The organism is Arthrobacter sp. NPDC097144 (assembly GCF_044762205.1).
Classification (GTDB): Bacteria; Actinomycetota; Actinomycetes; order Actinomycetales; family Micrococcaceae; genus Arthrobacter_B.
In genome coordinates, this window is sequence record NZ_JBIWDW010000003.1 from 443,649 (window position 1) to 498,678 (window position 55,030).

Genomic DNA, 55,030 nt, shown 5'->3' on the forward strand with positions numbered 1-55,030 from the left:
TTGGAGCAGTCCCAGAACATTCCTTCCGCGGATCTGCCCGGGTTCGAGCAGGATCTGCTGGTCGCGGCCGGACTGCAGGGTGGGGGTTTGACCCTGGCGCAGTTCCGGGTCAAAGCCCGCCGGCTGCGCGAAACCCGCTATCCGGAGACCATTCCCGTCCGGCACAAGAGCGCGTTCGACACCCGCCGCGTGTGTTTGCAGCCGGACACGGACGGGATGTCGTGGCTGTCGGCGTTCCTTCCGGCGCAGCGGGCGCAGGCGATTTATACGCAGCTCAGTGTTGCGGCCCGGGGCGAGCAGGGGGCCGGAGACCCCCGCCCCGTGGATCAGCTGCGGGCCGACATCCTGGCTGACCTGCTGACCAGCGGCAGCAGGTCCGGAGACCCGGGCAGCAACACCGGCGGTGAAGGTGATGGTGACGGTGTGTGGGTCCCGGGCGGGAAGGAGAACGGAAACTCAGATTCTGACCCGGATTCTCGGGCGGGCGAGACCTCGGATTCGGGCGCAGGGAAGAACACCAGTGACCAGGGCCGTCCCGTGAGGCATGGTTCCGGTGCCCGGACCGAGATCCTGGTCCTGATCACCGCTGAAACCCTGCTCGGCGCCGATGAAGATCCTGCCGAACTGCACGGGTACGGGCCGATCAGTGCCGAAACAGCCCGCAGGCTCGCCCGCCAGGCGGCCCGGTGGACTCCGGTGGAACGTGACCGGCACACCGAAGAAGTCCTGAGGGTTGGCCGCCGGCGCAAAGTCCCGCCCGGACTCCAGCGCTGGCTGCGCGCCCGGGACGGTACCTGCCGGTTCCCGGGCTGCCGCACCAACGCCCTGATCTCCGAGATCGACCACACCACCCCCTGGTCCCGCGGCGGGACAACGGATCATGACAACCTCGAACATTTGTGCCGGAGGCATCACATGTTCAAGACCCGGGGGTTCTGGAAAGCCCGGCAGCACTCACCCGGGATTATTGAATGGGTTTCACCGGGAGGCCGGGTCTACCGCACCGAACCGCATCTCCACCTTGGCCCGGGTTCAGGCACGGATGCAGTCTCTAAACCCAACCGCACACCAGGGGTAGACACCGGGATACCGGGGAGGCTGGAATCACTGCCATCATCTTCGCCGTCGTCGCCATCACCTTCGCCATCGCTTTGGGGATCACCCGACGATCCCAATCCTTACGACTACGGCGACGACCCACCGCCCTTCTGAGATCGGCCCTTCTGACAGCACTCAGCAGAGAGAACGTTCTGCCGCATCTGTCACTCCACAGTCTTGGTGCTGCATACCCATTGCGTGCCGCAATGGAGAAGGTACCGTGTCACACAATGAATCCGGCCACCGCCTCAACCTGATTGGATGATTCCGTGACCACTCAGCTCACATCCCAGCAAGTCGCTGCCGACAGGAGGGCTGAAGCGGCTCTTATCGGAGCCGTGGCGCTCGGCTGCCTGGCTTCGATTGTTCGGCTCCTGACTGAAGGTGCTCTGACATCTGTTGCGGTGAGCTTTCTGTGGATGCTCTTTCCGCCCGCACTGATCCTTGCCGCTGCCGTGATTGCTGCTCCCGCAGAACGGAATGCCGGTGTTGCCCAGCAGAAAGGCGCCTTGCTTATCCTGGCCGGCTTGGCTGCATTGTCTGTCCCGTTTACCGTAAGCCTGCCCTTCAGCCCCATCTATGGAATCGCACTGATTCTGTTGGCGGTGAGGACTCGCTACTCGACGACGGCCGTCATTGGCGGGGTGGCTCTCATCGGGTCCTTGGTCGTGAGCATACTGACCGTTCCGCAGGCCGTTTTGGCTCTCGCGGTGCTGGCAGTGGCATGCGTGGCCAACGCGGTTAGGGTGCGGTCGGCTGCCCGATCGTCCTGACTATTCATCGTTGAGCATGACGACGACACTGCGAATAGGTTTCTCGAATGCGTGCTCGGTGGCCGTTTCTCGCGGGCAATCACGCGTTTAAATACTGGGTAAACGGCTCAGGCAACCTGGTCGTCTTCGGCCGGCAGCGCCGCAGTCCGACGATGCGACACAGCGAACCAAAGCACCGCTCCCAGAACCGGAAACAGGACAACACCCACCATCCACGCACGCCGTGACGAAACGGGGACCCATGACGAGCTGGCCAAACTGAAAAGTGCAGCAGCGGCCAGAGTGACGTAGAGAATCAGGGACAGCACCATGAAAGGAGCCCACATGAGGTATTCGACAGGCATAAATAAACCATGCTCTTTCATCATGAACAGAATGACAACTGATAATTAACGCTATGGATGCGTTGTTTCCGGCGGTGCAAATCCAGAATAGGTTTGCGGCTCAATCGGCACCTCATCCCCTGTGATGACTTTCGGGAGGAACATTCTGTACGCGGAGGTGAAGTGAGCCCTCCAGGTCTTGCAGTCTCATGGCTCTGGCCCTGCAGGCGGCTGCCTTCTGTACCTCCAAGCCGCCTTCTTCAGACCTCAGCCGGCTACCTCTGCGGTGGAGTTGGCTCCGGACCCTGTGCCTGCTGCCACGGCAGCCGGCCGGTGACTTCCAACTGCAGCGTGTAGCTGAGGAAGGTCCTAATCAGAACGATGAGCGCCAAGACCCCCAGCGACTCGAACGTAGGGGTGACGGCCACAGTCCGGATGATGTCGGCTGCTACCAGCAGTTCCAAGCCGAGCAGGATGGACCGGCCCAACTGCTGCCGGTATGCCTCGTAAACCGGGCTGCCTGTGCGTTGCAGAAGCTTTCGCACCACTGACACGGTGGCAAGAATGGCCCCAACAATGATTACTGCGACCCCGGCAAGGTCCACTACTTCTCCAGCAGCTTCAATAATGCCCTTGAACTCCACCCAATGCTCCCCTCCAGGCTGCGGTCGCTGGTCAGTCGGGGCAAACAACCCGTACCTCCATAAGCAGGCCAGCCCCCGGTCCATGTCAAGGGAACCAACCTTGAACCGGTGTCGAACGCGCAGGGGATCGGAGCCGAAGTTAAGCTGCTGCGGCAGCAAGGCGGGGTGAGGCTTGGTGCGGATAGTAGAAAGACCAGTCGTCATAGGGATCCTGCCAGGCCGACTCATCTCGGGACACCCGGTGCACAAACTCCGCTGGGACCCACTTGTTGTGTGCCCGGCCACCGTCGTCCAGCCAGTGCAGGAGCACTGCGGTGCGTGTCCACGCGGCAGCCTTGGCGTCGAGGACGCCCGAAGGCAAGGCCGGCGACGACGGCGTCCGGCACCGGACGTACGGCTCTCGGCGGTACGGGGCATGTGTGACTCTGCCAGTCACTCCGCCAGGTAAGAGCGGAGTATGAAAATCAGCCCAGGAGAGAGTATCTTCCCGCTCTGCGCTTATTCCTGCGTCTGCGTCCATTCCTTGACCGGTTCCCAAGCTCATCCCTGGTGGCGAGGCAAAGGGACATGGGCCAGCGGAGGCCGGAGCACTGGGAGTCGCAGCGGAAGTCATGGGACCACCTTGCCGTGCAGCACTGACATTTTGAGGCCGTCATGCCTGGCGTACTTATGCCCGCAGAGCGGTTCGGGCCGAGAGGTGGAGCCGGTCCGCTAGGAGGCCAGATCCCGCCACTTGGCAGCGGCCTTGGTGGTCAGGGCGGCACTGTGGCTGGCAATTCGGCGCGGAACCATGCGGATGACAGGTGCCAGATCCGTGAAACCCGGGCGGGCGGAATCGCCTGCCGACCCGTTTATGCGCTCCGGCCGGTTGGAGATCATAAAAAATATGGAAACTCCGGCGACCACCAGGGAAATAAGGGTTAGTACGCCTAGTCCGTAAAGGGCAAGCAATGCATAAAAAGGAGTGTTGAAGAGGGCAGCAATAAAGTTGGCGCTCCCCAGCAACATCCACAACCAGAAGACGGCAACAAGCACCAGCATGGTGCGCCCCCGCCGAAAAAGCATGGCGGATTTTTTCCGCACCGATGGCACTGTCTGAGACTCCACGCCCATTTCTACTCCCCAGCTAGCAGACCCGGGTAAAAGGGTCCTCAGCCGATGGTAGTCCTTTAAAGAGATTGCATTGTTATCTAAAAGGATAAAATTACGGTTCCAATACGCGTCGGGGCGGAGGTCAGGCGCCTTGCCAGCGGCTGCTTTTCAGGCATTCTGCACGCTCCTGCGATCCCGGGCAGTAACCCTCCGGGCTCAACTCTCTGAGGTCAGCCTGCACAGCCCATACACAGCAGACGGACAGGTTTCGGCTAATCAAGGGCAGCAAGATGGATACCGGCCGAGCTGAACCACGCATACTGCTTGAGCCATCCAAACTGCCTGAACCAACCAACTGCCTGAACCAACCAACTGCCTGTGCGGCCCAAACTGCCTGCAGGACGCTCGGCCAACTGTTTATGCTGGGACCAGCCCCCCGAGCGGGCGGACCGATAGGAAGAAAAAACATGTCCGAGGCCACTGGCTCCTTTGTGGGCGATCTGCCCAAACTGTCCCACCCCGACGGCACCCCCATCCGTGCCCTCGTGGTTGACGATGAACCCAACCTCGCAGAATTGGTCCGCATGGGCCTGCGCATGGCCGGGTGGCAGGTGGCGGTGGCAGCGGATGGACGCAGCGCGGTTGATACTGCACGGGAATTCCGCCCGGACGTCCTGGTACTGGACATCATGATTCCCGGATTTGACGGAGTGGAGGTGTTGGCGAAAATCCGCAGCTTCGCCCCGGACGTGCCGGCACTGTTCCTTACCGCGAAGGACTCTGTGGAGGACCGCATCACCGGGCTGGCCGCAGGCGGAGATGACTATGTCACCAAGCCCTTCAGCATGGAGGAAGTACTGCTGCGGCTGCACCGGCTTGTGCAAAGGTCAGGGGTCGCTGCAGCCGAAACCGCGGAGCTGGTGGTTGGAGATCTGGTCCTGAACCTGGACACGCACGAAGTCACCCGAAGCGGAGAGCAAATCCAGCTCACAGCTACCGAATTCCACCTGCTGACGTTCCTGATGGAAAACGCACGCCGGGTGGTGAGCAAGACACAGATCCTGAACCGTGTCTGGGATTACGATTTCGGCGGGCAGGCCAACATCGTGGAACTGTACATCTCTTATCTGCGCAAGAAGATCGACGCCGGCCGCCCGCCCATGATCCACACCGTGCGCGGTGCCGGATATGTGCTCAAACCGGCAACATGAGCAACCCGGCAACTCCTGAAAACCCGGCAACCCCGGAAAATGCCGCAAGCACAGCCGGCAGGCCGTTCGGTATCCGGGCCCGTTTGCGTGGCTGGCGTCTCCGTACCAAACTGCTGCTGGCTACGCTGGGGCTGCTGACCCTGACCTGTGTCACGATCGGTGTCCTCAACCACGTCGTCATGAACGTGTTCCTGGTCCAGCAGCTGGATGGAACCCTGTTGGAGGCATCGGACCGCGCCCTGAACTTTCCGCTGCCCCCCGCAGGAGCACCGCCGTCGGACTCTCCCGGCAGCGGCGACCGGACAGACCCGCTGGACGCGCCGGGCCAGGGTGGCCCGGGCCTGCTGGACGTGCGCTTTTATGGAAACACCGCCTTCAGCAACGGCGTGACGCTGGACGACGGAACACGGCAGGCGCTGTCCGCAGGCGACGTCGGGATCCTCGCCTCGGTGCCGGCCGATCGGGTTCCGGTTTCCGCCGACCTGTCCTTTGGGGATTACCGCCTGGTGGGCCAGGTGCAGGAGCAAACCGGCGCCGTCGTGGTCTCCGGAATGCCGCTGGCCGCCACCAATAACACCCTGCTGTGGCTGGGAATCAGCACGGCCGTGGTGTCCTTCGTGGGTCTGCTTCTGACTGCAGCCCTGGGATATCTGATCATTCGGCGGAGCCTCCGCCCGCTGGAGGAAGTGGCTGCGGTGGCCACCAATGTATCCCGGATGCCGCTGGATGTCGGAGACGTGGCGCTGGCAGAGCGTGTGCCGGAGAGCCTCGTCCACTCCGGTACCGAGGTGGGCAGCGTGGGGCTCGCGTTCAACAAAATGCTGGACAACGTTGCCCACGCCCTGCAGGTGCGCCAGCGCAGCGAAACCAAGATCCGGCAGTTTGTTGCCGATGCTAGCCACGAACTGAGAACCCCGCTGACCTCCATCCGCGGATACACGGAAATGGTTCGGCTCACCGAACAGCTCAGCCCCGAAGGAATCCAGTCCCTGGGGCGGGTGGAAGCCGAATCCCGGCGGATGACCGGGCTGGTGGAAGACCTGCTGCTCCTGGCCCGGCTGGATGAAGGCCGGGAGGAAGCACGCAGCGAAGTGGATCTCACGCGTCTTGTGATCGAAACCGTGAGCGATGCCCGTATAGCTGCACAGGACCATCACTGGCGGATTCAGCTACCGGACGAGCCCGTCACTGTGTGGGGCGATCCCGGACAGCTGCGCCAAGTGCTCATCAACCTGGTGACGAACGCACATGTGCATACGGAACCTGGCGCAACGGTGGATGTTTCCCTCGCCCGGGAGCGCCGAACGGAAGGCGGCATCGATGCGGTACTGAAGGTAGCCGACGACGGCGCGGGCATCCCGGCAGACTTCCAGGAACGTATCTTTTCCCGTTTCGCCCGCCGTGACGCCGCACGTTCGAACCGGACCGGCTCCTCAGGTCTGGGACTGGCGATTGCGGACGCCATTGTTTCGGCCCACCACGGAACCATCTCCGTGGAAAGCATCCCGGGGAACACCGTCTTCACCGTCCGGCTGCCTGTGCAGCCGGACGGCTCGGTACGGCAAGGAGGAGACGGAACGGAACCTCACGAAGCGGAACCTCACGGAACGGAACCTCATGGAGCGGAACCTCACGAAGCGCCGCCGGAAAACTAGGCGGCTTCCGGCGCCGGCGGCGGCTCGGCCAGCCGCGGGCTGTTGGGATTCAGCAGTGAATGCCGGCGGCCGTAAAACCAGTAAATGACAATGCCGATAATGAGCCAGATGACGAAGCGCAGCCACGTCTCCCAGTGCAGCTGCAGCATCAGGAAGCCCGAGGACAGGACGCCAAACGCAGGAATCCAGGGCATCAGCGGCAGGCGGAATTCCCGGGGAGCGTCAGGCTGCCGGCGGCGCAGCACGATCACGGCCACGGAAACCACCACAAAGGCAGCAAGAATGCCGATGTTCGTCAGGTCCGCCACGGCACGGATGGGAAATACTCCGGCGAGCAGCGCCGACGCACCGCCGGCAATCCAGGTCACGCGCTGCGGAGTGCCGTGCCGGTCGGTGCCGGAAAACCAGCCCGGGAGCAGGCCGTCGCGGCTCATGGAGAACCACACGCGCGTGACGCCCAGCAGGAACGTGAGCATGACAGTGAGGATGGACAGCACTGCGAACGCGGAAATGATGGTGGCAATGATCGGCAGTCCCACGGATTGGAAGGCCGAGGCAAAGCCTGCGGTGGGACTGATGTCGCGGTAGTTCTGCATGCCGGTCAGGACCAGCGTGGCCAGGATGTAGAGCACCATGGCCACGGCCAGTGAAAGCAGGATGGCCTTGGGCATGTGCTTCTTGCCGTCAGTTGCTTCCTCTGCTGCGGTGCTCATGGCGTCGTAACCGAATACGGCGAAGAACACCGTAGCCGCACCGGTAAAGACGGCGCCGAAACCGTTGGGAAGGAACGGCGTGTAATTGGAGGTGTTCACGAAGAAGAATCCCAGGCCCACAATGAAAAGAATCAGCACCACTTTCAGGCCCACCGCCACCAATTCGAACCGGCCGAACGTCTTGGTTCCGCGGCTGAGGATCCAGGTGATAAAGAGGCACACCACCAGTGCAGGGAGGTTGATGACCCCGCCCTCAACGGTGTCTCCGGTGCCTTGCATCCACGCAGGGACGTCAATGCCGATGCCGGACATGAATTCCGTAAAGTAGCCGGAAATGCCGATGGCGACAACGGCAACAATGGCCGTGTATTCCAGCAGCAGGTCCCAGCCGATAAACCAGCCGATAATTTCCCCCAGCGCCACATAGCCGTAGGTGTACGCCGACCCGGCGCGCGGCACCATCCCGGCAAACTCGGCGTAGGACAGTGCGGCAGCGGCACTCGCGAGCCCGGCTATCAGGAATGAAATGAGGACACCGGGCCCGACACCGGGAGCATCGGGCCCGCCGTTGGCCACCAATCCCGCGAGCGTAAAGATACCAATGCCAATGATGCCGCCGACGCCGATGGCAGTGAGTTGCCACAGGCCCAGGCTCTTGAAGAGCTTGCTGCCGGTTTTTTCGTCTTCCACCTCATCGATCGGCTTGCGCCGGAAGAGGGAAGCGGAGGATGAACTTTCTGCTGTGGTCATGGAAGGGCTCCGATCATCGTTGCCGGTACCGCCGGGGCCGGAAAAGACGAACCTTCCGGCAATCAGAGCAGTATCGTCCTGCCGGGTTCCCTTGAAAAGGCCTGCCGCGTAAAAACCTGCCGGCGGAGTGAGGCGCTTGTCGAAGCCTGAGTGTCTGCCGGGCGCGCTAGTCGACGCCGCGCTGCGGTGTTTCGGACGGCCCGCCGTCGGGAACTCCGGCATTCTGGTCCCGGGCCTTCGGGGCGGAGTCCACGAATTTCAATCCCACCACGCAACCGATGATCCCGGCAAGGAAAAGGATTTTCAGTATCCCCGGGGCCTCGTTGCCGAAGATCATGGCGTAGGCAACGGTCAGGACCGCGCCCAACCCGGTCCACACGGCATAAGCGGTGGACACGGGGATGAATTTCATGGCGTAGGACAGGCCCACCATGGAGGCGATGCCTGCTGCCAGGAAAACAAGGGTGGGCAGCAAGACGGTGAAACCGGCCGAAGCGTCCAGGGCTGTTGCCCACACAGCTTCCAATACTGCACTCAGGAGCAGCACGATCCACGGCACGTTAGCCCACCAACTTCAGGCCGATAACGCATCCCACAACACCCAGCAGCAGCAGGACCTTCATCGCCGTGGCTTTCTCGCCGCCGAAGGCCATTGCGTAGGCCGCCGTGAGAACTGCACCGATTCCCACCCACACGGCATACGCCGTGCCCACCGGAAGGCTCTGCATGGCCCAGGCAAGACCTGCCATGCTGAGGATGACACCGGCAGCAAATATTACGGTGGGCAGCGGGCGGCGGAAGTTTTGCGACTTTCCCAGCGCTGTGGCCCACACCGCCTCAAGCATGCCGGAGAGAACAAGAATGACCCATGCCATGACAGATTCCTTTGGCCAGTCTTGTCGCTGTCCGGGTACTGAACCGTCGTCCGGAGACCGGGATCCGGTCTTGGCATCCCACGGTAGCAAATCGGGAGCCGAAGGGCACCTGCGGCTCCCGATCGGGGACGGGCGCCGCTTCCGCAGCGCGTCAGGTCCGATTCCTCAAAGCCCGGTTCCGCAGTGTGTCTGGTTCAGTTGTTTACGGTCTGTGCTGAGGAGAAGTCTGCGCTGAGGGGAGCTCGGTGCTGCGGCGCAGGACGACGGTTCCCTCGATGCTGCTCACAGCCTCCGGAACTTCCTGTGCCAGCACCCTGGCCACCGCCTGACGGCCCAGCTCAGCCAGCGGCAGCTGCACGGTGGTCAACGCGGGGGTGAAGTCGCGCAGCGTTTCGATGTCGTCAAAACCGGCCACGGCTATGTCCTCGGGTATGCGCAGCCCAAGTTCCCTGAATCCGGCTATTGCTCCGATTGCCATGACGTCGCTGGCTGCAAAGACGCAGAGGGCGGGCGTACCGTCCGGTCCGCTCGGGGACTCCACGCGCTCGGACGCCTTCAGCCGGGTGCCCAGCTCGACGGCGGCGCCGTATCCGCCGCCGCGGGTGAAATCGGTCCGGTGGACCTCCGCCGGTCTGAGCCCTGCCTGCCGGAGCCCCTCCTGGAATCCGTTCAGCCGGGCATCGGACGTGACCAGGCCGTCGGGCCCTGCCAGGACCCTAAAGTGCCGGTGTCCGGCGGCGGCCAGGTCTGCGGCGAGCCGGGAGCTCAGTGCCCGGTTGGAAACGGGAACGGTGCGGAAGCCGTCGTCGGGGCGGGAACCGATCACCGGATGGCCAATGACGCACACGCGGCCCCCGTTGGCTTTGTATCGGCGCAGCTCAGCGAGAATGAGGCTGTTTTCCTCGCCCGCCGCCGGGCTGTCGGTGCGTGAACCGGCAATCACGATGGCGTCGGCGCGGCGGGCGGCAAAGGTGGCGATGGCGTGGCGTTCTGTCTCCAGACTGCGTCCTGTGCTGGCCAGCAGGACCACTTTCTCCTGGTCCTGCACTGCTTCCTGCACACCGCGGGCAATCGTGGAGAAGTAGGGATCGCTGATGTCATGCAGGATGAGCCCGAGAATCCCGCTGCTCTTCTTCGCCAGACCCTGTGCCTGCGCGTTGGCGATATAACCCAGTTCAGCAGCTGAAGCCTGAACGCGTTCGGAAATGGCACCGCCCGGACGTCGGCTGGACCCGTTGAGCACACGGGAGGCGGTGGCAAGGGAAACCCCTGCGTGCCGGGCGACTTCGTACAAGGTGCAAGCAGGCATTTTCCTCCACTGTAGTGAGAACGCAATTATGGCACCGCGGGAAAGTGCTTGCCAGAAATGCGCCGCTGCGGCAGGATGGGCATTCCGGAATGCGCTTTCCGGACCGGTTTTGCCGCACGAGCTCATCAGCAACGCCGGGCTCCGGGTTTCCTCCCTGTGCCGGGGCGGGTTTCTGACCTGGCCGCGCCCTACCCCGCCGCCGTCGTCGGCGTGGCAGTGGACACCTTCCATGTTTGGTGGGACCCGCAGCTGCGCGATGCGATTGCACGTGCCGGCCGCGAAGACCGGATTGCGTCCTACCAGGTCTGCGATTTCAATTTGCCCATCGCCTCCGACGCCCTGCTTTCGAGGGGGATGATGGGCGACGGCGTGATCGACTTCGCCAGGATCACCGGCTGGGTGGCCGGGGCAGGCTACCGCGGTGACATAGAGGTGGAAATCTTCAACCGGGAGATCTGGGATGCACCCAGTGACCAGCTCCTGGAAACGGTCAAGGAACGCTACGCATCACTGGTGCTGCCCTTTGCCTAGCTGCGCCGGGCCTCAGGATTTACCGGTCCTCAGGATTTAGCGCGAACGCAGGGCGGCGGCCGCGTCGCTCACCGTGGTTCGGATCCGGTACAGGCTGCTGGACGCCGTCATATAGAGGGTGCGGCCGTCCTCTCCGCCGAAGCAGACGTTGCTGACGGTTTCCGGAACCGGAACCTGCAGAATCCTCTCGCCGGACGGAGAAAAGACCTGTACTCCTTCCTCCGAGGAGGACCAGATGTTGCCGTGAACATCAACGCGGAAACCGTCGGGGACCCCCGGCCCCACTTCGGTGAAGGTTCGTCCGTTGCGCGCAAACCTGCCCTGCACGACGTCGTAGGCGTGGATGGCGTGGCCGTGCAGCCGCGGTCCGCCGTCCATGGCGGGCGTGCCCAACGAGGTGTCGGAGACGTACAGGATGGATTCATCGGGGGAGAAGGCCAGCCCGTTGGGGACTTCGACGTCAACTACGGCGGGTGTCAGCTCTCCGCTGGCGGGATCGAAACGGAAAACCCACCGGTCCCCGTATTCCTCGCGGCCGGGATGCCCTTCCGTATCCTTCTGGATTCCGTAGGAGGGGTCAGAGAACCAGATGGTGCCGTCTGACTTCACCACCACATCGTTCGGCGAGTTCAGCCGATGCCCGTTGTAGGAGTCGACCAGCGTGTGGACGGAGGGAACGGCGTCGGGCCCGGTTCCCGTGTCCCGCTCAATGGCCCGCCGGCCATGGGAACACTGGATCACCGCACCGTCGAGATCCAGCGCGCGGCCGTTGGTGAACTCCACGTCGGAGGCATAGACCTCCAGGGCGCCGGTGGCTTCCCGGTATTCCAGGATCCGGTTGCCCGGAATATCGCTGAACCGTACGGCGGCGCGGGCGGGAATCCAGACCGGTCCCTCCGCCCACTGGGCGCCGGTGGCAACTTTTTCCAGTGCAGCCTCGGCAGCGAGCAGGTTTTCGGGTGTCGTTGACATGCGCGGTCCTTCGGGGTCGGGGAGGAGGGGCTTGCCTCACAGCATAGACGCAGCGGCGGTCCTTCCTGCGGGGATAGGCTGGTGGAAAGATCCAGCCAATAGGAGAAAACACTGTGAGTGCAGTTCTGACGTCCCTCGTTTCCAGCGCCGGCCTGATCGGCGGCTACAAGACCGCACGGGACACCGGCAACCGTCAGCTGGGCGGCGCCGTCCTGGCCGCGGCAGGAGCGGCAGCCTTCACGATGTGGAAGCGCGACGCCGGCACCGGCACGGCCGCAGCCCTCACGGCAGGCTACGTGGCCGCTTTCGGCCTGTCCCACCCGCTGGCGAAGAAGCTCGGTGCCTGGCCTTCGGTCTACACCGTCACTGCTGCCACTGCTGCTGCTTCGCTGATCTTCGGACGCCGCCGCGGCCTGTAACGGGCTCTTTAGGATTCCCCGGTCAGCCGCACCAGACGATCGGCTCGGCCGGCGGAATCCCGGATCAGGCGGGCATTTGCCTCGTCACTGCCCAGTGCCCACGCCCGGGCCTGTTCCGGTGTCTTGCCGAATTCGGCATGGCGCAGGATAAGGCGGTCCCGGCGCACGTCGTCGTCCGTTTCGAGATACCAGACCTCGTGGAGGGCTGCCCGGGCGCGGGGCCAGTGGCCCTGCTGCAGCAGCAGGTAATTGCCTTCCGTGATGACAAGCGGCACGGAGGCCCGGACGGGGATGGCGGAACCGACGGGTTCCTCCAGCTCGCGCCGGAACTCCGGCGCGTAGATCTCCGGTTCTTCCGCCGACTGCCCGCGCAGGCGCTGCAGCAGCGCTGCATAACCGCCGTCGTCGAACGTGTCAGGGGCCCCTTTGCGCTCCTGCCTGCCCAGGCTTTGCAGCACGCTGTTGGCCAGGTGGAACCCGTCCATGGGCACCAGAACCGCCGTGTCCGGGCCAAGGGCCTCGACCAGTTGCCGTGCCAGAGTCGACTTTCCCGCTCCGGGTGCTCCCGCGATGCCCAGAATCCGGCGGCTTCCGGCAGCGGCCATGCTGCGGGCCCGGGCAATGAGTTCCGGCATGCCCGCAGATATTCGTCCGGTGGGGAAAGTGTCCATGGAGAACATTCTTCCCCATCAACTTTTCGGTGGAACCAGCTCCCGCCCGTAAGGAGCGGTGCTGTCAACCGGGAGGAAACTCTGCGGTCGTTCTCCTAGAGTGGTGGAAAACGTGGTGGAAGAACACAACACACCACACCCGCACTGACAGGAGGCAGACGTGGCAAATTCCCGTGGACAGATGCTCTTGAAGGCCGCCGGACAGGGGGCCGTCGCCGGTTTGGCCGGAGTCGCCGCGATGACGGCAGGCGAGAAACTGGAACAGGCAGTGACCGGCCGTTCCAATTCCTACGTTCCGGCCCGGACGCTGCTGAGCCTGCTCGGCAGGCGCCCCGCGCCGGATGCGCAGCCGCCGGTCTGGAACCACGCCATGCACTGGGGGACGGGTGCTGTGCTCGGCGCACTGCGGGGCGTATGGTCCGTCACCGGTATCCGCGGTCCGGTGGCCAACACCGGGTTCACCGCGGTGCGCTTGGCAACGGACCAGACCCTGGAAAACGCCACGGGTATCGGGGCTCCGCCGGTAACCTGGCCAGCGGAGGAACAAGTGGTGGACATCCTGCACAAGGCCGTCTATGCGTGGGTCACCGGACTGGTGTCGGACGCCTGGATAGGGCCTGATCTGGAATCCAGGCAGGGAACCACCAGTCACTGACCGGCTGGCCCGCGGACAGTTTCCCGTTCAGGAATCATTCGCGGGCCGGCGGCGTTATTATGTGTGGACTGCCCGACGCGTGAGGCGGCGGATGCGGGAATTGGCAACTGAACATGGGGATGATCGGTTTCGACGATGTCTGTTGAGTCAGGGGAAGCGGGCCGAGAACGCAGAGTTATCTCGTTAACGCTCTCTGCAAAAAAATAAGTGCCAAACCTATGCGCACTGACTTCGCTCTCGCTGCCTAAGCAGCCGGAGTAGTCCGTCAGCCCGGAGTCGCTCTCGCTCCGGATCCTGGCGTCGTTTAGAGGGCCACTGCTGAACACCTTCGCCGTCTGGGTGTTCGGGACTTTTGGACGGCTGGGCCCGGATCAGCCACTCGCTTGCAAGATGGCTGGGGCCAAGAAAATCCGACGCATGCTGCGCCCGGAGAAGTCCTGGCAATACAACATCGGACGGGGGTTCGATTCCCCCCATCTCCACCACTGCGAAGTCCTGCCTCTCTGCGGAGGGGCAGGACTTCGCTGTTTTCTCAGCTGTTGGGAAGAATTACCGTCCCCTGGTGAAAGCGGAGCTGTGCCTGCGGAGCCGAGATGTCCCACACCGACGAGTGTCGAGAGACTGGGCCGGCAGGGGTGCGGAGCCGGTAGGTGGCAAGGGAACGGCCGATTTCGATGAACTCCGGATGCAGCAATTCGCCCATTCGTGCGGGCTTGGTCCGGGTTGAAGAACCGAGAAGCTCGAGTTCGGCGGCTTGAATCTGTTTATTCAGGTTCATGCGCCTCAGCCTGGCCTATACGCTGCCGAAACGCTTTCCTCAGTTTTCCACCCGGCCGGCTCCGGACGCGGGAAGCACGGTAAACACCGCGGGAGCGGCGTAGCCCGCGGCAGCAAATGCGTCGGAAACGGCGGCGGTGACGGCGTCGGCGTCGTCACTGGTGACCAGCGCAATGGCTGAACCGCCGAAGCCGCCCCCGGTCATCCGGGAGCCCAGCGCGCCGGCGCTTCGAGCCGACTCCACCGCCAGATCAAGCTCCGGGCAGGAAATCTCGAAGTCGTCGCGCATGGACGCATGGCTTTCGTTGAGCAGGTTACCGAGTTTGCCCGGACCGTCGGTCCGCAGGACGTCGACGGCGGCCAGCACCCGCGCGTTCTCCGTGACCACATGGCGGACGCGCCGGAATGTTTCCTCATCCAGAACCTCCTCGGCCGCAGCCAGGTCGTCCAGGGTCAGATCGCGCAGGGCAGCCACGCCCATGGCCTTGGCTCCCTTTTCGCAGGAGGCCCGCCGGGAGGCGTAGCCGCCGCTGGAATGTTCATGGCTGACCTTAGTGTCGATCACCAGCAGTGTCAGTCCGTTTCCCGCCAGGTCCAGCGGCACCAGCTGCGCTTCCCTGCTCCGGCAGTCCAGGAAAACGGCGTGGCCTTCCTCGCCGAGCAGCGACGCCGACTGGTCCATGATGCCGGTGGGCGCGCCCACCATAAGGTTTTCGGCGCGCTGACCCAATGCAGCAAGCTCGGGACCGGTCAGCCCGGCGTCCGAGAGGTCGTTGGCCATTACCGCAACAGCGCATTCCAGGGCAGCGGAGGAAGAAAGGCCCGCTCCCAGGGGAACATCGGAATCGAGATAAAGGTCCACGCCGGGGACACCGGTGCCGCGGTCTTCAAAAGCCCACAGCACGCCCAGCGGATAGGCTGCCCAGCCCTTCACGCTGCCCGCGCTGAGGGTATTCAGGTCTGCGCTTGCCGAACTGCCCTCGCCAAAGGCCGAATAAACCTGGGCAGTCCGGTCCCGGCGCGGCGCCGCAGCCACAACCGTTGACCGGTCAATGGCGAAGGGCAGGACAAAACCGTCGTTGTAGTCCGTGTGCTCCCCGATCAGGTTCACGCGTCCGGGAGCGGACCAGATGCCTGCCGGCTCCCGGCCGAAGCGGGCGGCGAATGCGGCGGAGAGTTCGGGAGCCGAGAGGGTCATGAGAGCACCTTTCCGGAAGTCGAGGGAACTGCGGCGCGCAGGTTTGCTGCCACCTGTTCGGGGATGGTGTCGTTAATGAAGGCGCCCATGGCGGCTTCCGATCCGGCCAGGAACTTGAGCTTGTCCTCGGCCCGGCGGGGCGAGGTGAGCTGCAGGTGCAGGCGGCTGGCCGGACGGAACCGGGCGTCCAGCGGCGCCTGCTGCCAGGCGGCGATATACGGGGTGGGAGTGGAATAGAGGCCGTCCACGCGGGCCAGCAGGTCCAGGTAAACAGCGGTCAGATCATCGCGTTCTTCGTCCCGCAGCTCGGCGAGGTCCGCCACCTGCCGGTGTGGAACAAGATGGACTTCCAGCGGCCAGCGCGCGGCAAAGGGAACATAGGCGCTGAAGTGTTCGCCTTCAAGGATCATGCGTTCCCCCGAGCTGCGCTCGGCATCCAGAGCCGCACCCATCAGGGTCTGCCGGCCGTCGGACGCCTCATAATAGGCAGCCGCCTGCTGCGCCATGACAGCGGAACGCGGCGGAATGAACGGGTACGCGTAAATCTGGCCGTGCGGATGCAGCAGAGTGACGCCGATGTCTGCCCCGCGGTTCTCGAAACAGAAAACCTGCCGGATGCCTTCCATCGCGGATAATGCCTCCGTGCGCTGCGCCCACGCGTCCACCACGGTCCGCGCGCGGTCGGGGGACAGGGATCCGAAGGACCCTTCGTGGGCGGAATCGAAGGCCACCACTTCACAGCGGCCGTACGCCGGCGCCGTCGTGCCCCAGGAGGGGTCCGCTGGCAGGTTTCCCAGATCCGGACCGAAGGAGGGGAAACGGTTTTCGAACACCACCACTTCGTAGTCTGCGGCCGGGATTTCGGAGGCGCGCGACGGCGTGGACGGGCACAGCGGGCACTGGTCTGCAGGCGGCAAATGGGTGCGCGACTGCCGGTGCGCCGCAACGGCAATCCACTCCCCGGTGAGGGCGTCGTAGCGGGCGGTGCCGTTTCCCGGCCGGGCTGGAAGGCCGCGGCTGTCCAGCGGCGCGGAGACGCGGCGCTGCGCGGCCTCCGCGGAAGAGTCAAAGTAGATGAGCTCCCGGCCGTCGGAGAGCCGAGTGCTGGTGTGGACTGTCATGGATTCCTTAGTCTGCCGATCCCCGGAAGATCACAGACTATCCCAGCCTCCGCACCAGGCCCGTAACATGCGGCGCTGCACCGCGGTGCAGCGCCGCACGCCGGTTACAAAATGGGCGAGCCGCCGGTAACAGCCACGCGTGCGCCGGAAATGTAGCTGCCGTCATCGGATGCCAGCAGTACATAGACCGGGGCAAGCTCGGCCGGCTGCCCGGGCCGCCCCAACGGCACATCGGAGCCGAAAGACTCCACCTTTTCCGGCGGCATAGTAGCCGGAATCAGAGGCGTCCAGATCGGGCCGGGTGCCACGCTGTTGACGCGGATTCCCTTTTCTCCCAGCAGCTGGGCCAGGCTGGCGGAGAAGTTGGCGATGGCCGCCTTGGTGGCAGCGTAGGGCGCCAGCGTGGGGCTGGGCATGTCCGAGTTCACGGACGAGCTGCCGATGATCGCGGACCCGGGTGCCATGTGCGGCAGGGCGGCCTTGACCAGGTAGAACATCGCGTTGATGTTGACCTTGAAGGTGTACTCCCACTCTTCGTCGGAAATCTCATCCAGCGATTCGTGGTCCATCTGGTACGCGGCATTGTTGACCAGGACATCAATCTTGCCGAATTCGCGCACGGCCGTGTCGATGACTTTCCGGCACTGCTCGGCGGTGTCCAGGTCTCCGGGAACAAGGACGGCACGGCGGCCGGCTTCCTCGACCCAGCGGGCGGTTTCCTTGGCGTCGTCGTCCTCATTCAGGTAGGAGATGACGACGTCGGCGCCTTCGCGGGCAAAGGCGATGGCAACGGCCCGTCCAATGCCGCTGTCTCCGCCGGTGATGACCGCGGTTTTGCCCTTGAGCTTGTCCATGCCGCGGTACGACTTTTCGCCACAGTCCGGCTCGGGCGTCATCTGGCTCTGGGTGCCGGGCGTTTCCTGTTGCTGTGCAGGCTGCGTCATTACTGTCCTCCCTAGTAAAGTGCTAAGCAGGCTTATAATCTAATCGTACCGACGTTGCTTGTGAAGCCCCGGCATTATGCAGGGGAGAACGTATTCAGCAGAGGAGAACATGATGCCCGCAGCAGATGACCGTCCCGCCGTACCCACGGAGAATGAAGCTGATGTGCTGGACCAGCAGGCTCCGGCGGTTCCCGGGGCCGAGGAAGACACGGGTAGCCAGGACCCGGTGCAGGCACACGGAGATCCGCTGCGCGCAGAGGGATCCGAAGCCGATCGGCTGGAACAGGAAGTTGACGGCGGGACCCCTGCGGATGAGGAGGAATACCCCCGCGGCAGCGCCGATTGATCACCGGAAAGACCCAACAGTTGCCTGCAGATCAATCAATTGCCGAAAATCCCAACAAATCGCGTAAGGAGAACCATGGCTGATTCACCCGCTCATGATGACCTTGTCCTGCCCGACTATGACCACATTCCGCTCGGAACGCTGCCGAGCCGCCTCAGCCCGCTGGATGAAGCCGGAGTCTCCGGGCTCCTGGCGTACGAGCAGGCGCACGGCAACCGACTGCCGGTGGTGCAGGTCCTGGAGAATCGTCTCGAAGCCCTCCGCAGCGGCACCGAACCCAGCGGCTCCCTTCCCGACGAGCTGCCCGAAGTGACCCGCAGCCAGCAGGGATCCAAAGTATCGCCGGCAACCACGGGGCCAAAGATCAATCCGCCGTCGCAGGGCGATCCCACCAACCCGGCACAACCCCGGCAATAGCCCAAGCTAGGCGGCAGCCCGGTCCGCCGCAGCCGCTGAGGTACGGGGGCGCACGCCGATGCTTTGCCGGGTGTGCGCCTCCAGATCGGCAATCGCGCGGTCCGGCAGATCGATGATGCCCCGCAGCGAACCACGCAGGCTGCGGTAGGCGGCGTCCACTTCGGACCGCGGCGCAGCATCATCAAGAATAATGTTCAGGGCCTGCCGGGCAGCGGCGAGCTTACTGCGCTCAGCCCCCGTCAGGTCCGACTGGCCGCGGCGCCGGGCATACCGTTCAGCCGTCAGGAAGGCGACCTCAAACCGGTTTACAGCGGTGAACAGCTTGGAACGTTCGGCCGGCCCGCGGTCCAAATCCAGCGCGTCGGCCTCAGCGGCCCGGATTCCCTGCATGGCAACAATGACGTCCCTGATCACCGGATCCGTGTAATCGGTCATCACCGGGTAATCGATCATCAGGGCAACGTCCGTCTCATAGCGGGACCACCGCACGAGCAGCTCATCCCGGCGCAGGTACAGCCGGCGCCAGGACTCGGCCTGGGCAGCGGCGTCGGTCCGCCGGTTTTGTGCGGCCCGGGCACGGCGCCGGGAGGAGCGCACTCCCATTCCCAGGAGCAGCGCCGCGCCGATGCACAGCGACGGAGTGAAAAAGGCGGCGATGAAGGACCAGACCGAGGGATCGCCGTCGTCTCCGTATACGGCAGCCTGGACAAGCTGGAGGGCGCCGTAACCCATGACGGCGACCAGGCCTGCGGCCAGGGCTGCAAGGATCAGTGCTGCTACTGCGACTCTTTTTGCCACTCTCTTCAGCATGGCGCCAGCTTACCGAAACCCGGGCATGCAGGCACAGGGGTTGCGACACGCCTCACGCCGGCCGGCTGCCGGTCCTAGTGCTTCACATAGTCCAGCACCCGATCGGCCAGCCCGGCCCCCACGACATCCGGCGCCCGTTTGTTCCCGCGCACCTCAAACATGTGGTTTGCACCTTCGATCCGCTCCACCCGGGCATTGGACCCAATCCGTTCCGCCACCGGCTCAAGCTCTCCGGGAAGCGCAAACGGATCGCGGGTGCCCTGCAGAAACAGCATTGGCACCGTCAGTCCGTACAGATGCTCGTCCCGTATTTTCTCCGGCTTCCCCGGCGGATGCAGGGGGTAACCCAGAAAGATAAGTCCCGCCGTCGTCATTCCCTCCGCAACCGCCATGGAGGCCATGCGTCCGCCAAAAGACTTGCCGCAGCTCCAGAGCGGCAGCCCCGTTGTTCGAGACGCCGCCGCTTCCATAGCCGAACGCCAGGCAGCAACGGCCGCCGGCGGGCGGTCGGGAAATTTCCTGCCGGCTTCCCGGTACGGAAAATTGAAGCGCAGCGTCGCTGCCCCGCCGGCGTTCAGGGCATCGCTGAAACCGGCCAGGAACGGGTGGTCCATTCCTGCTCCCGCCCCGTGCGCGACGACGACGGCGGCCGTTGCGTCGCCGGGTGCGGCAAAGACGGCGGAGACTTTGCCGTCTCCGGCAGTGAGGGCGAATTCCTCGCGCAAGACAGGCATGTGGTCCAATTTACCGGCGGCAGGAGATACCGGTCTCCTTACGGGCCGGGTCCCCATCCCGGCCGGGCCCGCGCCGGCCTGGCCCGCGCCGTCGCCCGGGCATACGGCGGGCGGGGGCCGGGGAATTCCGGATCGTTGTTTGCTTAGCGTTCGGGTCCGTCGGCACGGGAGTCGCCGCCGCCGTCGGACGCGTCCGGCAGTGAGCCGAAGCTGCGCTTGATCCCGGTACCCTTGCCCAGGTCCTCGGGGTTGGGGGCGGCGGTGAGGATCAGGACGAGGAAAATCAGCAGCGAAACAATGAAGGTGGCGCAGGCTGCTGCGACGCCCAGTTCCCACCGGAACTCGCGTTCGGTTCCTCCGGTGGAAAAGACAGCCACTGCCACACCGGCCACCACCGCCATGACAGCGGAGATAATCACCGGCACATTGCCGTAATTCGCAGGAGGCCCCTGCGTTCCAGAAGATGTTCCTTCGGCCATGGCCATTCCTCCTGCGGAAGGTGAATCGCACGGCCATCGTATGCCTCATCCGATCAACCCGATAGAGTCCCCTGGAAAGAGCGGTTTGAGAGCAGGACGAGGACAACGGCAGCGGAAGGAGACCCGCGGTGCGCAAGGTAACGGCAGCATTGTTCAGCTCGATTGACGGCGTAGTGGAGAACCCGGGGGAGTGGCAATTCGACCACTTTGACGAGGACATGGGACCGCTGATGGAAGCAGTTCTGGCCACGCAGGACACTGTGCTGCTCGGCCGGGTCACCTACCAGCAGTGGGCAGATTACTGGCCGGGCAATACGGAGGACGGATTCGGTGAATTCATCAACCCGGTCGAGAAGATTGTGGCGTCCCGGACCCTCTCCGATGAGGACCTCAGCTGGAACAATTCACGGCTCATGGACGGAGAATTGGAGGACTCTGTCCGCCGGCTCAAAGAGCGCGACGGCGGAGACATCGCCGTGAACGGCAGTATTTCCCTGGTCCGGCAGCTTCTTTTTGCCGGGTTGCTGGATTCCCTCACCCTGATGGTGCATCCGGTGGTGGCCGGGAACGGGCAGCGCCTGTTTCAGCCGGGCGACCCGCGGACCCGGCTGAAGCTGCTGGACTCGCAGATCACGGCCTCGGGCAACGCCATCCTGACCTACGCGCCGCGGGCTTAACCTCTGGCCGGCGGAATTTGCGGAATGTAAAAGAGCGGAAGCGCGCGGTTGACCAGCGGACCCACGAGCAGGGCGAAGGCCACCGTCCCGAGCCCCACGGTGCCGCCGAGCGCCCAGCCGAGGGCAAGGACTGTCACTTCAATGCCCGTGCGCACCGCCCAGACGGGCCAGCCAAACCGGCCGTGCATGCCTGTCATCAGCCCGTCACGCGGACCCGGGCCCATCCGGGCGCCAATGTAGAGGCCGGTGGCGGCAGCCAGCAGCACCAGGCCACCGGTGAAAACCAGCACCTGTCCCCAAAGCTGCCCCGGTTCCGGCACCAGGGCCAGGCAGACTTCGGCGCTGGGGCCCACCAGCAGGACATTGAGGACAGTGCCGATCCCCGGTTTTTGCCGGAGCGGAATCCACAGCAGCAGCACCAGTGCTCCGATCAGGATGCTGGCCACGCCGAATGATATCCCCGTCTGCCCGGCAGCGCCCTGCCCCAGGACATCCCAAGGAGACACGCCCAGATGTGCCTGGATCATCAGGCCGATGGCGAAGCCGTAGCAAAAGAGCCCGAACAGCAGCTGGACGGCGCGGCGAAGGTTGATCCAAGTCATGGCCTAAGACAAGCCGCTTCGCCGCTGTACTTCAAGCTGGATTGTGCCTCGCCGCAAGGTGTCAGCGGCTCATCCCGCGCTCAGTCGGAGGGGCCGAGCGGGCGGACCGGCTGCCGGAGCACTGTCCTGAGCTTCTCCGGAGCAGTCCGCCGGGGATCGCTCAAGTAGATCTCGTGGTGGTCACCATTGAACGTGAGCCCGTGCGCAGGCATCCACTGGCGGTGCAGGCGCTGCAGAACCGGGCCCTCGGCGTCGTAGGAGCCAAAGTACAAAATCTGCACCGAGGTGCCTTCGGCCAGAGTGCGCAGGCAGACCTTATCCAGGCCCGGCGGGTTCTTCTTTTTGCGGACGGCGTCGACGGCGGCGAGGACCAGGTCCTGGGTAATCCAGGGCGGCTGGGCAACCAGCATGGTCCAGTCCCAGGAATTCTTGTCGCCGCGGGTGAATGCTTCCATGTCAGCGGCACGCCACTGGCCCTCCAGCGGAGCCACCGTGAAGTCCCGTTCCAGATTCTGTTTCGATGCAAACTTCACCGCATACGCCGTGGGATACAGGCATCCCAGGGCGCCCGCATACTCGGCCGACGTGTTCGGGTCCCCGTGGCCGTCGTAGGCGAGATACTGCAGGGCCGGAACTTCCACCAGCGAAAAGTCGCCTCGTTTTGGCGCATACAGCTCGGGGTAGGCCTTCTTGAAGTCAAACTTTTCCATCCCGTGTCAGCCTTTCCGCCTGTAATCAGAGTAGGTCCGGCAGCCGCCCCGGGCTACCGCCGGCGCAGAAACGGCTAGCATCCATGCAGGGAACCAACCATTTCCCTGCAGCTGTCATCAAGTCCCCGACGAACGGAACCCGACCATGTTTCACGGCACAGCCGCCACCGTGGTGTTGCTTCGCGACGCCCCCGAGGGACTGCAGGTTCTGCTGCTGGAGCGGCCCCGCAACCGGGGGTCCTTCGCCGGGGCGTGGGTCTTTCCCGGGGGAGTGGTGGACCCGGGTGACTACGGCCAGTCGGCGGACGACGACGTCGAGCTCGCCGCCGCGCGGCAGGCCGGGGTGCGCGAGACGGCGGAGGAAACCGGGTTGCAGCTGAAAGTGGCCGAACTCCGGCGGTTGTCCTGCTGGGTTCCGCCGCCTGAAGCACCCCGCCGCTACCGGACCTGGTTCTTCCTGGCTCCGGCGCCGGACGGCGACATCCTGCTCAGTCCCGACGAACACGTCGACTCCGTCTGGCTGGCCCCGGATGAAGCTTTGGAACGGCACCAGGCAGGAACGATGAGTCTCTTTCCGCCCACCTGGGTGACTCTGCACGGACTGCTGGGAGCAGGCACCGTTGAACAGGCGCTCGCTCGCGCCTCCGCTGCCGCACCGGAAACCTACGCCACGAGGCAGCTGCCCGGGCACGTGCCGCCGGCCATGGTGTGGCACGGCGACGCCGAGTATCCGGACAGCGCGGATCCGGCAGCAACGTTCGACGAGGGGACAACCCCCCGGGATCCCTCCAGCCGACACCGGCTCATCATGGATGAAAACCGATGGAGCTACGAGCGGACCTGCTAGCGTCCGGAGCCCACCGCCGAAAACACGTGCAGTTAGACTGACCGGATGAACAGCCCCTACCTGATCAGCCGCGAGCGCCTTGTTGCCGCTTCGCCGGAATCCGTATTCGACCTGCTGGCCCGGCCTGCCATGCACAGCGTCATTGACGGGTCCGGAACGGTCCGGGATGCCCAGCCCAACGGTCCTGCCCGGCTGGCGCCCGGCGCGAAGTTTGGAATGGACATGAAGATGGGGGTCCCCTACAAGATCCTCAACACGGTTACGGAATTCGATGAGGGGCGCCGGATCGCGTGGCGCCATGCCGGCGGACATGTCTGGCGCTACCTTCTTCAGGCACAGGACGGCGGCACCCTGGTGACTGAGCAGTGGGATGCCAGGCACCTCCGGCACCGCGTCATGTATCGGGTGACGGGCGTGACGCGCCGGCACCCGGCCAGCCTGGAGCAGACCCTGGAGAAGCTGGCAGACCACTTCTCAACGAAGTAGCCTGTCCCTCCTCACGTCACCGCCGCGGAAGAGGCGCTGCGCCGAGCTAGAATGGACGCCGGAAAACACGGCAGCAACAACACATCGGGAGCGGCGTGGATATCTTTGATCCGGAGGCCGTCTTCCGGTTTGTGGACCTGGCCGGAGTACTGGCCAACGGCGTACTTGGCGGGGCGGTGGCACGGCAGCTGCGCATGGACCCGGTGGGCTTTGTGGTGCTGGCTCTCACCTCGGCCCTGGGTGGCGGTGTGCTGCGCGATACCCTCCTGCAGGCAGGAACGCCGGTGGCCCTGGCTGACCCGGCCTATTTGCTCACCGCCATCGCCGGAGCCTTCATTGCCTATCTGATCGAGTTGAAGGGCAAGTGGGCCAACCGGTTCCTGATTGTGATCGATGCCTTCGCCCTGGGCTGCTGGGCCGCCACGGGAACGGCCAAGGCCCTCGCCGTGGACCTGGAGTGGCTGCCGGCCATCCTCATCGGCGTGGCCACCGCGGTGGGCGGCGGCATGATCCGCGACATTGTGGTGGGTCGGGTGCCTGCCATCTTCGGCGGCAACACGCTCTACGCCACCGGCGCCCTGGTGGCGGCCGTGGAAATGGTGATTCTGTACAACCTTGGACTGCAGAACGTGGGCATGGGGGTGGCCATTGTCTCCGCTGCAGTGCTCTGCACGGTGGCCCGCCGCCGCGGCTGGCGCCTGCCCGGACCCGGTGAGCTGAGCGTGCGGCTGCCGCGCCGGACGCGCAGGGGAGCCGGCGATGACGGCGGCCACGGCTCCGGCAGCAGCCGCAGAAGGGAACAGGGCTGGCCCCGCCCCCGCTTCGGACGCCTTCCCCTGGCGCGCGCCCGACGGCGGAAGCCGCCGGAGCCCAACGGCGATGCCGCTCGAACAGGACATTGAGCCGGGAGCGAACCGCTGTGACCTCTGTGGCGGGCGTGAGTAACGTGAGTCCAATGACCGCTTACAAGACTGTGAACCCCGCAACCGGGGTGACACTTCAGGAATTCGCCGAAGCTACCGACGCCGAGATCACCGAAGCAATCAGCACCGCCCACACGGCCTTCGCCTCATGGCGGGCCCAGCCGGTTGAAGCCCGGAGCAAGATTCTGGCCCGCGTGGCCGAGCTGTACCGCGAACGAAGCGATGAGCTGGCAGCCCTGATCAGCACCGAAATGGGCAAACCCCTGCGTGAGGCGAAGGGCGAAGTTGCCCTGTCCGCAAACATTTACGAGTATTACGCCACCGAGGGCCCCGGCTTCATGGCTGACGAGGAACTCAAGGTGAAGGGCGGCGGCGGTGCCACCGTCCGCACCGAGCCGATCGGCGCGATCCTGGGCATCATGCCGTGGAACTTCCCGTACTACCAGGTGGCCCGCTTTGCCGGCCCCAACCTGATGCTGGGCAACACCGTCCTGCTCAAGCACGCGAACAACTGCCCGCAGTCCGCCCTGGCGATGGAGCAGATTTTCTCTGACGCAGGGCTGCCGGACGGCGCGTACATCAACCTGTTCGCCACCAATGACCAAGCAGCGGACATCATCGCCGACTCCCGGATCCAGGGTGTGTCCCTCACCGGCAGTGAGCGGGCCGGATCCGCCGTTGCCGAGGTTGCGGGCCGGAACCTGAAGAAGTACGTGCTGGAACTGGGCGGCAGTGACCCGTTCATCGTGCTCGACGCCCAGGATCTGGACGCGACGGTAAAGTCTGCCGTCGCCGGCCGGATGGGCAACGCGGGCCAGGCCTGCAACGCGGCCAAGCGCTTCATTGTCATGGATGGGATCTACGAGGACTTCGTGGAGAAATTCACGGCCGCAATGGAAAAGATCCAGCCCGGCGACCCCATGGACGAGGCGACGCGCTTCGGTCCGCTCTCCTCGCAGACTGCCGCCGACGGCCTGGTCGAGCAGATCCGGGATGCTGTGGACAAGGGGGCAACGCTCAACACCGGCGGCGCCCTGATCGACGGCCCGGGGGCTTACCTTCAGCCCACCGTCCTCACTGGGGTCACCGAGGAAATGCGTGCCTTCTCCGAGGAACTCTTCGGTCCGGTTGCCGTCATCTACAAGGTCTCCAGCACGGATGAAGCCGTGGACCTGGCGAACAGCTCGCCGTACGGACTTGGCGGAGCAGTCTTCAGCGCTGACAAAGACAAGGCGCTGGACGTCGCTGACCGCCTGGAATCGGGCATGGTCTGGATCAACGGAGTCTCCGGCACCCAGGAGGACCTGCCCTTCGGCGGGGTCAAGCGCTCCGGCGTGGGCCGTGAACTTGGCCGCTTCGGCATGGATGAATTCGTGAACAAGAAGCTCATCCGCACCCCGCGCTCCGGCAAGTAACTCCGCCCGTACTTCAGCAGTATTGACGACGACGGCGGCGCACCTCCCAGCGGAGGTGCGCCGCCGTCGTCGTTGGCTGGCTGGTTGGGGGAGGCGCGGGAAAGGGCGCTGGAAGGCGCCGCTTACACGTTCTGCTTCAGTGCGGTCCGCGCCGCGCGTTCCTCGGCCGTGGTGAAAACGACGTACCGGTAGGCGAAGTAGCGGAAAACGTTGCCGGCAGCCACGCCCACCACGTTGCCGGAAATGTTGTCCGCAAACTGGCTGGTGAAGCCGAGCAGGTAGTGGGACACGTAAAGGCAGCCGGTGGCCAGGAGCAGGCCGATCAGGTTGGTCAGGGCAAAAAGCAGGGTTTCACTGCGCACGCTCCGGCCCCTGGAGGCGCGGAATGTCAGGTAGCGGCTGCCGAGCCAGGAAACGGTTGTCGCGCAGGCTACCGAGATGACTTTGGCCGTGATCGGGTGTGTGTCGAGGACGGTGGAAGCCAGCACGTTGAAGATCGTGATGTCCACGACGAATGCCACCGCGCCGACGAGGGAGAAGGATCCCAGCCGCCTAATTACCTTGCGGACGGAAGAGGTGCCATTGTTGGCCATTGAGGTGTTCCCCTGCTGAATCTGCCCGGTAGGGTGCCGGGTTCAGAAGTGATATTTTCACAACCCGGGTCGGGGCACAAAATCGGCTCAGGGCGCGCCACGGGGCAGTGTGACGGTAAAAACAGTTCCCTTGCCGGCTTCGCTGCGGAGGGTGATCGTTCCGCCGTGTTCTTCGATGATTTTACGGCTGATGGCCAGGCCCAGGCCGACCCCGGGAATGGCAGCCCTGCGCGCCGTGTCCGACCGGAAAAACTTGGTGAACACCTCGGCCTGCTCCGCTTCGGTCATCCCAATGCCCGGGTCGGCCACCTCAATGACCGTGGTGGCTGCGGTGCGGCGGGCGCGGACCGTGACCCGGCCTCCGTCGGGTGAGTACTTCACGGCGTTGGAGAGCAGGTTGTCCAGGACCTGGCCGATACGCCGGGGGTCCACAACGTCCGCCAATGAGGCGGGGAGGTCAGCGACAATCTGTACGCCGTTGATTTCCGCCCGGGGAACCGCTGAAGTGACGGCAGCCTGGATGAGTTCGGTGAGATCCGCCGGGACCAGGGCCACGCCGCTGTCCCCGGTGGCCGCAGTCAGCAGGTCCGAGACGAGTGCCAGCAGCTTTTCCGAGTTGCGCATCGCCACCTGAAGGGAGGCACCGATGTGGGCAGGCAGCTCATCGGTGTCCTCCAACACCAAATCCAGGTAACCCATAATCGACGTCAGAGGCGTGCGCAGCTCATGGGAAACATTCGCCACAAAGTCCTCCTTGGCCCGTACCGCATCCACAAGACCGGTGACGTCGCTGAAGGCGATGACTGACCCCCTGAAGGCTCCCTGGTTCCGGACGGAACGGGCTGAGACACTCAGGCTCTGCTGCTGTTCGCCCGTTCCCAGCCAGACCAGCTGGTCGGAGAAGGATTCGCCCAGGACCGCCCGCCGGACGGGGCGCAGGTCGGGGGGAAGGGGCGTTACGCGGTCAGGACCGAACATCAACAGCTCGGATTCTTTGGGCGTCAGTATCCCCGGAGGCGTGGCTCGCCGGCGGTTATGGTCCTGCCGGCTGTTGGTGAGAATGACTTTTCCTGTTTCGTCCACCACCACAACACCCACTTCCACGGTGTTCAGGATGGTCTCCAGCAGGGCTTCCTTGCGCCGGCTCTCCGCCAGGCTTTCCTGCAGGACCAGGTCTTTTTGCCGCAGCACCTCCTGCTGGGCGGCCACCGATGCTTCTGCGCTGGCCCGTGCGGCCTCAGCCTCCTCGGTTTTGCGCAGCGTGTTGACCAGCTCCTGCTCGTAGAGACGGCGCTCATAGGCGTTGAAGACGATGATCCGGTCCAGGGCCGGTTGTCCCGGTTCAGCGGCGGGAAAACGCCGGGCGGAAATCAGGGCCGGAACCCTGGAACCGTCCCCGGCTATCAGATCCACTGCCAGTTCCGCCAAAGCGCCGGCAACTCCCATCTGCGGCAGGGCATGCGTTGCATACAGGATCCGGTCACCGATGGGCAGCAGCTTGAAGAAGCTGGCGCCCAGAACCTCCGCGCGGGTTAAGCCCAGCCAGCCCAGCACGGTGCGGTTCGCTTCACGGATGGTGCCGTGTTCATCTGTCACCAAATACCCGGCCGGTGCATCCTGGAAAAGTGCCTCATAGTCCATCGGCAGGCCGGCGGCGGGAGTGTCATCCATCCGCTGGGTTAAGCGGCGCGGCTAAGGTACCCGAGGATCGTGTCTGCTGTTTCCTCCGGGGCGCTCACATGGGGCAGGTGTCCGGTGGCTTTCAGAACGGACAGCGCGGCCTGGGGCATGTGGTCCCTGGTGTATTCGCCCACGTGCACGGGAGCCAGCAAATCATCGGTGCACTGCATGACGAGTGTGGGAACGCTGACGTCCTTGAGCAGATGCCGGACATCGGAAAGGAACGCTACCTTGGCGAATTCGCGGGCCACCGTGGGGTTGATGCGGCAGAAGCTGCCTTCAAGTTCAGTGTGCAGCTGCGGGGACCCGGGATTGCCCATGATCACCGGCGCCATGGCTGCGGCCCAAACCATGTAGTTGCTGTCCAGTGAGATCAGCAGCTCGCGGATGTCCTCCTGGGACGTTCCGCCCACGTAACCGTCTTCCGGGTAGTCCATATAACTGGGGGAGGAAGCCAGGAACACCAGGTTGCGGAACCGGGCCGGGTCCGCGGCTGCGGCGGCAACACCCATCATGCCGCCCACGCTGTGTCCCACGAATGTGACGTCGTGGAGATCCAGTTCGGCCATGATCTCCTGCACATCGGCTGTGTAACCCTCGAGGGAGGAGTACTTGGCTGACTGGTAGGCCTCGGGGTCCGAATTGCCGGCGCCCACATGGTCGAACAGGACTACGCGGTAATCAGGGGTAAACCGGGGCAGGACCCGCTGCCACATTCCCTGGTCACAACCAAAGCCGTGCGCAAACATGATGACCGGTCCCTCCGGGTTCCCCAGGACGCGGACGTTGTTGCGGGCGCGGATATCTTTCCCCATGTGATGACCTTGAACTTTCCTGAGACTGGTGGAAGGCATGCAGGCAAAAGGGCCAGGATCTGCGCCCCGCGTGCACGGTCACACTCTACAGTGATCCGTGCGGCGGGTGCCCGGAGCCCTTGGGCACGGGCAGGGGTCTCAGGAGGCGGAAAACCGGAGCTCGGCGGCGCCGCCGTTGAATGACGTCGTTCCGGCCAGGCGCATGGGACCCAGCGGCGCGGCAACGGGCAGCAGCCGGCGGCCGGCCCCCAGTGCCACCGGCATATAGGTGACCCGCAGCTCGTCCAGCAGTCCGGCCTCCGCAAACTGGGCTGCCACGAGGCCGCCGCCCACCACCCAGACATTCCGGTCTCCGGCGGCGGCTGCTGCGTCTTCACAGATGCGGCGGATGTCGCCCGAAGCGAACTGCACACCGCTGTCCGGCGGAGCCTCGAGTTTTCTGCTGGTCAGGACCTGGCAGGGCAGGGCGCCGTAGGGCCAGGAATCCGGATCCTGGGTCCGTACATAGTCATACGTGGCCGATCCCATGACCAGCGACCCCACGGTGGCCAGGAACTGGTCATAGTGGCGTTGGAACGGCTCGAAGCCGAAGGCCAGCAGCCAGTCCAGGCTGGAGTCTTCGGCGGCGATGAAGCCATCCAGGGACGATGCGACGTAGTAGATGACCTTACCCATGTTCCAGAGCATAACGACCGTCCCGCCTCTGCACACCAGCACCTGAACCACAGGCCTCCGGGAAGTCCCAAGTCGCTGAACCCCGGCCGGCCCAAACGTGCAATTGACGCCCGGGAGATGGAAGAGTGGGGGATACCAAGCACACTGATCATTAACGGGAGGCATGCAATGGCCGACGGAATTGAAGTGAACGGCAACCAACCGGAGGGCGAGTCCCCGCTGGTGGCGGACCTGGTGGTGCAGCGTCTGCAGGTGTGGGGTGTTGGCCGGATCTTCGGATACAGCGGAGACGGCATCAACCCGGTGATGGGTGCGCTCCGCCGGGCCGGCGGACCGGAGTTTGTCCAGGCACGGCATGAGGAAAACGCCGCCTTCATGGCCGTGGGACACGCGAAGTACACCGGCGAAGTGGGTGTGGTGATGTCCACCCAGGGCCCCGGCGCCATCCACCTTCTCAACGGACTGTACGACGCGCGCATGGATTCCGTGCCCGTGGTGGCGATCATTGGGCAGCAAAGCCTGAGCGTCCTTGGATCCGCCTACATGCAGGAAGTGGATCTGATGCACCTGTTCCGGGACGTTGCGTCCGGCTTCCGCCAGCAGGTTTCCAGTCCCGAGCAGGCGCCGCTGGTCATTGACCGGGCCTTTAAAGAGGCGCTCGCCACCGGCACCCCGTCCGTGGTGATTCTGCCGCATGACGTGCAGCAGGAACCTGCGCCGGAGCTGGGCCAGGAACACGGCGTGCTTGCCACGGCCCCGGTATGGCGGCCGGCCTGCATCCTGCCCCGCCAGGAGGATGTCCAGGCCGCTGCGGACGTGCTCAACAGCGGGCAGAAGGTGGCACTGCTCGTAGGCCAGGGAGCAAAGGGAGCCCGGGAACAGGTGGCGGCCCTGGCTGAGAAGCTGGGGGCTGCAATCACCACCAGCCTGCTCGGCAAGCCGTACGTGGATGAATCCCTGCCCCTGGCCGCAGGAGTCATGGGCCATCTGGGCACCTCGGCCGCAGGATTTGCGCTGGCCAACGCGGACACGCTGCTGATCATCGGCTCCAATGACCCCTGGACCGAGTTCTATCCGCCGCCCGGGGCAGCGAGGGCCGTGCAGATTGACATCGATTCGGCGGCCATCGGAAACCGCTACCCGGTGGAGGTGGCCGTTACCGGTGAGGCGGCCGCCAGCTTGGACGCGCTGCTGCCGCTGCTGAAGGAGCGCAGCGAATCGGACTGGCGCAGCGACGTCGAACACGCCGTCCGTTCCTGGCACGGCCTGTCCCGCGAACGGGCCTTTACGCCTGCTCATCCGGTGAACCCGGAACGCGCGTTTTACGAGCTGAGCCAGCGGATGCCCGCGGACGCGCAGGTGGCCGTGGACGTAGGCAGCAGCGTCTACTGGTACGCGCGCCAGCTGAGGCTGCCGGCGGGCGTTCCCGCGCACCTGTCCAGCACGCTGGCGAGCATGGGCTGCGCGGTTCCCTACGGCATTGCAGCCAAGCTGGCGCATCCGGACCGGCCGCTCATTGCTCTCTCCGGCGACGGAGCCATGCAGATGGCAGGGCTCACCGAACTCGTCACGGTCAGCAGGCTCTGGAAGAACTGGAAGGACCCGCGCTTCATCGTGTGCGTGCTCAATAACCGTGAACTGGCGGAGGTGACCTGGGAGCAGCGGGAGATGGAAACGGAGCCCCGCTTTGCGGACAGCCAGGCACTTCCGGACTTCAACTACGCCGGATATGCGGAACTGCTGGGATTCAAGGGCATCAGGGTGGAGGACCCGGAGTTGCTCGGGGAGGCCTGGGACTCCGCGCTCGCCGCCAGCATGCCCTGCATTATCGAGGTTGTCTCCGACCCTGATGTGCCGCTGCTGCCGCCCTTCCCGGGCGGAAAGACGCAGGGGGCGTCAATGATGGAAGCACTGGAAAAGGAAGGCCCGCAAACGCAGCACGCCCGGGACCTCCTTTCCGTGTACCTCCGCCAGGAAGAGTCCCTGGCGGACTGATCCCGGCGGAGGCGCGGACGCTACGGCCGGGCGCCCAGCTCCACGGCCTCCTCGTCGGTCAGGTAGGCGGACTCAGCATGGGCGGCCAGATCGATGCCCTGCAGTTCACTCTCTTCCGGAATGCGCAGCCCAATGGTGACTGCCAGCAGCTTGGCAATGATCCACGTGACCACGAAGGAGTAGACGAGAACAGCCACCGAGGCCAGCGCCTGGATGCCCAGCAGCTCAAAGCCGCCGCCGTACAACAGTCCGCTGACACCGTTGGGCGCAGCGTCGGTGGCAAACAGGCCGATCAGCAGGGTGCCCAAAAGCCCGCCGACGGCGTGAACGCCCACCACGTCCAGCGAGTCGTCATAGCCCAGCCGGTACTTCCACTCAATGGCCAGCGAGCAGACAAGCCCGGCGAGCAGCCCGATGGCCAGCGCGCCCAGCGGGCTGACGGCGCCGCACGCCGGAGTGATGGCCACCAGGGCGGAGACCAGCCCGGAGGCCGCGCCCAGGGAAGACGAGGTTCCCAGCCGCAGCCGGTCCATGAGCATCCAGCCCAGCAGGCCGGCTGCGGCAGCCACCGCGGTGTTCAGGAAAACGACGGCGGCGGAGTTGCCGGCGCTCAGGGCGGAACCGGCATTGAATCCGTACCAGCCAACCCAGAGCAGTCCGGCGCCGAGCAGCACCAGCGGACGGCTGTGCGGTTTGCCTGAGGCATGCGGCCAGCCTTTGCTGCGCCCGAGGACCAGGGCAAGCGCAAGGGCGGCCACCCCGGCGTTCATATGCACAGCCGTGCCGCCGGCAAAGTCGATTGCCCCCAGCCGGTTCGCAATCCAGCCGCCGGTCACGGAGCCGTCCTCGCTGCTGAAGGCGAACACCCAGTGGGCAACCGGAAAGTAGACCAGCGTGGCCCAGAGCCCGGCGAAGAGCATCCAGGCGCCGAACTTCATCCGTCCGGCGGCGGCGCCTGCCACCAGCGCCGTGGTGACGCAGGCGAACATTAGTTGGAAGGCGGCAAACAGTGCCAGCGGGATCGAGGTTTCCGGGTCCTCGGCCAGCAGTTGGGATAGTCCGGCGAATTCAAGGGGATTGCCCAGCAGCCCTGCTCCGGACAGAGAGTTGCCGAAGGCTGCGGAGTACCCGTAAAGCACCCACAGCACTGCAACGAGGCTTGCGCTGCCGAAGCACATCAGCATCATGTTCAGGATGCGGCGCGAGCCCACCATTCCTCCATAGAAGAAGGCGATGCCGGGGATCATGAGACAGACCAGTGCAGCACTGGTCAGCAGCCAGGCGGTGTTTCCAGAGTCCATGGAGATGCTCCATTCGGGGTGGCCGGCCAACGGGCCGGAAGCGGCGGTTGGAAACCGTACCCTTCCCAGAGTGGGCACCCCGTATTACATCCAGGTTTCCCGGCAGGTTATGCCTGTGTTAACAGCTGCTGGAAGCTTGCTGGAAGTTCCCTAATAGGCACGCGGCAGGCCGCGGCCGAAGGAAAAGGCCCGCACCACTTCCACAATGCCCAGCACTACCAGGGCGATGCCGCCAAAAACAACAAGCGCGGCAAGGGAACTAACCGGCAGGAACAACACCACCACGCCGGCAATGATGCTGATAATTCCGTAGGCGATGGCATACCAGCGTGATCCGCCGCTCTCCACCTCGGTCAGGGACATGATGCCCTCCACAATCCAGGCGATTCCGATGAAGAGGGCCAGAACGGTCAGGGAAGCGAGCGGATTGCGGATGGCCGCCACCCCCGCGATGAAGAGCAGCAGGCCGATGAGGATATTGAGCACCCGCAGGCCGCCGAGCAGCGGAGTAACGAGTCCGGTCACAACGCGCACCGCGCCGGACACAATGAAATAGAGGCCAAACAGGACGGCAATCACGTCCAGGGTGGCTCCGGGCCAAAACAGGACAAGCGCACCCAGGACCACCGAGAGGACGCCGGTGAGAATCATCCCCCCGCGGATGCCCCGGACCACCTTGTGGGTGAGTTCGCTGACGTCCAAGTGCAACCCGCCAAACCCAAAAGTGCTTCCTGACATGGACATTTGGAACCTCCCACAGAGTCGGATCAGCAGAACCGCAGCTGGGAAAAATTATCCGGCCGAGGATGCTTCGATCTCTAGGGCAGGCTCGCCTCGGCGGCCCCGAAACAGGCAGACGGCGGTGTCCGGGTCCGGTGGCGAAATGCGGCCAGCGGATCCTGCTCAGTCTCCTGTGGTCCCGTCCAGCAGCTCGCGCAGGATGTCCAGGTGCCCGCAGTGCCTGCCGGTCTCCTCGATCATGTGCACCAGGACCCAGCGTACGTTCTGCGTGCCGCCGCCTCCGCGGCAGCGGTCGTCCAAGCCGTACCGTTCCAGCACCTCCCGGGATTCCCGGCAGGCAGCCTCGTAATCCGCCACAATCTCCGCCAGGCTCTCTCCGTCAGCCACGCGGAACTCGGCGTCGGGATCTTCGGCTGTCCAGCGGGTCTGCACGTCCTGCTGGCCGTCCAGTTGATTCCGGAACCAATGCCGTTCCACATCGGTCAGATGCCGGATCAGCCCCGAGACGGTGGTGAGTGAGGGAAGCAACCGCTTGGCGGCGTCGGCATCGCTGAGCCCGGAAGCCTTCATCACCACCGTGGCGCGGAAGTAGTCCAGGAAGGCGGTCAGCGTCTCAGCTTCACCGGCGGCCTCGGGCGGCTCTGTGCGGGAATCCATCGCGGTGTCATCGGTCATCGGCCCAATCTAATCCATCCTCACCGGCTGTCCGGAATGCGTTCCGGCGAGCCGGGAGAGGTGATCGCGGATCATCTGCGCAACGGCTTCGTGCCCGGCCTGGTTGGGATGGAAGGGCAGCGGGCCGCCTTCAACGGGGACGAAGCCGCCCACGGTCCAGGGCTCCTCCGACCCGGCGTAGTGGTCCAGGCTGGCCTTCGCCACGCGCACCACCGAACACCCCGTGGCGGTGGCTCCGGCTTCGGTGGCGAGCGCCAGGTGCACGGCCAATTCCCGGCCCGCGGCTGCGGAGGCGGGCTTCATGCCGGCCACGCGGACGCGGGGGTCCGGAGGCAGCACGGTCAGGTACTCCACGAACAGGACGACGGCGCGCGGGGAACGCCGCCTGATGAGCTGGCCGACGGACGCCATGGCGGCGGGGAGCAGTGCCAGCCGCCGGTTTTGGACGGCCGGAGTGAGCCCTTTGAGCATTTCCAGGGAGGGCAGGTGCTTGAGCCGTGCCAGCGGGGGCAAACCGGCCGCCATCAGCGAGGCTGCGTAGCCGATGTCATTGCCGCCGATGGTGACGGTCACCAGATCAGTGTCCGCATCAAGGGAATCCGACTGCGGCGGCTGCCCGTACTGTGAGCGCCACAGCAGGTCCGCCGTGGTGGCCCCGGAACTGGTGGCGTCAGTGAGGGACATCTGCAGTTGTCCGGCCAGCAGGTGCGCATAGTTGGCGTCTGTCCGGCCGGCCTCAGCAGGGCTTCCCGGAACCGGGCGGCCCAGGCCGGGGGCGGAAGCGTAGGAGCTGCCCAGGGCAACGTACCTGGCTCCGCTCCAGCCGGATGTGCCGGGTGCACCGGAGGTTCCGGCTGCAGCGTTGGGCTCTTGTGCTGCTGTACTCATTGGTCCTGCCTTCGGTGGGAGGGGCGGAGTCACGGAATATTCAGGAGCTGCCGGATTTCGGCATCAGTGGTCTGATCAAAGTTTTCATAGGCCTGCCCCACGGCGCTGAGGCCGATGCCCTGCCAGGGGATCACGACGTCGTCGGCCAGGCCAGCCGCTGTTTCCGCACCCGGGCCGCAGCTGACGGGAGCCGCGGCCACCAGCCAGGCCGGGTTCTGTTCCCGGAGTCCCAGCAGCGCGGCTCGCATGGTGGCGCCGGTGGCCAGCCCGTCATCCACCACCACCACTGACCGGCCGGCAACATTCAGGGGTTCGCGCCCCATCCGGTACAGCTTGTCCCGGCGGATCAGTTCGAGCTGCTGGATGGATGCGGCGGTGCGGAACGTGGCATCCGCCGCTCCCGGATTGTCATGGCCGGAGGCGTCAAGGGACCGCTGCCACTCCGCCAGGACGGCGTCATTGCGCACCGTGGTAACGGTGCCCGCGAGCCACGCCAGCGCACCGGCAGCCAGTTCCGGCTGCAGGGGAAAGCCCACTTTCCGCACGGCCACCACGTCCAGCGGTGCCCGCAGCACCTCCGCCACAGCGGCGGCCACCGGAACTCCGCCGCGGGGAAGTCCCACCACCAACAGGTTCGGCGCACCAAAATAGGGGCTGAGCTGCATGCCGAGCTTGTGCCCGGCGTCCAGCCTGTCCCGGTAGGCCCGGGATGGTGCCATGGCTCCTCCTTGGCGGGGGCCGGTTTCTTGTCACGGTAGGTGTGACCGGGAGCGGTGGCAAGGTGCCGGGCCTGATCCGTGTTTCACATTGCCAAACGCCGCAGTGCCATAGCAGGGTAGGCGTGGAAAGGTGGACCCATGACTCCCACAGCTTTGATCACCGGCGCAACATCGGGCATCGGCGCCGAATTTGCCCGCCAGCTCGCGAACCGCGGTTACAACCTGGTCCTGACGGCCCGCAACGAGGAGCGGCTGAAGGAATCGGCCGAACTGCTCGCCGGTGAATACGCGGTGCACACGGAATACATTGCGGCGGATTTGGCCGACCCGGAGGGCGTGGAGCGGGTGAGCCGGAGACTGGAAAAACCGGACATCACCATGCTGGTCAACAACGCCGGTTACGGGCTGAAGAACAACTTTGAACGCAATGACCTTTCGGCGGAAATGGACCACCTCAACGTCCTGGTAGCCGCCCCGCTGCAACTGAGCCATACCGCATTGAACACCATGCTCTCCCGGATGGAGCAGTCCGGCGGACACATCATCAATGTTGCTTCAGTGGCCGGATTCATCCCGCGCGGCACGTACAGCGCAGCCAAGTCCTGGGTGATTACCTTCAGCCGCTGGGCGAACATTCATTACAGCGGCCGGGGCGTGCATGTCACGGCCCTGTGCCCCGGGTTTGTCCACACGGAATTCCACCAGCGCATGGACATGGATAAGACGGTGTACCCCGGCTGGATGTGGCTGGATGCCGAGCGCGTGGTCCGTGAAGGACTGGCGGATGCTTTCGCCGGCAAGGGCGTTTCCATTCCCAGCAAGCGGTACAAAGCTTTGGCCTGGATCGGTGCGCGGGCGCCGCAGCCCCTTGTGGCCCGCATTGCCGGCCGCGGCCGGTAGGCCGCCGCGGAACACCGCGTCATCAAACTGGCACCACCAGTGCCGGCCGCTTAGGGTGGTGCCCCATGACGCGCATCACAGCACCCAGCTCCGCTTACCTGAACCAGCTCGACGCCGAAACCGGGCGCCGGATGGAAACCGCACAGAGTCCCGTCTCTGATTTCGCCGGGGCGCCTGCAGAGCTTGCCGGCCAGGTGGAAGCGCGGGTGGATGCACTTGCCGCCGATCTCAACGACGTTGTCCACACCCTGCACGGGGACCCGGAGACAGCTTATGAGGAGCACCGGAGCGCGGCGTTCCTCGTGGATCTGCTGCGCCGCCACGGCATCAAGGCGGAGCTGGGAGCGCACGGAGTGCCCACGGCCATCCGGGCGGAAATTGGAGCGGAAGACAGGTCTGCGGAAACCGGCGGCACTGGCGACGCCGCCGGCAATGCTCCGTCCATCGCCATCCTCAGTGAATACGACGCCCTGCCCGAGGTAGGCCATGCCTGCGGGCACAACGTCATTGCGGCCACGGGAGTCGGAGCGTTCATTGCGCTGGCCCAGACGGTCGCCGAGAACCCGGAAGCCTTCCCCGGCCGGGTCGTCTTCCTGGGCACGCCGGCAGAGGAGGGACACTCCGGCAAGGAAGTCATGGCCCGCAACGGGGCCTTTGACGGCGTGGATGCCGCCATCATGGTCCATCCCTACGCGATGGATCTGGCTGAGCAGGTGTGGCTGGGACGCCGGCTGCTGACCGTCACCTTCTCCGGCGTCGCTGCCCATGCTTCCGCACAGCCGTTCATGGGCAGGAACGCACTGGATGCCGCGTCGCTGGCGTACACCGCCATCGGCCTGCTGCGCCAGCAGCTGCCGCCGGTGGACCGCGTCCACGCCATCATCACCGAGGGCGGCCAGCGCCCCAGCGTGATTCCGGAAAAGGCTGTGCTGAAGCTCTACGCACGTTCAAAGTATCCGGACACATTGAAGGACCTGAGCGCCCGGCTGGAGGATGTTGCCCGCGGCGCCGCCCTCATGACCGGCACCGGAGTGTCCATCGACTGGGATGAGCATCCGCCGTCGCTGCCGGTGCGCACCAACTCCACGCTGACCGGACGGTGGGTCAGTGCCCAGCAGCGGCGCGGGCGCAGCCCGCTGCCGGCCGGCGTCGTATCGGAAACCATTGCCGCCTCCACGGACTTCGGCAATGTCAGCTACCGGATCCCCGGCATCCATCCGCTGATCGGCATTGCGCCGGCGGACGTGGCTCTGCACACCCGGGCCTTCGCGGACGCCGCCGGATCGGCCGCCGCGGAATCGGGTGCGCTGGACGGTGCCGCAGGTTTGGCGCTGACCGCCCTGGACTACCTTTGCGACCCGGATCTGCGCGCCGCAGTGGCACGGGAGTTCGCTGCTGCCGGCGGCCCCGTTGATGTTGCCCGTTACTTCGACTGACAGGACATAAGACCGGCATGACCACAACTCCAGCTGCCCCCGTCAGTACCCGCCGCAGCCTTTCCGACCGTCTCCTGGGCGGCGTGGAACGTGTCGGCAACAAACTGCCGGACCCGTTTATGCTCTTTTTGATCCTCTTCCTCGTTGTGGCGGTGGTTTCCACCGCCATGGCCTGGGCCAACGTTGCGGTCACCGTGCCCGGAGCAGCAGAGGAAACCGTGATCAAAGGTTTCTTCACCGCCGAGGGGCTGAGCTGGTTCACCACCACCCTGGGCGCAAACTATCTGGGCTTCCCGCCGCTGGCCACGGTGCTGCCGATCCTGCTGGCCGTGGGAGTTGCAGAGAAATCCGGGTTGCTTTCGGCCCTGATCCGCAAGGTCTTCGGGTCCGCGCCGCGCTGGGCACTGCCGTACGCCGTCGGCCTTGTAGGCGTCACCGGGTCCATCATGTCCGACGCCGCGTTTGTAGTGATTCCGCCCCTGGCTGCCCTGGTTTTCAAGGCGGCGGGACGCCATCCGGTGGCCGGGCTGCTGGGCGGCTTCGCGGCCGCCGGCGCCGGATACTCCACGTCCCTGCTGGTCACCAGCCTGGACGCCCTCTTTTCCGGCATTACGACGGCGGTCACCCAGTCACTGCCCAACCCGGGTTCCCCGGTGAACCCGCTGTCCAACTACTTCTTCAATATTGCGTCCTCGCTCGTGCTGGTTGTCCTGGCCGGATTCATTATCGACAAGATCCTGGAACCGCGCCTCTGCCGGCAGGGCGTCCCCGCCGAGGAAACGGCCGGAGAGGAGGACGAGGAAGCCCAGGCTGCTCCGGAGGCGCTGTCCTCCGTCCTGACTCCGGTGGAACGCCGGGGCGTGCTGTGGGCAGTGGCTGCAGGCGCGGCCGTCGCCGCCGTCATCCTGGTGGGCGCGCTGCTGCCGGATTCGCCCTGGCGCAACGAGGACGGCGGTTACCTGCCCAAGTCGCCGCTGCTGAGCTCGATCGTCTTCATTGTCTTCATTATGTTCACCGTGCCCGGCCTGGTGTACGGCAAGCTCACCGGCACCATCGCCGGCGGCAAAGACGTTCCCCGGGTGATGGGAGCCTCGCTCAAGGACATGAGCGGGTTTCTGGTGCTGGCGTTCATCCTGGGGCAGTTCATCGCCCTGTTCAACTGGTCCGGCATCGGCAACTGGCTGGCCGTCGCCGGCGCTTCCGGCCTGGAATCCATTGGGCTCACCGGATACCCCGCAATTATCGGCTTTATCCTGCTGGCCTCGCTGCTGAACCTGTTCATCATTTCGGGTTCGGCCATGTGGACGCTGATGGCCTCGGTGTTTGTGCCGATGTTTGCACTCCTTGGCTTTGAACCGGCATTCATCCAGGGTGCCTTCCGGGTGGGTGACTCGGCGACCCAGATCCTGACCCCGCTGAACCCGTACATGATTGTGCTGCTGACGATGCTCCGCAAATATGAGCCTCAGGCCGGGCTCGGCACGGTCATTGCACGGATGCTCCCCTTCACGGTGCTCTTCTGGCTGGCGTGGGTGGCAGTGCTGACCGTGTTCTACGTTTTCGGCCTGCCCATGGGGCCCGGCAACGGAATATACATCGACGGCTAGGCGCTGCATCACATCAAGTGCTGATGCTGCCAAGGAACAGTGTCCGGCCCCGCAAGAGGAACCCCGCAAGAGGAACCCCACAAGAGGAACAGAGGAAAGCGATGAGCTCCACCAGCCCCAAGATCTACGCCCTGCATGAGAACCCCGAGTGGTTTCCGCCTTTTGCCCGGGCTTTTGAAGCCGAAGGCGTGGAAGTGGAGGAATGGCTGCTGACCGACGGCGTCCTGGACCTGGATTCGGTGCCCCCGGAAGGCATTTTCTGGTCCCGCATCAGTGCCTCGTCCCACACGCGGGAGCACGGACTGTCCAAGGACTACGCCCGGGCGGTACTGTCCTGGCTTGAAGCCCACGGCCGGCGGACCGTCAACGGGCGGCGGATCCTGGAACTGGAAATGAGCAAGGTGGACCAGCTCACCGCTCTGCGGGCCGCCGGCATCGATACACCGCGCACCGTTGCCGCCATTGGGCGGGACGCGATCCTGACCGCGGCGAAAGAATTCCCGACCCCCTTCATCACCAAGCACAACCAGGGCGGCAAGGGCCTGGGCGTGCGCAAGTTTGAGTCCCACGGAGAGCTCGCCGAGTATGTGGCCGGTCCTGACTTTGAGGAACCCGCCGACGGCATCACCCTAATCCAGGAGTTCATCGTTTCCGCCGAGCCCTTCATCACCCGAGTGGAGATTGTGGGGGGAGAGTTTATCTACGCGATCAAAGCGGACACTGCCCGCGGCGGATTCCAGCTCTGCCCGGCGGATGCCTGCGCCATTGATCCTTCCACCGGCAAGCCGATCATGCCTCCGGGCGCAACTATTGCCCCCGACGAAGATACGCAGCTGTTCAGCCTGCGCGAGGACTTCGACCACCCGATCATCGGCAAATACCTGGAGTTCGCCCGGCGCACCGGACTGGAGGTCTGCGGGATTGAGTTCATGGAAACAGCTGACGGGCGCATCCTCACGTACGACGTGAACACCAACACCAATTACAACGCGGCAGTCGAAGCAGCAGCTCCGCGTTCAGCTCCCCGCGCACTGGCCCGCTACCTCAAGCAGCTCTGAGGACAGGGAGCGCCGGGGCGGCGACGGCGGTCGCGGCGGGCCAGTGGCACAGGACAAGAAATTTATCCACAGGCGCGGCGCGTCGCTATAGTCGGAATTAATCAAACTGAAGGAGCTTCCTCAATGACTGCCGCCCAGGAACCGATGTGGGTTAAGAACTATCAGCCCGGCGTTCCGGCAACCATTGAACTGCCCACCGAGTCCCTGACCGCCATGGTGGAGGACGCCGTCGTCCGCTTTGGGCCCAAGGTGGCGCTGGAATTCTTTGGTGCCGAAACCACCTACTCCCAGCTGGGAGACCAGATAAACCGCGCAGCGGAGGGTCTGCGGCGGCTGGGCGTGCGCCGCGGACACCGTGTTGCGATCGTGCTGCCGAACTGCCCGCAGTACCTCATCGCCTTCTACGCTGTGCTGCGCCTGGGTGCCGTCGTCGTCGGCCACAACCCGCTGTACACGGAGCGCGAACTGCGCCACCAGTTTGAAAACCACGGCGCGCAGGTGGCCATTATCTGGGACAAGGCCGCCGAAAAGATCCAGGACTTCCCGGACGACATTGCCGTGAAGACCGTCATTGCCGTGGATATCACCAAGGCGATGCCGCGGCTCAAGCGCATGGCGCTCAGGCTTCCGCTGCCCTCGCTCCGCCGCACCAGGGCAGGGCTGACCGCCAAGACCGAGAACACCATGTCCTGGGAGAAGCTGCTCTCGTCCGGCCCGATCGACAGCGCCCACCCCCGTCCCTCGGTGCGGGACCTGGCCGCTCTGCAGTACACCTCCGGAACAACGGGCATTCCCAAGGGTGTCATGCTGACCCACTACAACCTGCGGTCCAACGCCCTGCAGGGCCAGGCCTGGATGCACGGCGCCCAAGAGGGGAAGGAAGTCATTTACGGCGTGCTGCCGATGTTCCATGCCTTTGGCCTGACCCTCTACCTCACCTTCTCCGTCCTGACCGGGTCGCGGCTGGTGCTGTTCCCCAAGTTCGACGTGGACCTGGTGCTGGATGCCGCCAAGAAGTCCAAGCCCACGGTGTTCTGCGCTGTTCCGCCAATCTACGAAAAGACGGCGCTGGAATCGAAGAAGCGCGGCATTGATCTCTCCACCATCCGCTTTGCCATCTCCGGCGCCATGACGCTGCCGGCAGCCACGGTGAAGCTCTGGGAAGAAGTTTCCGGCGGTCTGCTGGTGGAGGGCTACGGCCTCACCGAGTCTTCTCCGGTGGCACTGGGCAACCCCTTTGCCGACACCCGGCGCAACGGGACCATCGGTGTTCCCTTCCCGAGCACCGAAATGCGCGTGGCGGACCCCGAACACCCGGAGAATGATGTTCCGCAGGGCACCCCGGGCGAACTGCTGATCCGCGGCCCGCAGGTGTTCTCCGGCTACTGGAACAACACCGAGGACACCGAGCAGGTTCTGCTCGACGGCGGCTGGCTGCGCACCGGCGACATTGTCACCGTGGACGACGACGGGTTTGTGAAGGTGGTTGACCGCCGGAAGGAACTGATCATCACCGGCGGATTCAACGTCTCGCCCACCGAGGTGGAGGAAGTGCTGCGCAGCAACCAGGCCATCGCCGACGTTGCCGTGGTGGGACTGCCCCGGGCCGACGGCGGCGAGCAGGTAGTGGCTGCCGTAGTCCTCACCGAGGGCGCCGAACTGGACGAAGCAGCTCTCCGGGCCTGGAGCCGGGAGCGGTTGACCCCGTATAAAGTTCCCCGCCGCATCGTGGCCATTGACGAACTGCCCAAGTCCCTGCTGGGCAAGGTGCTTCGCCGTGAAGTGCGTGAGCTGCTGACCGAATCGAAGTAGCTCTCCGGCAGCACTACCTATTGACGGTGTGTTCCGGGTGGGCTGGAATAGTAAGCAGGCTTGGGATTCCGGGCCTGTTTACCATACGAGCCGCCCAACAGGGTCCTCACGAGGCTCATCCGGATTTTGGTGCGCAGTCGGAAGGCTGATCAGGTCCTGATCCCTTCACCGTTCGCCCTACGACCTGCCGGTCAATCTCCGGACCTACGTGAATAAGCGCCGGACAACGGTGAAGTTCGCAGCTGAAGGAGAACAGCATGATCAGCAATCAGCAAGTTGAAGGTCTTATGGCCGGCTCAGGCAACGTCCTGGGACCCAACGGAGACAAGATTGGTGCCGTCGGAACGTTCTACCTGGATGACCAGACCAACGAGCCCGCATGGGTTACGGTCAACACCGGCCTGTTCGGCAGCAACGAGTCCTTCGTTCCGCTCAGCGAAGCAACGGTGGAGGGCGTGGATGTCCTGGTTCCGTATTCCAAGGACGAGATCAAGAACTCTCCGCAGGTTGAGTCTGACGGCTCCATCAGTCCGGAAGAGGAAGTGACGCTTTACCGCTACTACGGATTCTCGTACGACGACGGAAGCGCGGACATCGACAGTGACACCACCAGTATGAGCGCCGGAACCATGACGGACACGGGCGTGGACACTGGCACGCGGTCGGGTGTCGGGTCAGGTGTCGATTCGGATTTCAGCGATGACAGCGACATCAGCCGTTCCGGATTCTCGTCGGATGCCACCGTGGGACGGGACACCTCAGGGCCCACCACCGACGACGCCATGACCCGCTCGGAAGAGCAGCTGGACGTGGGGACCCAGTCCCGCGTGAGCGGCAAGGCCCGGCTGCGGAAGTACGTCGTCACGGAAACCGTGACTACTCAGGTTCCGGTCAGCCATGAAGAGGTCCGGATCGAGAGGGAACCGATCACCGACGCCAACGTCGATTCGGCAATGTCCGGACCCGAGATCAGCGAAGAAGAGCATGAAGTGACGCTTCACGCCGAGGAACCCGTGGTGAACAAGAAGACGGTTCCGGTGGAGCGGGTGCGGATGGACACGGAAACGGTCACGGATACGGAAAGCGTCTCCGAGGAAGTCCGCAAAGAGAAGATCGAGACCGATGACGGAATCCGCAGGTCCGATTCAACCGACGGACACCAGGGATCAGGCGGACACCACGGTTCCGACAGATAACTGAAGCCGCGTCAATGCAGGGCCCCGGCGTCAGCCGGGGCCCTGCATTGTGCCGGCAATTCCCTGCGGGCTACAGGACCGCCACCTGCCGTGCGGTGCGCTCCAGCACCTCCCGGCAGGCCAGGACGGCGGGCCGTTTTGCTCCGGCCCGCCGAACTGAAGTGAAGATGCTTCGCCGCGGAATGCCCTCCAGATCCAGCAGCTGCACGCTTGGTTCGCGCCCGGTCCACACGAGGTCCGGCATCAGTGCCACGGCATTTCCCGATTCGATCAGCCGGATCTGGGCCTGCAGATCAGCCGTTTCAAAACGTACATCCGGTTCGAATCCCGCCCGCCGGCAGGCTTGCTCCGCCCAGTGCCGGGAGGCGGCGCCCCTGGGTTCCATGACCCACGGCAGCTCTGCGGTGTCCGCCAAAGACTGCACCGGAGGCAGGCCTTCATGGGGAACGGCAAGCCGGATTGCATCGGAGGTCAGGTGCATCCGGTCCAGCTCCGCGTGCCGCACCGCTGAGTGTCCCGGGTATTGCTCGGCAATCACCAGGTCAAAGTCCCGTGCCCAGGTTTCGTAGAGCGCCGTCTCGGGTTCGCGCTGCACCATCTCCACCCGCAGCTCCGGATGTTCGCGCCGCAGGGTCCGCAGCGCTCCGGGCAGCAGCGCCAGGGCCGCCGATTGGAACACTGCCACCCGGATGGACCCGGTGACCGAGGTCAGCGAAGAAGCCAGCTCCGCTTCGGCCCGTTCCAGCGATTCAAGGATGTCCGAGGCATGGGCTGCCAGGATTTCGGCCTGCGGTGTCAGCTGCACTCCCCGGCCTGTTTTTCGCAGCAGCTCCACACCCACTGCCTTTTCCAGCAGCCCCAGCTGCTGCGACACTGCGGACGGGCTCAGCCCCTGCGCCTCGGCCACGGCAGCCAGTGTTCCCCGAACTTTCACCTCCCGCAGAAGGGTCATGCGGCGCACATCGAGCACAGTTTTCACCTCCATAGGAATTGATTAGTAAAACTAACCTATATCAGTTAGAAAAGGTACCTTTGCCTAATGGTAAATAGTGCGGATACTTAGAGGAATACCACCATCTGCACGTCGAAATGAGCACTACGCATGAGCAATACCGTTGCCGAACCCACCACGGGATCGGACACCCCCCAGGCCCTCGCTGCCGACGCCGTGGCGCTCGTGCGCCGTTGGCTTTCCGAGGCTGAAAGCGTTCCCGTCGATGCCTCGGCCGCACAGCTGGCAGGCGTGCTGAAAGATCCCTCCGGACTGGACTTCACCGTGGGATTCGTCGACGGCGTGATCCGCCCCGAAGACCTCCGTGTGGCCGGCCGGAACCTCGCCGCCCTCGCACCCCGCGTGCCCGGTTTCCTGCCCTGGTACATGCGCTCCGCCGTCCGCCTGGGCGGAGTCATGGCGCCGGTGCTGCCTCACGTTGTCATCCCTGTAGCCCGCAAGGTACTGCGCCGCATGGTGGGACACCTCATCGTTGACGCCACCGACGCCCGCCTCGGCAAGGCGATTGCCGGGATCCGCAAGGATGACATCCGGCTGAACATGAACCTCCTGGGCGAAGCAGTTCTCGGCGAACGTGAAGCTGCCCGCCGCCTCGAAGGCACCCACGAACTCCTGGCCCGGGACGACGTCGACTACGTCTCCATCAAGGTTTCCTCCACCGTCTCCCCCCACTCGCACTGGGCGTTCGATGAAGCCGTTGAGCATGTGGTGGAAAAGCTCACCCCGCTCTACCGCCGGGCTGCGTCCTCCGCGCAGAAGAAATTCATCAACCTGGACATGGAGGAATACAAGGACCTGGAGATGACCATGGCGGTCTTTACCAAGCTCCTGTCCATGCCGGAGTTCAAGGACCTCGAAGCCGGGATTGTGCTCCAGGCATACCTCCCCGATGCCCTCTCGGCCATGATGCGGCTGCAGGAATTCGCCGCTGCCCGCCGGGCGGACGGCGGAGCGCCCATCAAGGTCCGCGTCGTCAAGGGTGCAAACCTGCCCATGGAACAGGTGGAGTCATCCCTGCACGGCTGGCCGCTGGCCACCTGCGGCACCAAGGCGGAGACTGACACCAACTACAAGCGGGTCATCAACTACGCCCTGCACCCGGACCGGGTCGCCAATGTGCGCATCGGCGTCGCAGGCCACAACCTCTTCGACGTCGCCTTCGCCTGGCTGCTCGCCCAGCAGCGCGGCGTGACCGGCGGCATCGAATTCGAGATGCTGCTGGGTATGGCCACGGGCCAGGCCGAGGTAGTCAAGCGGGACGTAGGATCGCTCCTGCTCTACACGCCCGTGGTCCACCCGGCGGAGTTCGACGTCGCCATCGCCTACCTGATCCGCCGCCTCGAAGAGGGCGCCAGCTCAGAGAACTTCATGTCGGCCGTTTTTGAACTCAGTGAGAATGAAGCCCTCTTCGAGCGGGAGAAGCTGCGTTTCCTCAGCTCGCTGGAAAACCTGGATGACCGGGTTCCCGCGCCGAACCGCACGCAGGACCGCAGCCAGCCGCGCCCCGCCGTATCCAGCGGCGCCGACGCCGTGAACCAGGGCTTCACCAACACTCCGGACACCGATCCGTCGCTGCCGGCGAACCAGGCCTGGGGCCGCTCCATCCTGACCCGCGTTGGGGAATCCCCGCTGGGCAAGGCAGCCGTGGCTGATGCCCGGGTTGCCGATGAAGAAGCGCTCTCCGCCGTCATCGAAACGGGGGTCTCGGCCAGCAAAGGCTGGGCCGCCCTCAGCGGTGCCGACCGCGCTGAAATCCTGCACCGGGCGGGATCCGTCCTCGAAGATCACCGGGCGGACCTGATGGAGGTCATGGCTGCCGAAACCGGCAAGACCCTGGACCAGTCAGACCCCGAGGTTTCCGAAGCCATCGACTTTGCGCACTACTATGCAGAGCGTGCCAAGGACCTGGAAACCATCGACGGCGCCCGCTTCGTCCCAGCCCGGCTCACCGTGGTCACCCCGCCGTGGAACTTCCCGGTAGCCATTCCGGCCGGTTCCACCCTGGCTGCCCTGGCTGCCGGTTCCTCCGTGATCATCAAGCCTGCCCGCCAGTCCGCGCGCAGCGGAGCTGTCATGGTGGAAGCATTGTGGGAAGCAGGCGTTCCCCGCGACGTCCTGCAGATGGTGCAGCTGGGCGAGCGTGAACTCGGCCGCCAGCTCATCTCGGATCCGTCCGTGGACCGGGTTATCCTCACTGGCGGATACGAAACGGCAGAACTGTTCCGTTCCTTCCGCACGGATCTGCCGCTGCTGGCGGAGACATCCGGTAAGAACGCCATCATCGTCACGCCCAGCGCCGACTTTGACCTGGCGGCCCGCGACGTCGTGGCCTCCGCCTTTGGCCACGCCGGCCAGAAGTGCTCGGCAGCCTCCCTGGTCATCCTGGTGGGCTCGGTGGCCAAGTCCCCGCGCTTCCGCAACCAGCTCGTGGACGCCGTCCAGTCCCTGAAGGTCGGCTACCCGGTTGAAGCCGTGACACAGATGGGTCCGATCATTGAACCCGCTGAAGGCAAGCTGCTGCGCGGACTGACGGTGCTCGGCGAAGGCGAGTCCTGGCTGATTGAACCGAAGCAGCTCGACGACTCCGGCCGTCTCTGGAGCCCGGGCGTGCGCACCGGTGTCCGCCCCGGTTCCGAGTACCACCTCACGGAGTACTTCGGTCCCATCCTTGGCGTGATGACTGCCGACACCCTCGAAGAAGCCATCGCGCTGCAGAACCAGATTGACTACGGGCTGACCTCCGGCCTGCATTCACTGGATCCGGCGGAAATGGATGTCTGGCTGGAGAACATCTCCGCCGGCAACCTCTACGTCAACCGCGGCATCACCGGCGCCATCGTCCAGCGCCAGCCGTTTGGCGGCTGGAAGAAGTCCGCAGTGGGAACCGGAACCAAAGCCGGCGGTCCCAACTACCTCATGGGCCTGGGGGAGTGGGAGCCCGCAGCGGCCACCTCAACCGGAGCCCCGATCCGCCATCAGGGCGCAGCAAAGCTCCTGGCCACAGCAGTATCCGGCAGCTTTGCCGCCGACGCCGACTTCCTGCAGCGGGCACTGAGCAGCGATGCCGCTGCCTGGGCCGACGAGTTTGGTACGGCCAAGGATGTCTCCGGGCTGAGTGCCGAACGCAACGTCTTCCGGTACCGGCCGCTGCCGGTGACCATCCGGTTGTCCGAAAACCAGCCGGTCGATGCGCTGGTTCGGGTTGCCGCAGCCGGGCTCCTGGCCGGATCCGCGCTCCGCGTCTCCACCGGCGTCGAACTCCCGCTGGCGCTGCGCGCTGTCCTGACGGAACAGGGAATCCCGGTGGCCGAGGAGAACGACGCCGACTGGCTGGCCTCCGCGGCAACGTTCGACCCTGCGGTGTCCGGAACACGAATCCGGCTTATCGGCTCCGATGCTTCGGCGCTGGCAACGGCCCTTGGCGGGCGGCCGGACGTGGCTGTCTACGCGAACCCGGTGACCGAAGCCGGACGCGTGGAGCTCCTGCCGTTCCTGCATGAGCAGGCCGTCAGCATCACGGCTCACCGCTTCGGAACGCCGAACCATTTGTCGGACGCCCTGATCTAACCTCCATTCCCGGGGAGAAAAAATCCGGGAAAAAGACGGCACCGGGTCTATCCCGGTGCCGTCTTTTGTTGTTAAGTTGTGCCCATGGAACTGATTTACGAGTAGGTGCACCCCGCGCCGAACTGCCGGATTCGCTGCTGCACTCTTGCTGCACCCGCAATCCGCGGCGCCGCGTCACCACTTCTGTCGCTGACACCATCCCTGTATCGCCCGGGTAGGCCAGCCATGATCAGTGCAGTTCCCGGCCGGTACCTGAAGAGTCCGGAGATCAACCATGGCATCATCCAAAAAGAACAGATCCGTATCATTGCCGGCAGTTGTGCCGGGGATAGCCCACCCCGGTACGCCGGCGGCAACGGCAAATCTTGCTCCCGCTGCGGCGGCCAAGCTTGGCACGGAGGGCGCCGGCATAACCGGTGCCGCTGCAGCCGGGACGGCCCTTCCCGGATGGCAGAGCATGGGCAAGGACCACAAGCCCACGCACAGTTTCGGCAAGCAGGGCCGGAGGGAGAAAAAGGTCCGCTGGTAGCAGCGGATAAATCATCAGTCGAATACGCCGCAGGGGCCCGGACAACAGTCCGGGCCCCTGTCCGTGCCAATGCCTGCAGTGCCATGATGGACAGCCTCAGCTCCGGACATCCGCCCGGAAACCCGCATCGGCAAGCCCGGGAGGCCCCATGCTGCTCAACAACAAAAATGCCGTGATCTACGGCGGCGGCGGAGCCATTGGCGGAGCAGTTGCCCGTGCCTTTGCGGAGGAGGGCGCCCGTGTATTTTTAGCCGGGCGGCACCCGGAACCGCTGCAGGCAGTCGCCGGGGACATTGCCTCCAGCGGCGGCCTTGCGGAAACAGCTGTGCTGGATGCCACCAACAGCCGGGCAGTGGATGAACATGCTGATGACGTTGCATCATCGGCAGGGAGCCTGGACATCTCCGTGAACGTCATCCAGCACGGCGATGTGCAGGGCTCACCCATGGTGGACATGTACGTGGAGGATTATCTGCGGCCGGTGGCCACTGCTGTACAGACCATGTTCCTGACCGCGCGGGCGGCGGCACGTCACATGATGCAGCAGAGATCGGGGGTGATCCTGGCTTTCGGCGGTTCCGGCAATCCGGAGCCGGGGCTTTATCTGGGCGGGCTCCTCACGGCTTTCGAAGCCATGGAAGCCATGCGGCGCCAGCTTTCGGTGGAGCTGGGGCCGTTCGGCATCAGAGTCGTGACGCTGCGCAGCGGCGGAATTCCCGAATCCCTGCCGCCCGGGATGGACGGCCGGGAGGACATCGCCAACAGCATTGAAAACGCCACGCTGCTCCGCCGCGCCGCAACCCTGAAGGAGGTGGGTAACGCGGCAGCGTTTGCTGCCTCGGACCGGGCTGCCAGCATGACTGCCGCCACTTTGAACATCAGCGCCGGAGCGCTGATGGACCGCTAGCGGCCTGCGCCGCCCGAAATTTTCCAGATGCTGAAGTCTTCAACGCTGACTGCCGTGCGGGTTCCTTCATCATCTTCGCGGATCCAGATGGTGCCAAGCCCGGGAGCGGTGTCCCGAACCTCACCCCGGTAATAGATGTGGCCGCCGCTGCGCACTTCAACGTGATCACCGCGGCGAATGGAGCGAATGTTACGGACCCGCTTGGAACGGGTGGCTGGGGAATATTGGGGCGTGCTGACTGCTGGCACGGGGCCTCTTTCTCTTGACTAGTTATGTCAACCAAGCCGCTGCGAAAAATATTCCCTCACCGGCATGGGCGTTTTCGCCTGCAGCCCTGACGCGCCCCGTTGAGCGTCTGTACGATCGGGGACATGGATATCGTGGATTTCCTTCTGACGCGCTTTCAGGACGACGCCGGGGAGTCCCGAAAGCTCCTGACGACCAGGGGTGTTTCCCCGTCGGACCGGTGGTACGAGGAACGGCTGCTGCGCGAGTGCGAGGCGAAGCTGATGCTGATCGAGATCATCGGCGGTGCCCGGCGCAATGCCCTGGCCCGCATGCTGCTGGATCCGGACGGGCAAGGCAAACAGTTCGCGGATGAGTTGGAGTGGACAACACTGGCGCTGGCCTCCATGGCGGCTGCATACCAGGACCACCCCGATTATCAGGACACCTGGCGCCTCACCGGAAAACGAAGCTAAGGCTGCTTAGTACCTTCGGCCGGCTTAGTACCCTTAGAACATGACTGAACCGAATTCCACTGGCGTATCCGAGGGAAGCACCGCGCTCCTGCACCGTCTTGCCGAATATCATCACGTGGCCACAACGTTCAACGGCTGGGATGGAACGCGGCGTGAGGTCTCCGATCAGACTCTCCGGAGGGTGCTGGCTGCCTTGGGTGAGGCTACCGAAACCGAGGAAGAGCTGGCTCAGGCCGTTGCGGATGCACAGCTGAAGCCGTGGTGCCGGATCCTGCCCGGCGCCGTCGTTCTCCGGGAAGGCCGGAGCCGGCAGGTTCCCGTCCACCTTCCGGCAGGGGTCCGGGCAGAGGGCTGGATCGTCCTGGAAGACGGCAGCCGCCGGAACCTCGAATGGCCGGCTGTGCCCGGAGAAGAACTGGACGTTGCCGGTACCCTGACGGGCCGAACCCTGGTTGCCCTTCCGATGGACCTGCCGCTGGGCTGGCACCGCATCGAGGTTCAGGCGGGGAGCCTGAGCGCAGGCACCGTCCTGGTAGTCACGCCGGAGCGGCTGACGACGACGGCGGCACTCGCCCACCGCCGCACATGGGGCCTGATGTCTCAGCTTTATTCGGTCCGCTCCTCCCGGTCCTGGGGCATCGGAGACCTCGGCGACCTGGCAGATCTGGCTGCCCTCTCCGGCGCCGAACATGATGCCGGCTTTCTCCTGATCAATCCGCTGCACGCCGCAGAACCGGTGCCTCCGGTGGAGCCCTCGCCGTATTTGCCCACCACCCGCCGGTTCTTCAACCCGCTCTACATCCGCGTTGAGGACATTCCCGAGTACGGCTATCTCTCCGCTGCGGACCGGGCCCGCGTGGAAGCGGCAGCCCAGTCCCTGTCAGCGGCCAACTCGTCCGCTGAGCAGCTGGACCGGGACGCCACCTACGGTGCCAAGCTCGCAGCCCTGGAACTGATTTTTTCCGTGCCCCGGAGCATTTCCCGCCAGCAGCAGTTTGAGCGGTTCTGCGCACTGGAAGGCAAGGGGCTGCAGGACTTCGCCCTGTGGTGCTCCATTTCCGAGCAGGTCCCGGCCGGAGATCCCCGGTGGCAGCTGATTGACGGTCCGGACAGCAATTGGGTCAGGGAACACCGCCGTGAGCTCGCAGAACGCGGGCAGTTCTACCAGTGGCTGCAGTGGATCTGCGACCAGCAGCTGGAGAGCGCACAGGCCGCGGCCCGGAGCGCAGGGATGGAAATCGGCGTCGTTCACGACCTCGCGGTGGGTGTGCACCCGGCCGGCGCGGATGCGTGGATGCTGCGCCCGGTGCTGACCCCCGGAGTTTCAGTGGGAGCGCCGCCGGACATGTTCAACCAGCAGGGCCAGGACTGGAGCCAGCCGCCGTGGCATCCGCAGGGTCTGGCGGACGCGGGATACCTCCCGTACCGGGACATGCTGCGCACGGTACTCCGCCATGCCGGTGGTATCCGGGTGGACCACATCCTGGGACTGTTCCGGTTGTGGTGGATCCCGGAGGGGTCAACTCCGGGCGAGGGTGCCTACGTGCACTTCGACCACGAAGCGCTGATCGGAATCCTGGTCCTGGAAGCCCAGCGTGCCGGCGCCGTCGTCATCGGCGAGGACCTGGGGGTGTTCGAGCCCTGGGTGCAGGAGTATCTTGCCGAGCGCGGCGTACTGGGCACTTCCATCCTGTGGTTCGAGCACACCGATGAGGGACCTCGGCCGCCGGAAGAGTACCGGCAGGGAGCACTGACCAGCGTCAACACCCACGACCTGCCGCCCACCGCGGGTTATTTGGCCGGGGAACATGTTGACCTGCGCGAGTCGCTCGGCCTGCTGAACCGGCCGGTGGAGGAGGAACGGGAGGCAGACGCCGCCGCCCAGGAAGCCGTTCTGTCCCTGGTGCGCAGCCGGGGCCTGCTGCCCGAAGACGCGGACGGCCGCGCTCCGGAACAGGTCCAGCAGACGGTCGAAGCGCTCCATGCCTACATTTTGCAGACTCCGTCCGTGCTCCTTGGCGTGGCTCTGGCTGACGCCGTGGGGGAGCGCCGCACCCAGAACCAGCCCGGCACCGGGGATGAATATCCGAACTGGCGTATTCCGCTCTGCGGGCCGGACGGCGAGGCCATCCTGCTGGAGGACCTGCCGTCCAATGAGAGGTTCAACTCCCTGACGGACCTGATGAAGGACGCAATCTGGGCGCGCGCTGTATAGCCCGTGCTGATTGCGGCGAGCGCGCGCCCTGCCGTGTCCGTCATCTGTTCGTCGGCGGCAGCAAAGGCCCGGGCGGCATCCGCAACTCTGTCGGCCCTGCGGAACACCAGGCAGGAAACCTGCTGCCCCACTTCATCGCGGTGTTTCCAGAATCCGGCGAAGGCTTCCGACACCTCCGCTGCGGTCCCCAAGAGGGCCGCAGCGGCATCGCCTGCAGTTTTCGCGGCGTTGCCCGCCTCGTTCAGCGCAGCGGCTTCAGCTGTGACTCTCCCGAGCACTGACTGAACGGCGGGCACGTCTACGGAATACTTCATCCTCTTCCCCCTCAGTCCCTGCCCACCCTGGGCAGGGACCGCCACCCTAGACAGGGACCGGGGGGTGCGGCACGGTGTCCGCCCCGCATGTGGAAAACTTCCTTCGGCTAGGACTCCAGCTTCATTGCCTTGCGCAGCGTCAGGGCACCACCGCTTTGCATGACTGCCCGCCGGTAGATCTTCTCGCCAAAGCGCAGCAGGGCATATGCGGCGGCCAGGGCAATCACCAGCGACAGGAGCGGTTCCCACAGTGGTACTTCCGAGCCCAGCATCCGGATGGGCATGGCCACTGAAGAAATCACGGGCACGTAGGACGCAATGACCAAAAGCTGCCCCTTCGCGAACATGCCGGCAAAGAGAGCCGCGATGATCACCGTCATGACGGGCGTGGAACTGTTGGTCAGGTCCTCGCTGCGGCTGGCCATTGACCCGAGCATGGCCCAGGCAGAGGCGAGAATCAGGAAGCCGGCGAGGAAGAACACCAGGAACCAGCCGGAGGCGGGAATGATGCTGCCCACCAGATCGGCGGTGTCCGTGAGATTCAGTGCCAGCAGTGCGGCTCCTCCGTACAGGGCCAGCTGGATCATGGCGAGCAGAGTGTTGCCGGCCACCTTGCCGTAGAGCAGTTGCCGGATGGGAATGGCCGTGGCCAGGATCTCCACCACCCGGTTCTGTTTCTCTTCCAGGACGGAGTTGGCAATCGCCATGCCGAAAATGATGGACGCCATGTAGAACAGGAAGCTGAACACGAAACCGACAATGGTGGCCAGCAGGGCGTTTTCCGCGTTGCCGTTCAGCAGGGCGGTCTGGAACTCGCTGCCTTCCAGCAGCGCCTCGGGGGTGGTCCCGGCTCCGACGGCGTTGAACTCCAAGGCATAGTCGCGCAGGGCGTCGGCGATGCCCTGCTGCAGGCCGGCGGGAAGTTCTTCGTTGCCTGTTAGTGTCCAGCCGTCGTAGGCCGCCAGGAGCGCGGCGTCGGCCTCCCCGGAACGGACCAGTTCCTCGGCCTGCTCAGCCGTGTCCGCCGAGACCGCTTCAAAACGGGTGTCGCCGCCGTCGGCCTGGGCTGCTTCATTGGCGGCGTCCACGATTTCTGTGGCGGGATTGTCGAGGGCGGTGCTCTGCATGGCGGTCACCGCCACGGTGTACTCGGTGGTGCGGCTGCTCATGTAGGCGTTAAACACCACGGCGCCGACGATCAGGACGAGGGTGACCACCGTGGAGATGAGGTAACCGCGGTCCCGGGCCTTCACCATGACTTCGCGAAGGGTGACTATGGCCCAGGCGGGCGTGGTGCTCATGCTGAAACCTCCCGGTAGATGTCGCTGAGGGTGGGCCGCAGTGGCGTGAATTCTTCCACGGTGCCCCGGGCCAGGGCCGCGGCGAGGACGTGCTGGGCGCCGGCACCGCCGTCGAACTCCAGCAGCGCTGTGGGGCCGGCAACGTCGATGACCCGAAGCCCCGGCTCATCCCGCAGCCAGCCGGCATCGGGTGAAACTGTGAGGCGGTGCCTGCGG

At 64.8% G+C, this 55,030-nt stretch carries 57 protein-coding genes, 1 other RNA gene, 1 pseudogene and 1 riboswitch (2 of these 60 only partly in view); of the genes and pseudogenes, 27 read left to right on the forward strand and 32 right to left on the reverse strand.

What is annotated here, in order from left to right:
• Together ACIQXM_RS09165 and ACIQXM_RS09170 are read left to right on the forward strand one after the other, a co-directional pair.
• Nucleotides 1–1,212, forward strand: the 3' portion of a protein-coding gene (locus tag ACIQXM_RS09165; RefSeq protein WP_400930643.1) for a DUF222 domain-containing protein. Its footprint begins 591 nt before the window's first position; 1,212 of the gene's 1,803 nt are visible here — the last part of the coding sequence; the start codon falls outside the window, past its left edge; it ends in the stop codon at nt 1,210–1,212.
• A 155-nt stretch (nt 1,213–1,367) separates the two neighbouring features.
• Nucleotides 1,368–1,871 carry a hypothetical protein gene (locus ACIQXM_RS09170; protein ID WP_400930645.1) on the forward strand — a complete coding sequence of 168 codons (504 nt, stop codon included), beginning with the start codon at nt 1,368–1,370 and terminating at the stop codon, nt 1,869–1,871.
• 107 nt (nt 1,872–1,978) lie between these two features.
• On the opposite strand, the gene ACIQXM_RS09175 is transcribed toward ACIQXM_RS09170, so the two are convergent.
• From ACIQXM_RS09175 to ACIQXM_RS09190, 4 genes are all read right to left on the reverse strand, one after another.
• The gene (locus tag ACIQXM_RS09175; RefSeq protein ID WP_400930647.1) at nt 1,979–2,215 is read right to left on the reverse strand and encodes a PLDc N-terminal domain-containing protein; all 237 of its coding nucleotides are present in this window, start codon (nt 2,213–2,215) and stop codon (nt 1,979–1,981) included.
• Between the two features lie 254 nt (nt 2,216–2,469).
• Nucleotides 2,470–2,838, reverse strand: coding sequence for a DUF1622 domain-containing protein (locus ACIQXM_RS09180; RefSeq protein WP_400930649.1), 369 nt, complete (start codon nt 2,836–2,838; stop codon nt 2,470–2,472).
• A 139-nt stretch (nt 2,839–2,977) separates the two neighbouring features.
• Nucleotides 2,978–3,199 carry a hypothetical protein gene (locus ACIQXM_RS09185; RefSeq protein WP_400930651.1) on the reverse strand — a complete coding sequence of 74 codons (222 nt, stop codon included), beginning with the start codon at nt 3,197–3,199 and terminating at the stop codon, nt 2,978–2,980.
• A 350-nt stretch (nt 3,200–3,549) separates the two neighbouring features.
• Nucleotides 3,550–3,945, reverse strand: a complete 396-nt coding sequence (locus ACIQXM_RS09190) for a hypothetical protein (RefSeq protein ID WP_400930653.1) — start codon at nt 3,943–3,945, stop codon at nt 3,550–3,552.
• Between the two features lie 452 nt (nt 3,946–4,397).
• Here ACIQXM_RS09190 and ACIQXM_RS09195 point away from each other — a divergent pair, with 452 nt between their 5' ends.
• Nucleotides 4,398–5,141 (forward strand): response regulator transcription factor, encoded by a 744-nt coding sequence (locus ACIQXM_RS09195; protein WP_400930655.1) that lies wholly within the window; start codon nt 4,398–4,400, stop codon nt 5,139–5,141.
• Complete coding sequence (locus ACIQXM_RS09200) at nt 5,138–6,796, forward strand: sensor histidine kinase (RefSeq protein WP_400930657.1); 1,659 nt, start codon at nt 5,138–5,140, stop codon at nt 6,794–6,796. Before ACIQXM_RS09195 ends, ACIQXM_RS09200 begins: the two co-directional genes overlap by 4 nt.
• Here the strand turns inward: ACIQXM_RS09200 and ACIQXM_RS09205 are convergent.
• The 4 genes from ACIQXM_RS09205 to ACIQXM_RS09220 all read right to left on the reverse strand — a co-directional run bounded on the left by ACIQXM_RS09205 (nt 6,793) and on the right by ACIQXM_RS09220 (nt 10,443).
• The gene (locus tag ACIQXM_RS09205) at nt 6,793–8,259 is read right to left on the reverse strand and encodes an amino acid permease (protein ID WP_400930659.1); all 1,467 of its coding nucleotides are present in this window, start codon (nt 8,257–8,259) and stop codon (nt 6,793–6,795) included. The genes ACIQXM_RS09200 and ACIQXM_RS09205 overlap by 4 nt on opposite strands.
• Before the next feature lie 166 nt (nt 8,260–8,425).
• Nucleotides 8,426–8,818, reverse strand: a complete 393-nt coding sequence (locus ACIQXM_RS09210) for a DMT family transporter (protein ID WP_400930661.1) — start codon at nt 8,816–8,818, stop codon at nt 8,426–8,428.
• Between the two features lies 1 nt (nt 8,819).
• The gene (locus tag ACIQXM_RS09215) at nt 8,820–9,134 is read right to left on the reverse strand and encodes a DMT family transporter (RefSeq protein ID WP_400930663.1); all 315 of its coding nucleotides are present in this window, start codon (nt 9,132–9,134) and stop codon (nt 8,820–8,822) included.
• Nucleotides 9,135–9,144: 10 nt separating this feature from the next.
• Nucleotides 9,145–9,209, reverse strand: a riboswitch (guanidine-III (ykkC-III) riboswitch).
• Nucleotides 9,210–9,336: 127 nt separating this feature from the next.
• A complete protein-coding gene (locus ACIQXM_RS09220; protein ID WP_400930665.1) occupies nt 9,337–10,443 on the reverse strand; it encodes a LacI family DNA-binding transcriptional regulator in 1,107 nt (368 codons plus the stop codon).
• A 162-nt stretch (nt 10,444–10,605) separates the two neighbouring features.
• Between ACIQXM_RS09220 and ACIQXM_RS09225 the strand changes: the two are divergent.
• Nucleotides 10,606–10,974 (forward strand): annotated as a pseudogene (locus tag ACIQXM_RS09225) (sugar phosphate isomerase/epimerase family protein); the annotation flags it as partial.
• A gap of 36 nt (nt 10,975–11,010) precedes the next feature.
• On the opposite strand, the gene ACIQXM_RS09230 reads toward ACIQXM_RS09225, so the two are convergent.
• Nucleotides 11,011–11,946 carry an SMP-30/gluconolactonase/LRE family protein gene (locus ACIQXM_RS09230; protein ID WP_400930667.1) on the reverse strand — a complete coding sequence of 312 codons (936 nt, stop codon included), beginning with the start codon at nt 11,944–11,946 and terminating at the stop codon, nt 11,011–11,013.
• 113 nt (nt 11,947–12,059) lie between these two features.
• On the opposite strand from ACIQXM_RS09230, the gene ACIQXM_RS09235 reads away from it, so the two are divergent.
• Entirely contained in the window at nt 12,060–12,365 is a 306-nt protein-coding gene (locus tag ACIQXM_RS09235) for a hypothetical protein (protein ID WP_400930669.1), read from the forward strand.
• Between the two features lie 8 nt (nt 12,366–12,373).
• Here ACIQXM_RS09235 and ACIQXM_RS09240 read toward each other — a convergent pair whose 3' ends face one another.
• Entirely contained in the window at nt 12,374–13,036 is a 663-nt protein-coding gene (locus ACIQXM_RS09240) for a nucleoside/nucleotide kinase family protein (RefSeq protein ID WP_400930671.1), read from the reverse strand.
• Nucleotides 13,037–13,196: 160 nt separating this feature from the next.
• Between ACIQXM_RS09240 and ACIQXM_RS09245 the strand changes: the two genes are divergently transcribed.
• Both ACIQXM_RS09245 and ssrA read left to right on the forward strand, forming a co-directional pair.
• Entirely contained in the window at nt 13,197–13,691 is a 495-nt protein-coding gene (locus tag ACIQXM_RS09245) for a hypothetical protein (RefSeq protein ID WP_400930673.1), read from the forward strand.
• A 115-nt stretch (nt 13,692–13,806) separates the two neighbouring features.
• Nucleotides 13,807–14,176: a transfer-messenger RNA gene (gene ssrA / locus ACIQXM_RS09250) on the forward strand.
• 47 nt (nt 14,177–14,223) lie between these two features.
• Here the strand turns inward: ssrA and ACIQXM_RS09255 are convergent.
• From ACIQXM_RS09255 to ACIQXM_RS09270, 4 genes are all read right to left on the reverse strand, one after another.
• Nucleotides 14,224–14,469: a hypothetical protein gene (locus ACIQXM_RS09255; RefSeq protein ID WP_400930675.1), complete on the reverse strand. Its 246-nt coding sequence runs from the start codon at nt 14,467–14,469 to the stop codon at nt 14,224–14,226.
• Between the two features lie 39 nt (nt 14,470–14,508).
• Nucleotides 14,509–15,666, reverse strand: a complete 1,158-nt coding sequence (galK, locus tag ACIQXM_RS09260) for a galactokinase (RefSeq protein ID WP_400930677.1) — start codon at nt 15,664–15,666, stop codon at nt 14,509–14,511.
• On the reverse strand, nt 15,663–16,787 hold the full coding sequence (gene galT / locus ACIQXM_RS09265) for a galactose-1-phosphate uridylyltransferase (RefSeq protein WP_400930679.1): 1,125 nt from the start codon (nt 16,785–16,787) through the stop codon (nt 15,663–15,665). Before galT ends, galK begins: the two co-directional genes overlap by 4 nt.
• Nucleotides 16,788–16,891: 104 nt before the next feature.
• Entirely contained in the window at nt 16,892–17,731 is an 840-nt protein-coding gene (locus ACIQXM_RS09270) for an SDR family oxidoreductase (RefSeq protein ID WP_400930681.1), read from the reverse strand.
• 109 nt (nt 17,732–17,840) lie between these two features.
• Here ACIQXM_RS09270 and ACIQXM_RS09275 point away from each other — a divergent pair, with 109 nt between their 5' ends.
• Nucleotides 17,841–18,077, forward strand: a complete 237-nt coding sequence (locus tag ACIQXM_RS09275) for a hypothetical protein (protein WP_400930683.1) — start codon at nt 17,841–17,843, stop codon at nt 18,075–18,077.
• A 75-nt stretch (nt 18,078–18,152) separates the two neighbouring features.
• Complete coding sequence (locus ACIQXM_RS09280; RefSeq protein WP_400930685.1) at nt 18,153–18,494, forward strand: hypothetical protein; 342 nt, start codon at nt 18,153–18,155, stop codon at nt 18,492–18,494.
• A gap of 6 nt (nt 18,495–18,500) precedes the next feature.
• Here ACIQXM_RS09280 and ACIQXM_RS09285 read toward each other — a convergent pair whose 3' ends face one another.
• The 3 genes from ACIQXM_RS09285 to ACIQXM_RS09295 form a co-directional block, all read right to left on the reverse strand.
• Entirely contained in the window at nt 18,501–19,292 is a 792-nt protein-coding gene (locus ACIQXM_RS09285; protein WP_400930687.1) for a hypothetical protein, read from the reverse strand.
• 86 nt (nt 19,293–19,378) lie between these two features.
• Entirely contained in the window at nt 19,379–20,038 is a 660-nt protein-coding gene (locus ACIQXM_RS09290) for an alpha/beta family hydrolase (protein ID WP_400930689.1), read from the reverse strand.
• Nucleotides 20,039–20,181: 143 nt separating this feature from the next.
• Nucleotides 20,182–20,517, reverse strand: coding sequence for a hypothetical protein (locus ACIQXM_RS09295; RefSeq protein ID WP_400930691.1), 336 nt, complete (start codon nt 20,515–20,517; stop codon nt 20,182–20,184).
• Between the two features lie 128 nt (nt 20,518–20,645).
• Between ACIQXM_RS09295 and ACIQXM_RS09300 the strand changes: the two genes are divergently transcribed.
• Nucleotides 20,646–21,194 carry a dihydrofolate reductase family protein gene (locus tag ACIQXM_RS09300; RefSeq protein WP_400930693.1) on the forward strand — a complete coding sequence of 183 codons (549 nt, stop codon included), beginning with the start codon at nt 20,646–20,648 and terminating at the stop codon, nt 21,192–21,194.
• Here ACIQXM_RS09300 and ACIQXM_RS09305 read toward each other — a convergent pair.
• Nucleotides 21,191–21,796: a YitT family protein gene (locus ACIQXM_RS09305; protein WP_400930695.1), complete on the reverse strand. Its 606-nt coding sequence runs from the start codon at nt 21,794–21,796 to the stop codon at nt 21,191–21,193. The two genes, ACIQXM_RS09300 and ACIQXM_RS09305, sit on opposite strands and share 4 nt — an antisense overlap.
• Before the next feature lie 80 nt (nt 21,797–21,876).
• Nucleotides 21,877–22,506: a GyrI-like domain-containing protein gene (locus ACIQXM_RS09310; protein ID WP_400930697.1), complete on the reverse strand. Its 630-nt coding sequence runs from the start codon at nt 22,504–22,506 to the stop codon at nt 21,877–21,879.
• 145 nt (nt 22,507–22,651) lie between these two features.
• Between ACIQXM_RS09310 and ACIQXM_RS09315 the strand changes: the two genes are divergently transcribed.
• From ACIQXM_RS09315 to ACIQXM_RS09330, 4 genes are all read left to right on the forward strand, one after another.
• Nucleotides 22,652–23,353 (forward strand): NUDIX hydrolase, encoded by a 702-nt coding sequence (locus tag ACIQXM_RS09315; protein WP_400930699.1) that lies wholly within the window; start codon nt 22,652–22,654, stop codon nt 23,351–23,353.
• 45 nt (nt 23,354–23,398) lie between these two features.
• Nucleotides 23,399–23,839: an SRPBCC family protein gene (locus tag ACIQXM_RS09320; RefSeq protein WP_400930701.1), complete on the forward strand. Its 441-nt coding sequence runs from the start codon at nt 23,399–23,401 to the stop codon at nt 23,837–23,839.
• A gap of 95 nt (nt 23,840–23,934) precedes the next feature.
• Nucleotides 23,935–24,741, forward strand: a complete 807-nt coding sequence (locus tag ACIQXM_RS09325; RefSeq protein WP_400930703.1) for a trimeric intracellular cation channel family protein — start codon at nt 23,935–23,937, stop codon at nt 24,739–24,741.
• Between the two features lie 53 nt (nt 24,742–24,794).
• Complete coding sequence (locus ACIQXM_RS09330) at nt 24,795–26,177, forward strand: NAD-dependent succinate-semialdehyde dehydrogenase (protein WP_400930705.1); 1,383 nt, start codon at nt 24,795–24,797, stop codon at nt 26,175–26,177.
• 122 nt (nt 26,178–26,299) lie between these two features.
• Here ACIQXM_RS09330 and ACIQXM_RS09335 read toward each other — a convergent pair whose 3' ends face one another.
• The 4 genes from ACIQXM_RS09335 to ACIQXM_RS09350 form a co-directional block, all read right to left on the reverse strand.
• A complete protein-coding gene (locus tag ACIQXM_RS09335) occupies nt 26,300–26,770 on the reverse strand; it encodes a GtrA family protein (protein WP_400930707.1) in 471 nt (156 codons plus the stop codon).
• 87 nt (nt 26,771–26,857) lie between these two features.
• Nucleotides 26,858–28,441 carry an ATP-binding protein gene (locus ACIQXM_RS09340; RefSeq protein ID WP_400930709.1) on the reverse strand — a complete coding sequence of 528 codons (1,584 nt, stop codon included), beginning with the start codon at nt 28,439–28,441 and terminating at the stop codon, nt 26,858–26,860.
• 8 nt (nt 28,442–28,449) lie between these two features.
• Nucleotides 28,450–29,265: an alpha/beta fold hydrolase gene (locus tag ACIQXM_RS09345; RefSeq protein ID WP_400930712.1), complete on the reverse strand. Its 816-nt coding sequence runs from the start codon at nt 29,263–29,265 to the stop codon at nt 28,450–28,452.
• Nucleotides 29,266–29,403: 138 nt separating this feature from the next.
• A complete protein-coding gene (locus tag ACIQXM_RS09350) occupies nt 29,404–29,940 on the reverse strand; it encodes a dihydrofolate reductase family protein (RefSeq protein ID WP_400930714.1) in 537 nt (178 codons plus the stop codon).
• A gap of 168 nt (nt 29,941–30,108) precedes the next feature.
• Here ACIQXM_RS09350 and ACIQXM_RS09355 point away from each other — a divergent pair, with 168 nt between their 5' ends.
• A complete protein-coding gene (locus tag ACIQXM_RS09355) occupies nt 30,109–31,935 on the forward strand; it encodes a thiamine pyrophosphate-requiring protein (protein ID WP_400930716.1) in 1,827 nt (608 codons plus the stop codon).
• 20 nt (nt 31,936–31,955) lie between these two features.
• Here the strand turns inward: ACIQXM_RS09355 and ACIQXM_RS09360 are convergent, their stop codons facing one another.
• The 5 genes from ACIQXM_RS09360 to ACIQXM_RS09380 all read right to left on the reverse strand — a co-directional run bounded on the left by ACIQXM_RS09360 (nt 31,956) and on the right by ACIQXM_RS09380 (nt 36,259).
• The gene (locus ACIQXM_RS09360; protein ID WP_400930718.1) at nt 31,956–33,236 is read right to left on the reverse strand and encodes an ammonium transporter; all 1,281 of its coding nucleotides are present in this window, start codon (nt 33,234–33,236) and stop codon (nt 31,956–31,958) included.
• A gap of 150 nt (nt 33,237–33,386) precedes the next feature.
• Nucleotides 33,387–33,974: an HdeD family acid-resistance protein gene (locus ACIQXM_RS09365; RefSeq protein ID WP_400930720.1), complete on the reverse strand. Its 588-nt coding sequence runs from the start codon at nt 33,972–33,974 to the stop codon at nt 33,387–33,389.
• Nucleotides 33,975–34,139: 165 nt separating this feature from the next.
• A complete protein-coding gene (locus ACIQXM_RS09370) occupies nt 34,140–34,652 on the reverse strand; it encodes a DinB family protein (protein WP_400930722.1) in 513 nt (170 codons plus the stop codon).
• 9 nt (nt 34,653–34,661) lie between these two features.
• Nucleotides 34,662–35,540, reverse strand: a complete 879-nt coding sequence (locus ACIQXM_RS09375; protein ID WP_400930724.1) for an SGNH/GDSL hydrolase family protein — start codon at nt 35,538–35,540, stop codon at nt 34,662–34,664.
• A 29-nt stretch (nt 35,541–35,569) separates the two neighbouring features.
• Entirely contained in the window at nt 35,570–36,259 is a 690-nt protein-coding gene (locus ACIQXM_RS09380) for a phosphoribosyltransferase (protein WP_400930726.1), read from the reverse strand.
• A 138-nt stretch (nt 36,260–36,397) separates the two neighbouring features.
• Between ACIQXM_RS09380 and ACIQXM_RS09385 the strand changes: the two genes are divergently transcribed.
• The 6 genes from ACIQXM_RS09385 (at nt 36,398) to ACIQXM_RS09410 (ending at nt 44,268) form a co-directional block, all read left to right on the forward strand.
• Nucleotides 36,398–37,159 (forward strand): SDR family NAD(P)-dependent oxidoreductase, encoded by a 762-nt coding sequence (locus ACIQXM_RS09385; RefSeq protein ID WP_400930728.1) that lies wholly within the window; start codon nt 36,398–36,400, stop codon nt 37,157–37,159.
• A 65-nt stretch (nt 37,160–37,224) separates the two neighbouring features.
• A complete protein-coding gene (locus ACIQXM_RS09390) occupies nt 37,225–38,595 on the forward strand; it encodes a M20 family metallopeptidase (RefSeq protein ID WP_400930730.1) in 1,371 nt (456 codons plus the stop codon).
• Between the two features lie 17 nt (nt 38,596–38,612).
• The gene (locus tag ACIQXM_RS09395) at nt 38,613–40,202 is read left to right on the forward strand and encodes an AbgT family transporter (RefSeq protein WP_400930732.1); all 1,590 of its coding nucleotides are present in this window, start codon (nt 38,613–38,615) and stop codon (nt 40,200–40,202) included.
• 101 nt (nt 40,203–40,303) lie between these two features.
• Nucleotides 40,304–41,260 carry a RimK family alpha-L-glutamate ligase gene (locus ACIQXM_RS09400; protein WP_400930734.1) on the forward strand — a complete coding sequence of 319 codons (957 nt, stop codon included), beginning with the start codon at nt 40,304–40,306 and terminating at the stop codon, nt 41,258–41,260.
• A gap of 96 nt (nt 41,261–41,356) precedes the next feature.
• Nucleotides 41,357–43,072, forward strand: a complete 1,716-nt coding sequence (locus ACIQXM_RS09405) for a long-chain-fatty-acid--CoA ligase (protein WP_400930936.1) — start codon at nt 41,357–41,359, stop codon at nt 43,070–43,072.
• 257 nt (nt 43,073–43,329) lie between these two features.
• Nucleotides 43,330–44,268, forward strand: a complete 939-nt coding sequence (locus ACIQXM_RS09410; protein WP_400930736.1) for a YsnF/AvaK domain-containing protein — start codon at nt 43,330–43,332, stop codon at nt 44,266–44,268.
• 70 nt (nt 44,269–44,338) lie between these two features.
• On the opposite strand, the gene ACIQXM_RS09415 is transcribed toward ACIQXM_RS09410, so the two are convergent.
• Nucleotides 44,339–45,238: a LysR family transcriptional regulator gene (locus ACIQXM_RS09415; protein ID WP_400930938.1), complete on the reverse strand. Its 900-nt coding sequence runs from the start codon at nt 45,236–45,238 to the stop codon at nt 44,339–44,341.
• 132 nt (nt 45,239–45,370) lie between these two features.
• Between ACIQXM_RS09415 and ACIQXM_RS09420 the strand changes: the two genes are divergently transcribed.
• From ACIQXM_RS09420 to ACIQXM_RS09430, 3 genes are all read left to right on the forward strand, one after another.
• On the forward strand, nt 45,371–48,847 hold the full coding sequence (locus tag ACIQXM_RS09420; RefSeq protein WP_400930738.1) for a proline dehydrogenase family protein: 3,477 nt from the start codon (nt 45,371–45,373) through the stop codon (nt 48,845–48,847).
• Between the two features lie 274 nt (nt 48,848–49,121).
• The gene (locus ACIQXM_RS09425) at nt 49,122–49,376 is read left to right on the forward strand and encodes a hypothetical protein (RefSeq protein ID WP_400930740.1); all 255 of its coding nucleotides are present in this window, start codon (nt 49,122–49,124) and stop codon (nt 49,374–49,376) included.
• Between the two features lie 148 nt (nt 49,377–49,524).
• Nucleotides 49,525–50,283: an SDR family NAD(P)-dependent oxidoreductase gene (locus ACIQXM_RS09430; protein WP_400930742.1), complete on the forward strand. Its 759-nt coding sequence runs from the start codon at nt 49,525–49,527 to the stop codon at nt 50,281–50,283.
• Here ACIQXM_RS09430 and ACIQXM_RS09435 read toward each other — a convergent pair.
• A complete protein-coding gene (locus ACIQXM_RS09435) occupies nt 50,280–50,531 on the reverse strand; it encodes a hypothetical protein (protein WP_400930743.1) in 252 nt (83 codons plus the stop codon). The two genes, ACIQXM_RS09430 and ACIQXM_RS09435, sit on opposite strands and share 4 nt — an antisense overlap.
• 132 nt (nt 50,532–50,663) lie before the next feature.
• Between ACIQXM_RS09435 and ACIQXM_RS09440 the strand changes: the two genes are divergently transcribed.
• Entirely contained in the window at nt 50,664–50,984 is a 321-nt protein-coding gene (locus ACIQXM_RS09440) for a DUF6221 family protein (protein WP_400930745.1), read from the forward strand.
• Between the two features lie 40 nt (nt 50,985–51,024).
• Complete coding sequence (gene malQ / locus ACIQXM_RS09445; protein ID WP_400930747.1) at nt 51,025–53,199, forward strand: 4-alpha-glucanotransferase; 2,175 nt, start codon at nt 51,025–51,027, stop codon at nt 53,197–53,199.
• 421 nt (nt 53,200–53,620) lie between these two features.
• Here the strand turns inward: malQ and ACIQXM_RS09450 are convergent, their stop codons facing one another.
• The gene (locus tag ACIQXM_RS09450; RefSeq protein ID WP_400930749.1) at nt 53,621–54,814 is read right to left on the reverse strand and encodes an ABC transporter permease; all 1,194 of its coding nucleotides are present in this window, start codon (nt 54,812–54,814) and stop codon (nt 53,621–53,623) included.
• On the reverse strand, nt 54,811–55,030 hold the 3' end of the coding sequence (locus ACIQXM_RS09455) for an ABC transporter ATP-binding protein (RefSeq protein ID WP_400930751.1). It continues 662 nt past the right edge of the window; the window shows 220 of its 882 coding nt (coding positions 663–882); the start codon falls outside the window, past its right edge; its stop codon occupies nt 54,811–54,813. The genes ACIQXM_RS09450 and ACIQXM_RS09455 overlap by 4 nt, the downstream gene beginning before the upstream one ends.

Bases quoted from the DNA above. Each gene is read 5' to 3' on its own strand.
- ACIQXM_RS09365 (WP_400930720.1), bottom strand. From the start codon at position 33,974: ATGTCAGGAAGCACTTTTGGGTTTGGCGGGTTGCACTTGGACGTCAGC.
- malQ (WP_400930747.1), top strand. From the start codon at position 51,025: ATGACTGAACCGAATTCCACTGGCGTATCCGAGGGAAGCACCGCGCTC.
- ACIQXM_RS09230 (WP_400930667.1), bottom strand. From the start codon at position 11,946: ATGTCAACGACACCCGAAAACCTGCTCGCTGCCGAGGCTGCACTGGAA.
- ACIQXM_RS09290 (WP_400930689.1), bottom strand. From the start codon at position 20,038: ATGCCTGTCTTGCGCGAGGAATTCGCCCTCACTGCCGGAGACGGCAAA.
- galK (WP_400930677.1), bottom strand. From the start codon at position 15,666: ATGACCCTCTCGGCTCCCGAACTCTCCGCCGCATTCGCCGCCCGCTTC.
- ACIQXM_RS09375 (WP_400930724.1), bottom strand. From the start codon at position 35,540: ATGAGTACAGCAGCACAAGAGCCCAACGCTGCAGCCGGAACCTCCGGT.
- ACIQXM_RS09270 (WP_400930681.1), bottom strand. From the start codon at position 17,731: ATGACGCAGCCTGCACAGCAACAGGAAACGCCCGGCACCCAGAGCCAG.
- ACIQXM_RS09370 (WP_400930722.1), bottom strand. From the start codon at position 34,652: ATGACCGATGACACCGCGATGGATTCCCGCACAGAGCCGCCCGAGGCC.
- ACIQXM_RS09335 (WP_400930707.1), bottom strand. From the start codon at position 26,770: ATGGCCAACAATGGCACCTCTTCCGTCCGCAAGGTAATTAGGCGGCTG.
- ACIQXM_RS09430 (WP_400930742.1), top strand. From the start codon at position 49,525: ATGCTGCTCAACAACAAAAATGCCGTGATCTACGGCGGCGGCGGAGCC.
- ACIQXM_RS09280 (WP_400930685.1), top strand. From the start codon at position 18,153: ATGGCTGATTCACCCGCTCATGATGACCTTGTCCTGCCCGACTATGAC.
- ACIQXM_RS09340 (WP_400930709.1), bottom strand. From the start codon at position 28,441: ATGGATGACACTCCCGCCGCCGGCCTGCCGATGGACTATGAGGCACTT.
- ACIQXM_RS09175 (WP_400930647.1), bottom strand. From the start codon at position 2,215: ATGCCTGTCGAATACCTCATGTGGGCTCCTTTCATGGTGCTGTCCCTG.
- ACIQXM_RS09450 (WP_400930749.1), bottom strand. From the start codon at position 54,814: ATGAGCACCACGCCCGCCTGGGCCATAGTCACCCTTCGCGAAGTCATG.
- ACIQXM_RS09205 (WP_400930659.1), bottom strand. From the start codon at position 8,259: ATGACCACAGCAGAAAGTTCATCCTCCGCTTCCCTCTTCCGGCGCAAG.
- ACIQXM_RS09380 (WP_400930726.1), bottom strand. From the start codon at position 36,259: ATGGCACCATCCCGGGCCTACCGGGACAGGCTGGACGCCGGGCACAAG.
- ACIQXM_RS09220 (WP_400930665.1), bottom strand. From the start codon at position 10,443: ATGCCTGCTTGCACCTTGTACGAAGTCGCCCGGCACGCAGGGGTTTCC.
- ACIQXM_RS09255 (WP_400930675.1), bottom strand. From the start codon at position 14,469: ATGAACCTGAATAAACAGATTCAAGCCGCCGAACTCGAGCTTCTCGGT.
- ACIQXM_RS09425 (WP_400930740.1), top strand. From the start codon at position 49,122: ATGGCATCATCCAAAAAGAACAGATCCGTATCATTGCCGGCAGTTGTG.
- ACIQXM_RS09240 (WP_400930671.1), bottom strand. From the start codon at position 13,036: ATGGACACTTTCCCCACCGGACGAATATCTGCGGGCATGCCGGAACTC.
- ACIQXM_RS09355 (WP_400930716.1), top strand. From the start codon at position 30,109: ATGGCCGACGGAATTGAAGTGAACGGCAACCAACCGGAGGGCGAGTCC.
- galT (WP_400930679.1), bottom strand. From the start codon at position 16,787: ATGACAGTCCACACCAGCACTCGGCTCTCCGACGGCCGGGAGCTCATC.
- ACIQXM_RS09295 (WP_400930691.1), bottom strand. From the start codon at position 20,517: ATGGCCGAAGGAACATCTTCTGGAACGCAGGGGCCTCCTGCGAATTAC.
- ACIQXM_RS09310 (WP_400930697.1), bottom strand. From the start codon at position 22,506: ATGGAAAAGTTTGACTTCAAGAAGGCCTACCCCGAGCTGTATGCGCCA.
- ACIQXM_RS09410 (WP_400930736.1), top strand. From the start codon at position 43,330: ATGATCAGCAATCAGCAAGTTGAAGGTCTTATGGCCGGCTCAGGCAAC.
- ACIQXM_RS09395 (WP_400930732.1), top strand. From the start codon at position 38,613: ATGACCACAACTCCAGCTGCCCCCGTCAGTACCCGCCGCAGCCTTTCC.
- ACIQXM_RS09400 (WP_400930734.1), top strand. From the start codon at position 40,304: ATGAGCTCCACCAGCCCCAAGATCTACGCCCTGCATGAGAACCCCGAG.
- ACIQXM_RS09385 (WP_400930728.1), top strand. From the start codon at position 36,398: ATGACTCCCACAGCTTTGATCACCGGCGCAACATCGGGCATCGGCGCC.
- ACIQXM_RS09200 (WP_400930657.1), top strand. From the start codon at position 5,138: ATGAGCAACCCGGCAACTCCTGAAAACCCGGCAACCCCGGAAAATGCC.
- ACIQXM_RS09215 (WP_400930663.1), bottom strand. From the start codon at position 9,134: ATGGCATGGGTCATTCTTGTTCTCTCCGGCATGCTTGAGGCGGTGTGG.
- ACIQXM_RS09390 (WP_400930730.1), top strand. From the start codon at position 37,225: ATGACGCGCATCACAGCACCCAGCTCCGCTTACCTGAACCAGCTCGAC.
- ACIQXM_RS09330 (WP_400930705.1), top strand. From the start codon at position 24,795: ATGACCGCTTACAAGACTGTGAACCCCGCAACCGGGGTGACACTTCAG.
- ACIQXM_RS09315 (WP_400930699.1), top strand. From the start codon at position 22,652: ATGTTTCACGGCACAGCCGCCACCGTGGTGTTGCTTCGCGACGCCCCC.
- ACIQXM_RS09320 (WP_400930701.1), top strand. From the start codon at position 23,399: ATGAACAGCCCCTACCTGATCAGCCGCGAGCGCCTTGTTGCCGCTTCG.
- ACIQXM_RS09305 (WP_400930695.1), bottom strand. From the start codon at position 21,796: ATGACTTGGATCAACCTTCGCCGCGCCGTCCAGCTGCTGTTCGGGCTC.
- ACIQXM_RS09195 (WP_400930655.1), top strand. From the start codon at position 4,398: ATGTCCGAGGCCACTGGCTCCTTTGTGGGCGATCTGCCCAAACTGTCC.
- ACIQXM_RS09420 (WP_400930738.1), top strand. From the start codon at position 45,371: ATGAGCAATACCGTTGCCGAACCCACCACGGGATCGGACACCCCCCAG.
- ACIQXM_RS09360 (WP_400930718.1), bottom strand. From the start codon at position 33,236: ATGGACTCTGGAAACACCGCCTGGCTGCTGACCAGTGCTGCACTGGTC.
- ACIQXM_RS09275 (WP_400930683.1), top strand. From the start codon at position 17,841: ATGATGCCCGCAGCAGATGACCGTCCCGCCGTACCCACGGAGAATGAA.
- ACIQXM_RS09350 (WP_400930714.1), bottom strand. From the start codon at position 29,940: ATGGGTAAGGTCATCTACTACGTCGCATCGTCCCTGGATGGCTTCATC.
- ACIQXM_RS09345 (WP_400930712.1), bottom strand. From the start codon at position 29,265: ATGGGGAAAGATATCCGCGCCCGCAACAACGTCCGCGTCCTGGGGAAC.